At 33.0% G+C, this 57,671-nt stretch carries 47 protein-coding genes (2 of these 47 running past the window's edge); 36 read left to right on the top strand and 11 right to left on the bottom strand.

The genetic code is table 11. The features are described 5' to 3' along the window. The 3 genes from ACQ0RB_RS05985 to ACQ0RB_RS05975 all read right to left on the bottom strand — a co-directional run. A protein-coding gene (locus ACQ0RB_RS05985; RefSeq protein WP_430497206.1) for a hypothetical protein crosses the window boundary here: on the bottom strand, positions 1 to 79 show its start. 620 nt of this gene lie to the left of the window's left edge; 79 of the gene's 699 nt are visible here — the first part of the coding sequence; it begins with the start codon at positions 77 to 79; the stop codon falls past the left edge of the window. 79 nt (positions 80 to 158) lie between these two features. Beyond that, the gene (ggt, locus tag ACQ0RB_RS05980) at positions 159 to 1,862 is read right to left on the bottom strand and encodes a gamma-glutamyltransferase (protein WP_430497204.1); all 1,704 of its coding nucleotides are present in this window, start codon (positions 1,860 to 1,862) and stop codon (positions 159 to 161) included. After that, on the bottom strand, positions 1,859 to 2,464 hold the full coding sequence (locus ACQ0RB_RS05975) for an ACP phosphodiesterase (protein WP_430497202.1): 606 nt from the start codon (positions 2,462 to 2,464) through the stop codon (positions 1,859 to 1,861). The genes ggt and ACQ0RB_RS05975 overlap by 4 nt, the downstream gene beginning before the upstream one ends. Positions 2,465 to 2,539: 75 nt before the next feature. Here ACQ0RB_RS05975 and glmM point away from each other — a divergent pair, with 75 nt between their 5' ends. Together glmM and ACQ0RB_RS05965 are read left to right on the top strand one after the other, a co-directional pair. Continuing rightward, entirely contained in the window at positions 2,540 to 3,928 is a 1,389-nt protein-coding gene (glmM, locus tag ACQ0RB_RS05970) for a phosphoglucosamine mutase (RefSeq protein ID WP_131507539.1), read from the top strand. A gap of 54 nt (positions 3,929 to 3,982) precedes the next feature. Next, a complete protein-coding gene (locus ACQ0RB_RS05965) occupies positions 3,983 to 5,479 on the top strand; it encodes an aminotransferase class V-fold PLP-dependent enzyme (RefSeq protein ID WP_430497199.1) in 1,497 nt (498 codons plus the stop codon). Here ACQ0RB_RS05965 and ACQ0RB_RS05960 read toward each other — a convergent pair whose 3' ends face one another. Then, positions 5,480 to 6,370 (bottom strand): lysophospholipid acyltransferase family protein, encoded by an 891-nt coding sequence (locus tag ACQ0RB_RS05960; protein ID WP_131507536.1) that lies wholly within the window; start codon positions 6,368 to 6,370, stop codon positions 5,480 to 5,482. Between the two features lie 62 nt (positions 6,371 to 6,432). On the opposite strand from ACQ0RB_RS05960, the gene ACQ0RB_RS05955 reads away from it, so the two are divergent. Beyond that, positions 6,433 to 7,083, top strand: a complete 651-nt coding sequence (locus ACQ0RB_RS05955; protein ID WP_430497197.1) for a rhomboid family intramembrane serine protease — start codon at positions 6,433 to 6,435, stop codon at positions 7,081 to 7,083. Between the two features lie 54 nt (positions 7,084 to 7,137). On the opposite strand, the gene ACQ0RB_RS05950 is transcribed toward ACQ0RB_RS05955, so the two are convergent. Further along, positions 7,138 to 8,277, bottom strand: a complete 1,140-nt coding sequence (locus ACQ0RB_RS05950) for a redoxin domain-containing protein (RefSeq protein ID WP_430497195.1) — start codon at positions 8,275 to 8,277, stop codon at positions 7,138 to 7,140. 146 nt (positions 8,278 to 8,423) lie between these two features. Between ACQ0RB_RS05950 and mnmE the strand changes: the two genes are divergently transcribed. The 20 genes from mnmE (at position 8,424) to ACQ0RB_RS05850 (ending at position 30,240) form a co-directional block, all read left to right on the top strand. After that, positions 8,424 to 9,815: a tRNA uridine-5-carboxymethylaminomethyl(34) synthesis GTPase MnmE gene (gene mnmE / locus ACQ0RB_RS05945; RefSeq protein ID WP_131507532.1), complete on the top strand. Its 1,392-nt coding sequence runs from the start codon at positions 8,424 to 8,426 to the stop codon at positions 9,813 to 9,815. 153 nt (positions 9,816 to 9,968) lie between these two features. Next, the gene (locus tag ACQ0RB_RS05940; RefSeq protein ID WP_430497193.1) at positions 9,969 to 10,388 is read left to right on the top strand and encodes a helix-turn-helix domain-containing protein; all 420 of its coding nucleotides are present in this window, start codon (positions 9,969 to 9,971) and stop codon (positions 10,386 to 10,388) included. Between the two features lie 6 nt (positions 10,389 to 10,394). Beyond that, the gene (locus ACQ0RB_RS05935; protein ID WP_430497191.1) at positions 10,395 to 11,495 is read left to right on the top strand and encodes a phage integrase SAM-like domain-containing protein; all 1,101 of its coding nucleotides are present in this window, start codon (positions 10,395 to 10,397) and stop codon (positions 11,493 to 11,495) included. Next, positions 11,488 to 12,492 (top strand): DUF6617 family protein, encoded by a 1,005-nt coding sequence (locus ACQ0RB_RS05930; RefSeq protein WP_430497189.1) that lies wholly within the window; start codon positions 11,488 to 11,490, stop codon positions 12,490 to 12,492. Before ACQ0RB_RS05935 ends, ACQ0RB_RS05930 begins: the two co-directional genes overlap by 8 nt. A 211-nt stretch (positions 12,493 to 12,703) precedes the next feature. Next, a complete protein-coding gene (locus tag ACQ0RB_RS05925) occupies positions 12,704 to 13,000 on the top strand; it encodes a helix-turn-helix domain-containing protein (RefSeq protein WP_093026613.1) in 297 nt (98 codons plus the stop codon). Positions 13,001 to 13,002: 2 nt separating this feature from the next. Next, complete coding sequence (locus ACQ0RB_RS05920; protein WP_072349425.1) at positions 13,003 to 13,299, top strand: helix-turn-helix domain-containing protein; 297 nt, start codon at positions 13,003 to 13,005, stop codon at positions 13,297 to 13,299. Then, positions 13,286 to 14,194 (top strand): BT4734/BF3469 family protein, encoded by a 909-nt coding sequence (locus ACQ0RB_RS05915; RefSeq protein ID WP_430497186.1) that lies wholly within the window; start codon positions 13,286 to 13,288, stop codon positions 14,192 to 14,194. The genes ACQ0RB_RS05920 and ACQ0RB_RS05915 overlap by 14 nt, the downstream gene beginning before the upstream one ends. Continuing rightward, the gene (locus ACQ0RB_RS05910; protein WP_106676397.1) at positions 14,191 to 15,930 is read left to right on the top strand and encodes a DUF3987 domain-containing protein; all 1,740 of its coding nucleotides are present in this window, start codon (positions 14,191 to 14,193) and stop codon (positions 15,928 to 15,930) included. The genes ACQ0RB_RS05915 and ACQ0RB_RS05910 overlap by 4 nt, the downstream gene beginning before the upstream one ends. Positions 15,931 to 16,093: 163 nt before the next feature. Next, positions 16,094 to 16,387, top strand: a complete 294-nt coding sequence (locus tag ACQ0RB_RS05905; RefSeq protein WP_430497184.1) for a helix-turn-helix domain-containing protein — start codon at positions 16,094 to 16,096, stop codon at positions 16,385 to 16,387. 20 nt (positions 16,388 to 16,407) lie between these two features. Then, on the top strand, positions 16,408 to 18,471 hold the full coding sequence (locus tag ACQ0RB_RS05900; protein WP_430497182.1) for a Piwi domain-containing protein: 2,064 nt from the start codon (positions 16,408 to 16,410) through the stop codon (positions 18,469 to 18,471). A gap of 58 nt (positions 18,472 to 18,529) precedes the next feature. Further along, entirely contained in the window at positions 18,530 to 18,841 is a 312-nt protein-coding gene (locus ACQ0RB_RS05895; RefSeq protein WP_430497180.1) for a DUF6660 family protein, read from the top strand. 117 nt (positions 18,842 to 18,958) lie between these two features. After that, entirely contained in the window at positions 18,959 to 23,293 is a 4,335-nt protein-coding gene (locus ACQ0RB_RS05890) for a CusA/CzcA family heavy metal efflux RND transporter (protein ID WP_430497178.1), read from the top strand. A 4-nt stretch (positions 23,294 to 23,297) separates the two neighbouring features. Further along, the gene (locus ACQ0RB_RS05885; protein ID WP_430497176.1) at positions 23,298 to 24,503 is read left to right on the top strand and encodes an efflux RND transporter periplasmic adaptor subunit; all 1,206 of its coding nucleotides are present in this window, start codon (positions 23,298 to 23,300) and stop codon (positions 24,501 to 24,503) included. A gap of 2 nt (positions 24,504 to 24,505) precedes the next feature. Next, positions 24,506 to 24,922: a Fur family transcriptional regulator gene (locus tag ACQ0RB_RS05880; RefSeq protein WP_278004080.1), complete on the top strand. Its 417-nt coding sequence runs from the start codon at positions 24,506 to 24,508 to the stop codon at positions 24,920 to 24,922. A gap of 58 nt (positions 24,923 to 24,980) precedes the next feature. Continuing rightward, positions 24,981 to 25,574, top strand: a complete 594-nt coding sequence (gene merTP, locus ACQ0RB_RS05875) for a mercuric transport protein MerTP (protein WP_036122966.1) — start codon at positions 24,981 to 24,983, stop codon at positions 25,572 to 25,574. After that, the gene (locus tag ACQ0RB_RS05870; protein WP_084176750.1) at positions 25,574 to 25,780 is read left to right on the top strand and encodes a GDCCVxC domain-containing (seleno)protein; all 207 of its coding nucleotides are present in this window, start codon (positions 25,574 to 25,576) and stop codon (positions 25,778 to 25,780) included. The genes merTP and ACQ0RB_RS05870 overlap by 1 nt, the downstream gene beginning before the upstream one ends. Positions 25,781 to 25,791: 11 nt before the next feature. Continuing rightward, complete coding sequence (locus tag ACQ0RB_RS05865) at positions 25,792 to 27,738, top strand: heavy metal translocating P-type ATPase (RefSeq protein ID WP_430497173.1); 1,947 nt, start codon at positions 25,792 to 25,794, stop codon at positions 27,736 to 27,738. Between the two features lie 770 nt (positions 27,739 to 28,508). Then, positions 28,509 to 28,805 carry a helix-turn-helix domain-containing protein gene (locus ACQ0RB_RS05860; RefSeq protein ID WP_223077120.1) on the top strand — a complete coding sequence of 99 codons (297 nt, stop codon included), beginning with the start codon at positions 28,509 to 28,511 and terminating at the stop codon, positions 28,803 to 28,805. A 231-nt stretch (positions 28,806 to 29,036) separates the two neighbouring features. Beyond that, on the top strand, positions 29,037 to 29,510 hold the full coding sequence (locus ACQ0RB_RS05855; RefSeq protein WP_430497171.1) for a DUF6943 family protein: 474 nt from the start codon (positions 29,037 to 29,039) through the stop codon (positions 29,508 to 29,510). An 88-nt stretch (positions 29,511 to 29,598) separates the two neighbouring features. Beyond that, the gene (locus ACQ0RB_RS05850) at positions 29,599 to 30,240 is read left to right on the top strand and encodes a DUF6266 family protein (protein WP_072349409.1); all 642 of its coding nucleotides are present in this window, start codon (positions 29,599 to 29,601) and stop codon (positions 30,238 to 30,240) included. A gap of 389 nt (positions 30,241 to 30,629) precedes the next feature. Here the strand turns inward: ACQ0RB_RS05850 and ACQ0RB_RS05845 are convergent, their stop codons facing one another. Continuing rightward, positions 30,630 to 33,395 carry a hybrid sensor histidine kinase/response regulator transcription factor gene (locus tag ACQ0RB_RS05845; RefSeq protein WP_430497168.1) on the bottom strand — a complete coding sequence of 922 codons (2,766 nt, stop codon included), beginning with the start codon at positions 33,393 to 33,395 and terminating at the stop codon, positions 30,630 to 30,632. A 225-nt stretch (positions 33,396 to 33,620) separates the two neighbouring features. Between ACQ0RB_RS05845 and ACQ0RB_RS05840 the strand changes: the two genes are divergently transcribed. From ACQ0RB_RS05840 to ACQ0RB_RS05825, 4 genes are all read left to right on the top strand, one after another. Next, positions 33,621 to 34,868 carry a T9SS type A sorting domain-containing protein gene (locus ACQ0RB_RS05840; RefSeq protein WP_430497166.1) on the top strand — a complete coding sequence of 416 codons (1,248 nt, stop codon included), beginning with the start codon at positions 33,621 to 33,623 and terminating at the stop codon, positions 34,866 to 34,868. Positions 34,869 to 34,873: 5 nt separating this feature from the next. Next, on the top strand, positions 34,874 to 36,127 hold the full coding sequence (locus ACQ0RB_RS05835; protein WP_430497164.1) for a Kelch repeat-containing protein: 1,254 nt from the start codon (positions 34,874 to 34,876) through the stop codon (positions 36,125 to 36,127). A gap of 82 nt (positions 36,128 to 36,209) precedes the next feature. Beyond that, entirely contained in the window at positions 36,210 to 36,992 is a 783-nt protein-coding gene (locus ACQ0RB_RS05830) for a lipocalin family protein (RefSeq protein WP_430497162.1), read from the top strand. A gap of 34 nt (positions 36,993 to 37,026) precedes the next feature. After that, complete coding sequence (locus ACQ0RB_RS05825) at positions 37,027 to 39,951, top strand: leucine-rich repeat domain-containing protein (protein ID WP_430497161.1); 2,925 nt, start codon at positions 37,027 to 37,029, stop codon at positions 39,949 to 39,951. A 563-nt stretch (positions 39,952 to 40,514) separates the two neighbouring features. Here ACQ0RB_RS05825 and ACQ0RB_RS05820 read toward each other — a convergent pair. Beyond that, on the bottom strand, positions 40,515 to 41,504 hold the full coding sequence (locus ACQ0RB_RS05820) for a helix-turn-helix domain-containing protein (RefSeq protein ID WP_134200216.1): 990 nt from the start codon (positions 41,502 to 41,504) through the stop codon (positions 40,515 to 40,517). Positions 41,505 to 41,647: 143 nt separating this feature from the next. On the opposite strand from ACQ0RB_RS05820, the gene ACQ0RB_RS05815 reads away from it, so the two are divergent. The 9 genes from ACQ0RB_RS05815 to ACQ0RB_RS05775 all read left to right on the top strand — a co-directional run bounded on the left by ACQ0RB_RS05815 (position 41,648) and on the right by ACQ0RB_RS05775 (position 54,448). Next, complete coding sequence (locus ACQ0RB_RS05815; RefSeq protein ID WP_430497159.1) at positions 41,648 to 42,751, top strand: DUF2911 domain-containing protein; 1,104 nt, start codon at positions 41,648 to 41,650, stop codon at positions 42,749 to 42,751. A gap of 121 nt (positions 42,752 to 42,872) precedes the next feature. Then, complete coding sequence (locus ACQ0RB_RS05810; protein ID WP_430497157.1) at positions 42,873 to 44,240, top strand: CocE/NonD family hydrolase; 1,368 nt, start codon at positions 42,873 to 42,875, stop codon at positions 44,238 to 44,240. Positions 44,241 to 44,414: 174 nt separating this feature from the next. After that, entirely contained in the window at positions 44,415 to 45,710 is a 1,296-nt protein-coding gene (locus tag ACQ0RB_RS05805; protein WP_430497155.1) for a DUF885 domain-containing protein, read from the top strand. Between the two features lie 335 nt (positions 45,711 to 46,045). After that, entirely contained in the window at positions 46,046 to 47,023 is a 978-nt protein-coding gene (locus ACQ0RB_RS05800) for a helix-turn-helix domain-containing protein (RefSeq protein ID WP_430497153.1), read from the top strand. 152 nt (positions 47,024 to 47,175) lie between these two features. After that, positions 47,176 to 48,294, top strand: a complete 1,119-nt coding sequence (locus tag ACQ0RB_RS05795; protein WP_430497150.1) for a type 1 glutamine amidotransferase domain-containing protein — start codon at positions 47,176 to 47,178, stop codon at positions 48,292 to 48,294. A 122-nt stretch (positions 48,295 to 48,416) separates the two neighbouring features. After that, on the top strand, positions 48,417 to 49,142 hold the full coding sequence (locus tag ACQ0RB_RS05790) for a DUF4386 domain-containing protein (protein WP_430497149.1): 726 nt from the start codon (positions 48,417 to 48,419) through the stop codon (positions 49,140 to 49,142). Then, positions 49,139 to 50,365, top strand: a complete 1,227-nt coding sequence (locus ACQ0RB_RS05785; RefSeq protein WP_430497148.1) for an alpha/beta hydrolase-fold protein — start codon at positions 49,139 to 49,141, stop codon at positions 50,363 to 50,365. Before ACQ0RB_RS05790 ends, ACQ0RB_RS05785 begins: the two co-directional genes overlap by 4 nt. A gap of 31 nt (positions 50,366 to 50,396) precedes the next feature. Then, a complete protein-coding gene (locus ACQ0RB_RS05780) occupies positions 50,397 to 51,269 on the top strand; it encodes an ABC transporter ATP-binding protein (protein ID WP_430497146.1) in 873 nt (290 codons plus the stop codon). 2 nt (positions 51,270 to 51,271) lie between these two features. Continuing rightward, positions 51,272 to 54,448 (top strand): M1 family aminopeptidase, encoded by a 3,177-nt coding sequence (locus tag ACQ0RB_RS05775; RefSeq protein ID WP_430497144.1) that lies wholly within the window; start codon positions 51,272 to 51,274, stop codon positions 54,446 to 54,448. Positions 54,449 to 54,539: 91 nt separating this feature from the next. Here the strand turns inward: ACQ0RB_RS05775 and ACQ0RB_RS05770 are convergent, their stop codons facing one another. The 4 genes from ACQ0RB_RS05770 to ACQ0RB_RS05755 all read right to left on the bottom strand — a co-directional run. After that, entirely contained in the window at positions 54,540 to 55,457 is a 918-nt protein-coding gene (locus tag ACQ0RB_RS05770; protein ID WP_430497142.1) for a helix-turn-helix domain-containing protein, read from the bottom strand. A 24-nt stretch (positions 55,458 to 55,481) separates the two neighbouring features. Next, complete coding sequence (locus ACQ0RB_RS05765) at positions 55,482 to 56,237, bottom strand: SDR family NAD(P)-dependent oxidoreductase (RefSeq protein ID WP_430497140.1); 756 nt, start codon at positions 56,235 to 56,237, stop codon at positions 55,482 to 55,484. 220 nt (positions 56,238 to 56,457) lie between these two features. Next, the gene (locus tag ACQ0RB_RS05760) at positions 56,458 to 57,357 is read right to left on the bottom strand and encodes a hypothetical protein (protein WP_430497138.1); all 900 of its coding nucleotides are present in this window, start codon (positions 57,355 to 57,357) and stop codon (positions 56,458 to 56,460) included. 207 nt (positions 57,358 to 57,564) lie between these two features. Further along, on the bottom strand, positions 57,565 to 57,671 hold the final stretch of the coding sequence (locus ACQ0RB_RS05755; RefSeq protein WP_430497136.1) for a helix-turn-helix domain-containing protein. The gene runs 766 nt beyond the window's last position; the window shows 107 of its 873 coding nt (coding positions 767–873); its start codon lies beyond the right edge, outside the window — the gene reads right to left on this strand; it ends in the stop codon at positions 57,565 to 57,567.

Below are 57,671 nucleotides of genomic sequence, written 5' to 3'. Positions count from 1 at the left end.
ATCCAAAAAGCAAAAGGCTAGGTAGAGTAATAAAAATGATTACTCCAGCAACTATTTTTAATATCTTTTTAGATGACATATATTAATTTTTGAAAGGTTAAGTTAAGCGATTTTTTTAATTGCTATTCAATTGTACGTTGACTATTAAATTATTTCGATTAAAAGCCATTAGCAGTATCATCTCCTCGATGATCAGCACCAGCTTCTAAGGTGCCATCATCTAATACTAAAATAGCATCTACTCTTGCGGTAATAGGAGGTGCTTCTTCATTGATAGGATAACCGTTTTTTTGAAGTTGTTGTTTAAGTTCATCAGGAAAACGGTTAACTTCCATTCTAATTTCATCAGGTAACCATTGATGGTGAAAACGAGGAGCATCTACAGCTTGTTGCATTGTCATACCAAATTCCTCAACATTAAGTATAGTTTGCAATACTGATGTAATAATGGTCGATCCTCCTGGAGTTCCAAGTACCATGTGTAATTCGCCTTCTTTTTCAACAATTGTAGGTGTCATAGCGCTTAACATGCGTTTTTGTGGTGCAATACTATTGGCTTCAGCACCAATGAGGCCATACACATTAGGAACTCCTGGTTTGCTGCTAAAGTCGTCCATTTCGTTATTAAGAAAAAAACCTAGTTCATCAACATACAGTTTTGAACCATAAGCACCATTGAGTGTTGTTGTAACAGATACAGCATTCCCAAATTGATCTACAATAGAGTAGTGCGTGGTTTGGTCACTTTCATAACCTGGAATTATTCCGTAAGATAGAGAATCGGAAATGGTAGGATTTTTAAAAGAAAAATCACTCATGCGCTCCTGTAAGTATACATCACTCAACAAATGATTGGTTGGAATATCTACAAAATCAGGATCGCCTAAATAAAAACTACGGTCAGCATAAGCACGACGTTCTGCTTCGACAATTACTTTAATAGCTTTTAACGAATTATGTCCATGCTGTTGAATGTCGAAAGGCTCAATCATTTTCATAATTTGCGCTAGACAAATACCACCACTGGAAGGTGGAGACATAGAGACTACTTTAATGTCTTTGTAATTAAAAGTAATTGGATCTCGCCATTTAGCTTCATAGAGTTCTAAATCTTCAAGTGTTATAACCCCACCTTTTTGACTTAAAAAATCAACTAAGTTTTGCGCTGTTTCACCTTTATAAAACTCTTCTTTTCCTTTGCTGGCTATACGTTTTAAAGTTTCAGCAAGTTTAAGGTTTTTGATGGTGTCGTTAGCTTTAGTGTGTTTTGAAAACAGTATTTCTTTTTCATTAACAGCTTTAAAAATACTGTCATATTCTGTAAAGCGTTGCTGTTGTTTTTCAGTAATAACAAAACCATTGTTTGCTAAGTCAATTACAGGTTGAAGGATTTCAGCAACAGGTAAAGAGCCAAATTTATCGTGAGCCGCAAAAATACCAGCTACAGTACCAGGAACTCCAACCGCAAAAGCACCAACTGTACTTTTGTCTTTTATAACATTACCTTCTTCATCAAGATACATGTTTTTTGTTGCTGCTAAAGGAGCTTTTTCTCTATAATCCAAAGCGCCAAAAGTGCCATCGTTGAGTCTGTAAACCATAAATCCGCCACCACCAAGGTTGCCTGCATAAGGGTAAGTTACAGCCAAAGCCATTTCAGTAGCCATCATAGCATCAAATGCATTACCTCCTTTTTTTAAAATATCTGTTCCTATTTTTGAAGCTTCAGCTCTTGCAGAAACTACCATAGCTTTTGAAGTGATTAAACCTCTTTGCGTTTTGGGTTGGGTTTGTTTCTTAGAGTTTTCGTTACAAGAAATTAAAGTGATACAGAAGAGTGAGAACAGAATGAGTTTTTTCATTTATGCTGAAATGTTTTTGTTATGTCTATTCGTTTTTGTTTGGTAAAGGCTCTTAATTCTTCAAAAAAAGAAGTGAATTCATTTTCAAACTCAGCGTAGTATTGCTTAAGTTCGTTAGTAGCAGTGTTCATACCAGAAATGTTTTTAGTACGACGGTTCATACCATCCAAAACGCGTTGAATACCTTCAATTTTAGCATAACTTAACAACCAGTTGTCAGCTATCATGTGTGGTAACATTCGTTGTGTACGATTGGGAAGCATTTCAAAATTAGCTTCTAACGAATCATAAAACTGTTCAACATAAACTTCTAAAGGAACATTGGAATAGTCTTTCCAGTTTTTTGCCAAAAAATGATCGTACAAAATATCAACTATTACACCACTGTAATGACTGTAGTTTTTATGCAAGCGTTTTGTGCTCTGTCTTACAATAGGATGTGCGTCAGTATATGTGTCAATTTCGCGATGTAGTAGAATGCCTATTTGAACATCAATTGGGAATTTTTTATACGATTTTCCTCTAATACCATCAGCAATAAAATTACCAATAGTTACAAATTCGTTGTCTCCAGAAAGGTATATATGAGCTAGAAAATTCATAGGTCGAATTTACGAATTACGATTTTAGGTTTACGGTTTTGAAATGGTATATTTGCTAAAAATAAGAATAAATTCATGACACTTATAAAATCTATTTCAGGAATACGAGGTACAATTGGCGGACAAGTTGGTGAAAACTTAACACCTATTGACGCTGTAAAATTTGCTTCGGCTTATGGTACGTGGTTAAAACAACAACGCCAAAAAGAAAATTACAGAGTAGTAGTTGGTAGAGATGCTAGAATTTCTGGTGAAATGATACAAAACTTAGTAATGAACACTTTGGTAGGTTTAGGAATTCATGTTATAGATTTAGGCTTGTCCACAACACCAACGGTTGAGGTTGCTGTACCTATGGAGCATGCTGATGGAGGCATCATTTTAACCGCAAGTCATAATCCAAAACAATGGAATGCCTTAAAGTTGTTGAATGCTAAGGGTGAATTTTTGAATGGTGCGGAAGGTGCTAAGATTTTAGAAATTGCTGAAAATGATAGCATGACTTTTTCTGATGTTGATAGTTTAGGAAAAATCACAAAAAACCAAGCATATATTGATATGCACATTGATGAGGTTTTAAATTTACCTTTGGTAGATAAAAAAGCCATTGAATCGGCTAACTTTAAAGTGGTAGTTGATGGTGTAAATTCTACAGGAGGTATTGCAATTCCGTTATTGTTAGATCGATTGGGAGTGCATACCGTAAAACTATATTGCGAACCTAACGGACAGTTTCCGCATAATCCAGAACCTTTAAAAGAGCATTTAACCGACTTATCAGAAGCTGTTGTAAAAGAACGTGCAGATTTAGGAATAGTGGTAGATCCTGATGTTGACCGTTTAGCCTTTATGGATGAAAATGGCGACATGTTTGGAGAAGAATACACCCTTGTAGCTTGTGCAGATTATGTGTTGAGTAAAACTCCAGGGAATACTGTGAGCAATATGAGTTCTACAAGAGCATTGCGTGACGTTACAGAAAAGCATGGAGGAACTTATGAAGCTAGTGCAGTAGGAGAGGTGAACGTTGTGGAGCTTATGAAAAAAAATAATGCCATTATAGGTGGAGAAGGTAATGGAGGAATCATTTATCCTGAGTTACATTATGGTCGTGATGCTTTAGTTGGGATTGCGTTGTTTTTAAGCTTGTTGGCACAAAAGAAAAAGATGCGAGTAAGTGAGTTAAAGGCAACTTATCCTTTGTATTATATGAGCAAAAAGAAAATAGAATTAACACCAGAATTGGATGTTGACGGTATTTTAAAGCAAATGGAAGCTAAGTATAGCCATGAAAAACTTACCACTATTGATGGTGTAAAAATTGATTTCAGTAATAGTTGGGTGCATTTAAGAAAGAGTAATACTGAGCCTATTATTAGAATTTATACTGAAGCACCTTCTCAAGAAGAAGCTGATACTTTAGCAGATAAAATCATTTCAGAAATTAAAGCTATTAGTAATTAGTAAAAAAAACTTCCGTAGAAAAATTAGTAACTTTATCTTTTAAATCACAGACTTATGCTGACGACTGAAATGACTCATAACACCACTGAATTAGAACAGTATTTTCAACAATTCAGACAGCATATTATAGGAATTGACCAAGAGTTTCAATCACCTTTTGGAACTCAAAAAATCATATATACCGACTGGACTGCATCAGGACGTTTGTACAGACCTATTGAAAACAAAATAGCTAATGATTTTGGACCTTTTGTAGCCAATACACATACCGAAACCACTGTGTCAGGTACAGCAATGACTAAAGCGTACCATAAAGCACGTCAAATTATAAAGCAACATGTTAATACCAATGAAGACGATGTGTTGATTGTATGTGGTAGTGGAATGACTGATGCTGTAAATAAGTTTCAACGTATTTTAGGTTTGAAAGTGCCTGAAAACCTTAAGAGTTACACTGCTGTTCCTGACGAAATGAAACCAGTTGTTTTTATCACGCATATGGAACATCACTCTAATCAAACATCATGGTTAGAGACCATCGCAAAGGTTGAGGTAATTCCACCAGGAGAAGAAGGATTATTCAGTTTAGAAAATCTTGAAAAATTACTACATCAATACAAAGACAGAACCTTAAAAATAGCTTCGGTAGTTGGAGGTTCTAATGTTACAGGAATTGAAACACCATATCACGATATTGCAAAACTGATGCATCAACATGGAGGCGTTTGTTTTGTGGATTTTGCTTGTTCAGCACCTTATGTAGATATTGATATGCATCCTAAAGACGAAGCAAAAGCCTTAGATGCTATTTTCTTTTCACCTCATAAGTTTTTGGGTGGACCAGGAACTTCAGGTGTGTTGATTTTCAATAAGAAATTGTATAAAAATATGATTCCTGATTGTCCAGGAGGAGGTACTGTAAGTTGGACTAACCCTTGGGGAGAACATAAGTATTTTGATAATATTGAAGATAGAGAAGATGGTGGAACACCAGGTTTCCTTCAAACTATTAAAACTGCTTTAGCGATTAAATTGAAGGAGCAAATGGGAGTTGACAATATGCTAAAACGAGAGCATGAGCTATTGACTACGCTTTTTAGTGAATTGGGCAATGTTGAACACTTAAATATTTTAGCAGGTCAACATGAAGAAAGACTAGGCGTATTTTCGTTTTATATTGATGATTTACACTATAATTTAGGCGTAAAACTACTTAATGATCGTTTTGGAATTCAAACACGTGGAGGCTGCAGTTGTGCAGGAACCTATGGACATTATTTGTTGCATGTAGATTATGATACTTCTCACGAGTTAACTCAAGAAATTTCATTGGGTGAGCTAACGCGAAAACCAGGTTGGATACGACTTTCTATTCACCCAACAACAACAACTGAAGAAGTAAATTATGTTTGCGAAAGCTTAAAAGCATTGGTAGCAAACCATAAGGTTTGGGCAGAAGATTACAACTACAATAAGATGACCAATGAGTTTATTCATAAGAACGCGACAAACTCAAATAATACACCAATTGACAATTGGTTTAAGTTGTAATTATAAAAACTTTTCAGGCACTTTGTCTCTATGTTTCCAACGTTTGTGAGTCCATAGATAATACTCAGGAGCTTCATAGATTTGTTGCTCTACCAGCTTTAAAAAGATATCAGTGATTTCGTAGTCTTTATATTCTTTTGGATTTAGTGTAATAGTTTCAAAAGTGGTTTCATAATATCCGCGTTTTAGCTTTTTCACTTTAAAAAATACTACAGCCATATCTAGTTTTTTGGCTAGCATTTCAGCTCCAGTATATACAGGTACTTTTAAGCCCATAAATTCATTCCAGTGAAATGCTTTACTAGGCTTAGGTGATTGGTCTGATACAAATCCGTTTATCGTTAAAATCCCTTTTCGTTTTAAGTCAATAAGCGTTGGAACAGTTTCTTTAGTAGTGATAAGGTAGCTGTTGTATTTGGCACGAATACGTTTTACTAATCGGTCAAAATATTTATTAGCTAATCTCTTGTAGACAGCATTTCCTCTATATTTTACATAAGTTTGAAGAATAAATATCCACTCCCAACTCCCATAATGAGCACACATTAAAATGATACTTTTATTTTGCTCTTCAATAGCTTTTATAACATCAATATTAGTAAAGGTGAAACGTTTTTTCATTTCAGCTTCAGAAATGGTCATGGACTTAATAGACTCCACTATCATGTCGCATAAGTGGTGGTAAAAAACTTTGGTAATTCTATTAATTTCTTCTTTTGATTTATCAGGAAATACTAATCGAAGATTTTCTTTTACAGTCTTTTTTCGGTAACCAAAAATGCGAAAGACAAAAAGATATACAAAATCAGAAAATGCATACAGTAGTCTGAATGGTAAAATAGAAATAAGCCATAAAAAGGGATAAACCAGAATGTAAACTAGAAATTGCATTTTTTAGTATTAGATTTGCATCAGCAAATATATGTTATATTCTATTTAAACGTTTACAGTTTATGGGTAATTTAAGTTTAGTTACAATTGTTATTATTGCTGCCAATGTTATTATTTCTTTCAAAGGACTTAATGATTATGGCTTTTTTGAGCGCTATAAATTTAATGTAGGAAGTATAAAACGAGGAGAACAAATACGCATGTTTAGTTCTGGGTTTTTACATGTAGATACAATGCACTTGTTTTTTAATATGTTTACCTTATACTTTTTTGCTGATGTTGTTATTGCTTATTTAGGCAGTTTAAACTTTATTATAGTATATATTGCCAGTTTAATTTTAGGGAGCTTACTCTCGTTATATTTTCATAAAGATGAATATTATTACAGTGCAGTAGGAGCAAGTGGAGCTGTTACTGGTGTGTTGTATTCTGCGATATTATTGGAGCCTAATATGGGACTTTATATGTTTTTTGTTCCTATACCAATACCTGGATATATTTTTGGGATTGGGTATCTTTTATATTCTATATACGGAATGAAAAACAGAATAGGAAATATAGGACACGATGCGCATTTTGGTGGAGCAGTAGGAGGCTATATTGTAACTCTAATGCTGGCACCTTGGTTGTTTGAAACCAATTTGTTATTTGTAGGTTTATTAGCTGTGCCAATACTTATTTTATTTGTGATGCATAAAATAGGAAAGTTATAAAAACAAAAAAGCCTTCATAATTGAAGGCTTTTTTGTTTTAGTGCTTGTGTGTTGTTAATCTAATAATTCAGCAATTTTATTTTCTAAAGCTGGACCTCTGAGGTTTTTTGCTACAATTGTTCCTTCTTCATCTAAAATGTAAGTTGCAGGAATAGAATTAATCGCATATTGTTTAGCTACAGGATCGTTAAAATAAGCTAGGTTAGATACATGATGCCAAGTTAATTTGTCTTTTTCAATAGCACTTAACCATCTGTCTTTTTGACCTTGCTTATCTAAAGACACACCAATAATTTCAAGACCTTTGTCGTGGTATTTTTCGTAGACTTTTACTACGTTAGGGTTTTCTCTTCTGCAAGGTCCACACCATGAAGCCCAAAAGTCGATAATAGTTACTTTTCCTCTCATATCTTTTAAGGCAAGCATTTTTCCATCTGGGTCTGGTGCTGAAAACTCAGGAGCAGCTTTTCCTATTTCAAGGTTTGCTAAACGTTCTTTTTCTTGTTTTTTGGTTATTATTCTAGTGTTAACTCTCATTCCGTAGATTGATTGTTTAATGTCACTTTCAAGATTGTTAAATGCATTGCTGAGTTTGTCTAAATCGGTATTGTTACCTCCTAATAACGATTCAATCAATACTAAAGAGAAGAAGTTGTCATTGTTTTTGTTTATGAACTCAAAAGGATAGCTCATCATTTCGTTAGTAAGCTTGTCTAAATCTTCTTTGATTAGTTTAGTTTTTGCAGAATCTGTACCTCTTTCAGCTTGTCTATGATTCATGCTTAAAGTTCTGCGTTTTTGAGAAAGCTCTTTTACTTTAAGATTATATTCTTCAAAGGCTTTATTGGACTTTGTTCCTGATACTTTAGTAGTATGCATACTGTCCTTTTCAACCTGTATGTTTATAACTCCATTTTCAATCATAAAAGGTTTGCTTCCAGGAACGCTATTTACTTGTAAGAACCACATTTGAGGGTTTTCAATTTTGCCTTCAAACTTAAATTTCTCATCTACAATTATAGCTGTGTCCTTAAACATTTCTTTTCCTTTGTCATCTCTAGATTTTAAGTACACTCTAATACCATTTAAAACCCCTTTGGCAGTTCCGTTTACTACATATCCATCAGGCTTTTCGGTAGTTTCACAAGCAGTTAGTAATAAGCTTACTAATAGAAAACCAAGTATTTTTTTCATTTTATATTCTTTTTAAAGTTGCACAAATATACTAATGAATATAGGAGAATGTCAATGGTTTTTTCTTAATAAAATCCTAAAGAAACTAGGTTCAATTAGTGAGTACTAGTAATTTTACAATACTTTTGTTAAAAATTATATCAAAGATGTTTCATCAAGATACTATTGTAGCTTTGGCAACACCATCAGGGAGTGGTGCAATAGCTATTATACGACTTTCCGGAAAGGACGCTATAGCAATAGCAGATAGTTGTTTTCAATCAGTAAAAAACAATAAGTCACTTAAAGACCAAGCGACACATACCATACATTTAGGACATATTGTAGAGGATAAACGAGTGTATGATGAAGTATTAGTTTCGGTATTTAAAAATCCAAACTCTTACACTGGAGAGGACGTGGTTGAAGTGTCTTGTCATGGTTCAGCCTATATACAACAGGAGATTATTCAATTATTTCTTAGAAAAGGCTGTCGAATGGCTAATGCAGGTGAGTTTACGCTACGTGCCTTTTTAAATGGAAAACTTGATTTGAGTCAAGCAGAAGCTGTTGCAGACCTAATAGCTAGTGATAACGAAGCATCTCATCAAATAGCAATGCAGCAGATGCGAGGAGGTTTTTCGAGTGAGATTGCAAAGTTGAGAGAAGAGCTTTTAAATTTTGCATCTTTAATTGAGTTAGAGCTTGATTTTGCTGAAGAAGATGTTGAATTTGCAGATCGTACACAGTTTAAAAGTTTAGTTGACCGTATTGTATTTGTATTAAAACGTTTGATAGACTCGTTTGCTGTTGGAAATGTCATCAAAAACGGAATTCCTGTAGCTATTGTTGGTGAACCAAACGTTGGAAAATCTACTTTATTGAATGCGCTATTGAATGAAGAGCGTGCTATTGTGAGTGATATTGCAGGTACTACAAGAGATACTATAGAGGATGAGCTATCTATAGGAGGTATCGGGTTTCGATTTATAGATACTGCAGGTATAAGAGAAACAGAAGATGTTGTTGAAAGTATTGGAATTAAAAAGACTTTTGAAAAGATTGAACAATCTCAAGTCACAATCTATCTCTTTGACAGTACAAAAGGGATTACTGACTTAAAATCGATACAAATAGAACTTGAAAAAATAAAAAATAAGTACCCTCAAAAACCTTTGCTTATTATTGCCAACAAGATAGATTTACTTGATGATAGCCAACTTGCTACATTACAGCAACAGATTGAAGGCGTGCAGTTACTCTCAGCAAAAACAGGTTTTGGTGTAGAGCAATTAACCGATTCGTTATTGAATTTAATTAATACAGGTGCTCTTCGTAACAACGAAACTATTGTAACTAACACTCGTCATTATGATGCTCTTTTAAAGGCTTTTGAAGAGGTTCAGAAAGTGAAGTATGGACTAGACTCTGGGCTTTCAGGAGATTTATTGGCTATTGATATACGACAAACGCTTTACCACTTTGGTGAGATTACAGGAGAGATTACTAATGATGACCTACTTGGTAATATTTTTGCTAATTTCTGTATCGGGAAGTAATTAAGCTTCTTTTGGTTAGTTTTTGCTTGTTTTTCAGCGGTTTACATATTCTTTTTTGTTGCCTAATTGCCCTTTTTTAACTATATTTGTTTCATATATGTTGCCCAACATACGGATTTGTTGCCCAAATCTGTTGGCAAAAATAAAGGCGAAATGATGCACCATATTGCCCCACGTTGCACCATAACGCTACATAAAGCACCATTTATGAGCAGTAATTTATACATCCCGAAAACTTGTAAGCATTGCGGAAATGCTTTTACAGCACGTACAACAGTAACTCAATACTGTGGTAATTCTTGCGCTAAAAAAGCCTATAAGGTCAGAAAGCGTAAAGAAAAAATTCAATCAACTCTTAATGCTGATATGAAGCAAAAGAATGAAGTGGTTGAGGTTCAAAATACAAATGCTGTAAACAATAAAGATTTTTTAAGCGTTACAGAGGCTTCTCAATTAATTGGTGTTAGTAGATGGACCATTCAAAGAATGATTCAACAAGGACGTTTAAAAGCTGTTCCTTTCGGAAGAAAACGTATTGTAGCCAGATGGCAAATAGAAAACCTTTTTAATTAGCATCCTATGAAAGTAACATTAAGACAACGCAAGAAGAATGACAAAATAAGTTTGTATTTAGATTACTATCATAAAGGCAAACGTAAAACCGAATATTTGCGTTTATACCTTACACCTAACCCTAAAACTAAAACCGAAAGAGAGGTTAACAAGAAAACCAAACAATTGGCGGAAACTATTTGTGCTCAACGACAGATTGAAATTCAAAACGGTATTTATGGGTTCCAAGATATTGAAAAATTAAAAGGGAGTTTTATTACTTATGTAACAGCATTAGCAGAGAAAAAGAATACAAGCTCTGGTAATTATGGTAATTGGAACAGTATGCTAAAACATCTAAAAACGTTTTGTCCAACAGACGTAAGTTTTCAAGATATTGATAAGGATTTCGTAGAACGCTTTAAAGAGTATTTAGATAAGGATGCAATGGCAAGAGCAGGTAAAAAATTATCTCAAAACTCTAAATATTCCTATTACGGAAAATTCAACGCTGCATTAAAACAAGCTGTAAAGGATGGTATTTTAAGAATAAACCCAGCAAATGGTGTTGAGTATTTTAAACAAGGTGAACCTCAACGAGAGTTTTTAACTTTGGATGAATTACAAATAGCAGTTAACACAGAATGTGAGTTACCACTTTTAAAAAGTGCTTTTATATTTTCTGCGCTTACTGGTTTACGTTGGTCAGATATTGAAAAACTAATTTGGTCAGAAATTCAACATTCTAAAGAAATGGGATATTATATTCGTTTCAGACAAAAGAAAACAAAAGGGGTTGAAACTTTACCTATTTCAGACCAAGCAGCAGAATTATTAGGAGATAAAGGTAAACCCGAAGAAAAAGTTTTTCAAGGTTTACATTATAGTGCTTGGTCAAATTTAAAGTTACAACAATGGATGCTTAATGCAGGAATAACAAAAAATATCACGTTCCATTGTGCGCGACATTCATTTGCTACATTGCAGCTAACTTTAGGTACTGATATTTATACAGTATCAAAAATGTTAGGTCATAAGAACTTAAAAACAACTCAAATTTACGCTAAAGTAATTGACGACAAAAAGAAACAAGCAGCGTACAGAATAAACCTTAACCCAAATGGCTAAAGACCTATTTATCGACTTACTGTATGTGGAAAAGGTTACTGATGATAAAAGAACCGAAAACCAATTTAAAGAGCTTTTAAAAGGCTTTAAAAAGCAATACCTCAATACAACGCCTAAATATGAAATTGACTTCAAAAAGGCGTATTCTAACAGGCGTAAATACTATTTAAAGTTAATTGAAACCGAGTACATCAAAAATTTTAATCAAATCAATGATGCACTTGAAATCAATACTACACCAGGTCATTTATCTTTCTTGTATGATAAAGAATATAACCGTATCAAAAATTACCTAAACCAAATTAGTAACTATGTTTCTGATAACGATCTTGACGAAACCTTATACTTAAAGCCAATTCAAAACGATAAATCAGATGAAGCTTATATTATTTCATTTTTAAAAGCAAATGCGATGATGCTTTTTATGGAACTTCAAGAACGATTTTCAGAATTGGGTGATGCAGAAATTTATGCAATAGAAGAATTACACGAAGTCTTTTTTAAAGAAGAACCACCAAAGGAATTAATTGTAAAAGATTATACCGGAGCAGAAATAAAAACGGTTAGAAAACAAGTAAAACAAAGTTCAATTTTCAACGCTATACAAGGTGATTTTAGAGAGGAAAACAATGATGTCTTATCCTATAACGAACTTATTAATAAGATTAAACAAAGAGAATTTGCAAAATTAGAGGAGCTGTTAAATGAAAAAGGCATTATAGATGATGAATATAACTTCATAAAGGATAGAGGTAATAAAATATTACTTGCAGCTTTTATGGTTAAGTTAACAGAAACTAAATATTTTAATGAAAGAATATTTTTTGAAAGTAAACCATCTAAAAAAATAGAGCCTAAACACATTTATAAATTCTTTGCTTATCGCTATGGACCAAGTAGTAATGCTGGTAAAGAATACCGTAGATTTTTAGGTACTGAAAAAAGAGCCTATCAAAAATTAGTTGAAGCCAATTTTTGGCTTGACCAAATCAAATAAAACTTCACTTTTTAAAAGTGGTATTTTCTCTACTTAATACCAAATAGATAATACCAAAAATGGTGTAAAACATTGTTTTACAATGGTTTAATAATACCGTTTTTTCTCTTTTCTGTTATACCAAACACCTTTTTTAATATTTGCTATGTCCTTGACAATCAAGGATGACTTTTGCGCAGAAGTCCATTTTTAAATTAAAATTTATAAAAAGATGGACGTTAAAATAATTGAACGTTTAGAACGCATCGAAAAGTTGTTAGTAGAACAACAAACGTTGCAAAAGCAAGTATTGAATTTCAATGAAACTTGTCAGTATTTAGAACTATCACAATCGCACTTGTATAAACTTACAAGTACGGGAGCCATTCCACACTATAAACCGAATGGTAAAAAAATCTATTTCCAACGTCAGGAATTAGACCAATGGTTATTGCGTAACCGTATGGATTCCCAAGACGAAATCGAGCAACAGGCAGCTAATTACTTAATCAAAAAAGGAAGGATTTAGTTATGACTGAAATCATCGATTTACTCTTGGCACTCTCACAAGAGATTAAGGACTTAAAGGCACGTATCGAATTAATAAGAGCTACGAGAGCAGAACGCTTAAAAGATACGTGGATTGACAATCAGGACGTAATGCAAACGCTACATATTAGCCAACGGACATTGCAAACATTCCGTTCAAATGGTACGATTCCATATAGCAAGATACAAGGTAAATTTTATTACAAAGTATCTGATATAGAGGAACTATTACAAAGCAATTATTATAACCCAAATTTTAAATGCGATGGTAATAAGTAGAGAAAGCATCTTAAAGAAAACGCATTACGGTTTAAATATCTATGCGTATGTATTAAGGCAGTATTATCCTAAAACAACAGTCCTTTCCTTAAAAGGAAGGGACTGTGGGGTAACCCGCAATCCTTTTAACGGAGGTAAATCAACATTACAAATTAATGTTATAGATAATAAGGCAATGCATTACGATACTGAATTAACCGATTTTAAAGGTGATGTATTCGATTTTGCATCCTATCATTTTAAAATCATTAATGAAGAAGAATTGTTACTAAAAATCAATGAGGTACTGCATCTAAATTTTGAAGTTAAAAAAGAAGATGAATTATCCTGGTTAGATGAACCCGATGATACTTGGTATGCTTACAGCAGTTTTTATAAAGCACCAATTAGAAATGTTTTTCCAACTGAAAAAGTAAGATTACACCAAATATTTGAGCGTATTACAAGCGATAAGTATAAAAGTATCACAGAGCAATTTAGAGCGATTAAAAACCCTAAAGAAGCACGAAAATTTAAAGCAAATCATTTTGATTATGTAACATTTTCAGGCGTGTTTTCTAAACGAAATGATGCTAGCTTAATTGAGCATTCATCATTATTGACAATCGATTTTGACCATTTGCAGAATCTTGAAGAACTAAAACAACAATTATTAAACGATGAATATTTTGAAACCGAAATGTTGTTTACATCACCTTCAGGAGAAGGCTTAAAATGGATAATTAGAATCGATTTATCCAAAGTGTCACACAATGAATATTTTATTGCGGTGGCCAATTACATAAAGCAAACATATAACATTGAGGTAGACCAATCGGGTAAAGACATTTCCAGAGCGTGTTTTTTATCCCACGATCCATTGGCATACCTACATAAAAGACATCAAAAGCTATGACAAAAATATTCAACCCGAAAGATTGGTTAGCTGTTCCAGAGCAAAAAGAAGTACCTAAAAAACCAATCAACAACAAACCGACAACGGTTGTTGCAAATGATATTGAAACATATATCAACGCTTTAGAACAATCAGGTATCGATATTACTGATACTTATGAAAAGTGGCGTGATATTGGTTTTGCTATTTCAGAGGAATACGGTGAAGCTGGACGTGATTACTACCATAGAATTAGCAGAAATTATTCAGGTTACGACCATAAAGAATGCGACGAACAGTATAATAAATGCTTACAAGCAAAAGGACACGGTATAAGCATAGCAACCTTATACCACCATTTGCATCAAGTTGGTATTAAACCAAAACAGCAACAACAAGTTGTTGAAGTATCGCAACATCCAGAGGAAGAAAAACAACCATTGCCAACAATACCAACAACAGTTTACAACAACATCCCAACATTTTTGCAACAAGTAGTAAAACCATCAAGCAGTAATGAAGAACGTGATATTTTGTTGTTGGGTGCATTAACTGCATTTAGTGCCTGTTTTCCTAAATTGTTTGGTGTGTACGACCAACGGAAAGTGTTTAGCAACTTGTATTTATTTGTTACTGCACCTGCTTCAGCAGGAAAAGGGAGATTAAACCAAATTAAAAATTTGGTAAATCCTGTTCACAAAGAAAAGCGCGAACAATCCAAAACCCTAAAACAACAGCATCAAGTTGAAATGGCTACTTATAATATGAATAAGGGCAAAAGTGAAACTATGGAAAAACCGAGTAAACCACCTGAAAGAATGCTGTTTATTCCGGCTAACAATAGTGTAACAGGTGTTTATCAATTAATATCGGATAATGAAGGTAGAGGGTTAATTTTTGAAACCGAAGGAGATACTTTAGCACAAGCTTTTAAAAGTGATTACGGTAATTATTCCGATGGTTTTCGTAAAGCATTCCACCACGAAACCATTAGTTACTATCGTAGAACGGACAGAGAGTATGTAGATATTGAAAGACCTTGTTTGTCAACGGTGTTGTCTGGTACACCAAAGCAGATTCAGGCATTGGTTCCAAGTGCTGAAAATGGCTTGTTTAGTCGTTTTATGTTTTATTATATGAATATCAAACCTACTTGGAAGAACGTTTTTCAAACTGATACAACCAATGGTTTAGATGAATATTACGACCAATTAGGAAAAGAATTTTTTGGGTTATACAAAACCCTAAAAAACAATCCTGATATTGAAGTAAGGCTAACAACCGAGCAACAACAAAAGTTTAATGTGTTTTTTGAGAAGCTTCAAACCAAATACCTCAATCTTCAACCCGATGACTATATAGCAACTGTTAGACGTTTGGGGTTAATAGCATTTAGAATTATAATGTTGTTTTCTGTATTTCGCATTATGGAAGATGGTGATGTAAACCAAGTAAGATATTGTGAGGATATAGATTTTGAAAATACATTGGAAATGATAAGCGTATTAGTAAAGCACAGTAGTAAGGTGTTTAACGATTTACCTATCGAACAAAAAGAAGTAAAAAGAGCCAATCGTAAAGAACGTTTTTTAGAAGCACTACCTTATCAATTTTCAAGACAAGATTACCTAAATATAGCCGACAAAAACAAGATTCCTCATAAAACAGCAGAAGGCTATATTACTAAATTTGTTGATGCTGGTCTAATACATAGGGAAGCACATAACAATTATACAAATCCCACAAAAGCACAATAAGGATTTTGAGGATTTTAAGGAAACGAGGATTTATAAAAATACTTTATATCCTCAAATCCTTAACTTCCTCATTTCCTGTTTATAATTGTTAATATCTTTTTGTTAGTTCTTATTTTCTTTTTCTTACATTAGACAGATATTGACAAGTCAAAATCTCCCTAAAATGACATTTGGCGAATACATCAGAGAAATACGAGAGGAACAACAATTACTATTAAGAGAGGTTGCATCTCAAATGAATATTGATACGGCACTTTTAAGTAAAATTGAACGTGGTACTCGTATAGCTCGTAAAGAACAAGTTGAAGCATTAGCTAAAGCATTAAAGCAAAACAAAAGCGAATTACTTCAATATTGGTTAGCAGATAAAATTGTCTTTATGTTAAAAGAAGAAAAAAACATTACGGAAATCCTCAAAATTGTAGAACAAAAAATTAATAGATTGAGCAAGAAGTAGAATTAATAAGCCCAAGTCTTATGAGTCAGGAACTTTATTTTAATATCATAACATTTGATTTACCAGACAAACCAATAACTTTTTATTTAAGTAAAGAGAAAATTGGTAATGCACAAAAGTTGTATAAAACAAAGTTTCCAACCAATATAGAAGATTTGTTTCCTGGTATAAAAGAAGAAAATCCTGATTTTATCTACACATCATTTATTTATGAAAAGGAAGGCTATTTGCCTTTAAAACTCAATCTAAAACAACAACCAACCGACTTAATAAAGCATTACTATAATTGGCGAATCAAAAAATTCTTTAAAAGCATAAAAAAACTTGTTGGTCAAAACTTTGTGAATGATAATCAAATTTGGATAGGTAATAGATCATATCAAAATAAAAGTTTTGCACAGTATTATAAGTTTACTGTCAAAGTACAAATTAAAGAAGTTAGTGAATATGGTGAGTTAGTTATTTCTTATGATGGTATGGCTAAAGTGTTTAAAAAACCTATTTCTGAAATTATAAAACATACCTCAACAACAAATCTTAATAAAGTTGTATATAAAATGAGGTTATTAAAATATCATAAGGAAAAGGAATTTATTGATGATAACACAAAGGCTTTTGCCATTTTGAATAACGATTTACGTAATGCGTTTAAAATTAAACCAGAACCCAAAGATGATTCCAATAAATACATAAGTTATAAACACAAAATCGATAAGTTTATTCAACATTTCATTTTAAGTGAAGAATTTAAGAAAGTTATCCCTGTTAATAATGACGATTACTTACCTGTAGAAATAAATCGAATAGGTGAAGTTACTGATGAAAGCAATGATTTAGTGTTTCAAAATGGTGTCGGTAGAAACCCCAAAATAGATTTTAAAAATTTAAAGCCTTTAAACCCTTGTCAGTTAGATAATGTGCATTTCTTCTTTATACATCATACAAGTTATACTAAAGAAGTAGAAAAGCTTCAAGAGTTATTAGAAGATGGTACAAGTTGGTATAAAGGTTTAAATATTTATGCAGGTGTTTTAGCACATTTCGATAATAATGTCAATATAGTATTTGATGATTTAGAAAATCCATTACCTCAAATTTCAAAAGGCATAAAAGATTTTAAATCTGACCCTAATATTAATTATGTTGCTATTTATTTAAGTCCTTTTAACAAGCACGAACCTAATCTTGAAAAAAGGTTAGTGTATTATAAGGTTAAAGAACAGCTTTTATATAAAAGAATTATATCTCAAGTAATAGAGTTTGATAGATTTAGAAGAAATCAACATAAGTTCATATACGATTTAACAAACATTTCATTAGCCTTATTAGCAAAATTAGATGGTACACCTTGGCAACTAAATGTTAAACCTAAAAATGAATTAGTTATAGGTGTAGGTGCATTTAAAAATACCGAAGAAAATATACGATATGTAGCAAGTGCATTCAGTTTTAAAAATAATGGAAGGTTTAATGAATTTCATTATTTCAGTAAATCAGATACAAAGGGATTAGCTGGAGCAATTAGTGAAGCAATATGGCAATATGTTCCAACCAACAAAACACCTGAAAAAATAGTTATTCACTTTTATAAGGATATGAAGGATGAGGAAATACAACCTGTATTGGAAATGATGGATAAACTTAAATTGCCTTGTCCTCTATTTGTTCTAAATATCAATAAAACAAAATCAGAAGATATAATAGCTTTTGACCAAAATTGGAATGGTGAGTTAATTCCAATGAGTGGTACATATATAAATATTGGTCCCAAAGGAGTATATAAATATTTACTCTTTAATAATTTGAGGTATAACAATACTGTAAAATATCCAAGTAATTCAAGTTACTCATTTCCAATAAAACTTAAAATATCAAGTCCAACACCAGAGGCTTTAAATGATAGTAAAATGATTAGAAAGCTAATAGAGCAAGTGTATCAATTTAGTAGGCTATATTGGAAATCCTTACGTCAACAAAACGTACCAATAACAATTAAATATCCTGAAATGGTTGCAGAAATAGCACCTCGTTTTGAAAGCAAGGAAATACCACCTTTTGGTCAAGAAACCTTATGGTTTTTATAATCCGAAGCCTTTTTTCTTTGCACAACCATTGCATTAAAAAATTCTTATATTTGCCTTAATGAAATTTTCAGCATTCATATTGTCAATCTATATCTTCACACTAAATTTAGTGCCTTGTGAAGATACAGGTACTTTTGACAATGAAGTTAAAACAGAAATTTCTCAAGATTTAGGTGATAACCACCAACATCAAGATGCAGATTTATGTTCCCCATTTTGTATTTGCCAATGTTGCCATATAAACGCAACTTATTTCAAATTCGCAGAAATAAAATTTGAGTTTAAATACATTTCTTCTCAAGATTTTCTCTACTTAAACGGTATAAAAAAAGATTTTACCACTTCCATTTTACAGCCACCACAGGCATAATTCAGTTTTTTAAAGGATAGCTATATCCTTACGCAATGCTTTTTAACAAAAGCATTGCTTCGCTTTTATTTTGCGCGAAGCGCAAAATGATATGTTTAACTGAATTAAAATTTTACTATGATTAATAAAATCATTGATTTTTCAATCAATAACAAATTCATTATTGGTTTGCTTACGCTTACCATAATTGGAGCAGGTATTTGGAGTATGACCAAAGTGCCAATCGATGCTGTTCCAGACATTACCAATAACCAAGTACAGGTTATTACACAAGCACCTAATTTAGGTACAGAAGATATTGAACAATTTGTAACCTACCCTGTGGAAGTTGCAATGAGCAACCTGCCTGATGTAAAGGAAATTAGGTCAATCTCTCGTTTTGGCTTATCGGTTGTTACCATCGTATTCGACGATGATATGGGAACCTATCTACCTCGTCAATTAGTAGCCGAAAAACTAAACGAAGTCAAAGAACAAATTCCAGCTGGTTTTGGAGAACCTACTATGGGACCTATTTCCACAGGATTAGGGGAAATTTATCAATACACCTTAAAAGTAGCACCAGAGTATAAAGACAAATACGACATTGCAGATTTACGCTCAATGCAGGATTGGATTGTACAACGTCAAATGGCAATGGTAGAAGGTGTGGTTGAGGTTAACGCCATAGGCGGTAAAATTAAACAATACGAAGTCGCGGTTGACCCAAACGATTTAAACGCAATTGGATTGACCATTACAGATGTCTTTAATGCACTTGAAGCCAATAATCAAAATACAGGTGGTGCATATATTGAAAAGAACCATCAGGCTAATTTTATTCGTGGAGAAGGCTTGGTACGGAGTTTAGAAGACATTAAAAAAATTACGGTAAAAACCGTTAATAATATTCCTGTAACTATTAATGATATTGCAACTGTGCAATTCGGTTCTGCCATACGTTACGGTGCATTAACCCAAGATGGTGAAGGTGAAGTTGTAGGTGGATTGGTGATGATGCTAAAAGGTGCAAATTCCAATGATGTTATTGCCAATGTAAAAGAGCGAATGGCTCAAATTGAAAAGTCATTACCTGAAGGTGTAATTATTGAACCCTTATTAGACCGAAGTAAATTAATTGGAGAAACAACTTCTACTGTAACCACAAATCTTATTGAAGGTGCATTGATAGTTATTTTTGTGCTTATCTTCTTATTGGGTAATTGGCGAGGTGGTTTAATCGTTGCTTCAACAATACCATTATCCTTATTATTCGCTTTTATTTTAATGAACGTGTTCGATGTTTGGGTAAACTTAATGAGTTTGGGAGCAATAGATTTCGGTATTATAGTTGATGGCGCTGTAATTATTGTAGAAAGTACAGTATTTCTCATTGCATCACAAGTACTAAAAAAGAAACAGCTTACATCCAAAGAACGAGATAAAGTGGCGTCTAATGCTTCAAAAAAGATGATGAACGCTGCGTTTTTCGGTCAGTTGATTATCCTTATCGTTTTTCTACCCATTTTAGCCTTACAAGGTATTGAAGGAAAGATGTTTAAACCAATGGCATTGACCTTTATTTTTGCTATGATTGGTGCAATGGTACTGTGTTTAACCTATGTGCCAATGATGTCTGCTTTAGTGTTAAGAGCACCAAAAAATGATAAAAAATCTTATGGAGATAGATTTGTACATTGGGTTGAAGACAAATATCAACCTTTATTGGTTAGAGCCTTGCGAAAAGGTAAATGGGTAATTGGTATTGCAGTTGTGTTGTTTGGGATAACCGTTTTTATGTTTTCAAGAATGGGTGGTGAATTTATCCCGCAACTCGATGAAGGTGATATTGCATTTCACGCTATTTTAAAACCAGGTAGCTCACTTACAGAAACTATTGAAACTACGACCAAAATAGAACAAATAGTAAAAGCCAAATTTCCAGAAGTCGAAAAAATTGTGAGTCGTATTGGTGTTGCTGAAATACCAACCGACCCAATGCCAATGGATTTAGCTGATGTTTTTGTTATTCTGAAACCTAAAAGCGAATGGACAACAGCAGAGACAAAAGATGAATTGATTGAGAAAATGAAAGAAGCGGTTGAAATCGTTCCTGGTGTTAATTATGAATTTACTCAACCTATCGAAATGCGTTTTAATGAGTTGCTTGAAGGTGTGCGTGAAGATATTGCCATTAAACTCTATGGTGAAGACATTGACATACTATCCCAAAAAGCTGAAGAAATATCTAAAATTATTGCAGGTACTGAAGGTATTGGAGATATGAAAGCGGAAGCCACAACGGGTTTACCACAAATGACCATCAATTACAACCGGAATAAATTAGCACAATACGGACTTCAAATAAATACGCTCAATCAAACCGTACAATCTGCATTTGCAGGTGGTACAGCAGGTGTGATTTTTGAAGGTGAAAAACGCTTCGATTTAGTGGTGCGTTTAAGTTCTCAAAACCGAAAGGATATAACAGATGTTCAAAACCTGTACATCAATTTACCTTCAGGTGCACAAATTCCACTTCGTGAAGTAGCTGATATATCTTATAAAGCGGGACCTATGCAAATAAGTAGGGACAATACCAACAGAAGAACCTATGTAGGTATCAATGTGAGAGGACGTGATGTAAAATCGTTGGTAGAAGAAATTAAAACCAAATTAGATGCACAATTGGAACTACCATCGGGTTATTTTGTACGCTATGGCGGTGCTTTTGAAAATTTAGAACGTGCCAGTAACCGATTACAAACCGTTGTTCCTATCGCCTTATTACTCATATTTATACTAATATACTTTGCATTAAAATCACTACCTCAAACCTTAATGATTTATATAGCCATCCCAATGGCAACTATTGGTGGTGTAGTAGCCTTATGGTTGCGTGATATGCCATTTAGTATTTCGGCAGGTGTTGGTTTTATTGTGTTGTTTGGTGTTGCGGTATTAAATGGATTGGTAATGATAAGCGGACTCAACGAATTAAAAGAAGAAGGTGTAACCAATCTAAAGGATAGAATAGTTGAAGGTACTAAACGAAGAATCAGACCTATTATGCTAACTGCTTTTACAGATGTATTAGGCTTTCTACCAATGGCTATTTCATCATCAGCTGGTGCAGAAGTACAACGTCCTTTGGCAACGGTAGTTATTGGTGGATTATTAACTTCAACTTTGCTTACCTTATTTGTTTTACCAATTTTATATCATTGGGTAGAAAACAAATCTTTTACGTTTAAGCCAAATAAAAAGTTAGTAACAGCAACAGCAGTTGTATTATTACTATTTGGCTTTTCACCACAAAGTAATGCACAAGAGTTGAATGATACAATTCCCGAAATTTCATTACAGGAAGCTGTTAAACTCGCAAAAAGTAATTATCCATTATTGAAGCAAAAGCAGTTGGAAATTACAAAACAAGAACAATTAAAAGCGACTGCCTATGATTTCGGAACGACTCAAATTTTTACAGGTGGAGAAGAAGTTAATAGTGGCAATGGTATTTATACAACCATAGGTATTGGTCAATCTAATATTGATGTGTTTGGTATTGGTTCAAAAAGGAAGTTACAAGAACAACGCATTCAGTTAGCACAAAAAGCCTTTCAACTTTCCGAATTGGAATTGGAATTAGAAGTCAAAAAGGCGTGGTCAAAATGCTATCAAATGAAACGGAACTATAACTTGTATAAAGAACTGGATTCCATTTATTCCAAATTTGAACAAGCAGTAGCTTTAAATTATGAAGTCGAAGCCATTTCTAAATTAGAATATTCAGCAGCAAAAAATCAAGCGTTTCAAATTCAGAATAAAAAAGCGCAAGCCTATAGTAATTATCTTATTGCCTTACAACAATTCAATTTGTGGTTGGTATCAGAAGAAGTTTTTACAGTTTCAGATGAGTTTGACGTAGTGATGGAGAATGATATGGAAACGTTCAGTATTGAAAATCATCCATTGTACAGTATGTCGCAGAACATAGTAGATGAAGCAGAAGCCAAATATAAAGCTGCAAAGGCAGATAATTTACCGAAGTTCAATCTTCAAGGTGGCTTACAAAAAGTAAATGGCAATTCAGGATTTTACACCTATCAAGCAGGAATTTCAATTCCGTTTTTATCAGGTTCTAGCAAAGCACAAGTTAGAAGTGCCAAAATTGATAAAGAAATAGCAGAAACCAACGTAGCGTTCAAAAAACAGGAAGTACAATCAAGGTTTGTTCAGGCTAAAGAAAATTATTTCAAATGGAAAACGTCTTGGGAGTTTTACAAAGACCAAGTTTTACCATTAACAAAAGAGCAAAAAACAGGTGCATTACTGGCATATAGAGAAGGCGAAATTGATTATACTGCATTTACGCAGTTGATAAAAGAAGCAATTCAATCGGAACTTGAAGCACAGACTGCATTAGTAAACTATTTAGAAAGCACATTTCAATTACAATATTTTAATCAATAAGACAATGAAAAATAAAATATATAAAATTCTTACCGTAATGGTGTTAACCATTTTTGTTTCAGCTTGCGGAAATAAAGAAAATCATAACGAGAATGATGGTCATTCCCACGATGAGGAAGAAAAAACAGAAGTTAATGAAGAACATAATGAAAGCGAAGAAGTAATGCTATCACAACAGCAATTCGATGCTTTAAAAATGAAAATAGATACGTTGGCATTACGTAATATGAGCGGCTATGTAGAAGCAAACGGAACGTTAGAAGTACCACCACAAAACGAAGCAGCTATTACTACTGTTGTTGGTGCAAATGTCGTTTCAATTGAAGTGATTGAAGGTGATAAGGTTAATAAAGGTCAAGTTGTGGCTTATCTATCGCACCCAAATATCATACAAGCGCAAACGGATTATTTAAACGCTTATAGCAATAGCGAGCTTGCAAAGAAAAATTATGAACGTCAACAAAAATTATACGATGCTGGTGTTGGTTCTGGTGCTAATTTCCAGAAAGCAGAAGCAGAATATCAAGCATCAAAAGCAATGGTTAATGGTTTAGAAGCGCAATTAAGAATACTCAACGTTAACACTATATCAGTTCGCAATGGAACAATTGCACAGCGCATAGCATTGCGAAGCCCCATTGAAGGTTTTGTGCAAAAAGTTGAAGTAAAAACAGGTCAATATGTAGAACCGCAAACCGAATTATTTGAAATTGTAAATACGCATCACGTTCACGCCGATTTAATGGTCTTTGAAAAAGATGTCCATAAAGTACAGAAGGGTCAAAGAGTAAACTTTACGGTACAATCTATACCAGATACAGAACTTACCGCAGAAATCTATTCCGTAAGCAAAACCTTTGAAGACAACCCTAAAGCGGTTCACGTGCACGCCGAAATAGAAAATAAATCAGGTAATCTCATTCCTGGTATGTACATTCAAGGAAGAATACAAACCGATAATGCTTTAACAAAGGCATTGCCTGAAAGTGCCATTGTAAAAGATGGCGATAGATTCTTTGTTTTTATAGTAGAAAAAGAAGGGGAAAATTGGGCATTTAAGCCTATAGAAGTGATAACTGGAGAGAAAGATGGAGGTTGGATAGCAGTTGCTTTTTCACAAGAAACACCTGTAAATACCAAGTTTGCATACAATAATGCCTATTACCTTATAGCAGAAATGAAAAAAGGAGATGCAGAACACACTCATTAATTATGGAAAGAATAGAACAATTATTAGATTCAAAAGATATTCGCGTTACGGCAATGCGGTTGCTTATTTATAAATTTCTTGCAGAAAAAGAAATTGCTGTAACGTTAAGTGATATTGAAAATGCTTTTGAAAAAGCAGACAGGACAACCTTGTACAGAACCGTAAAGACTTTTGAAGAAAAAGGCATCGTGCACCAAATAGACGATGGTACGGGCATCACCAAATATGCGTTGTGTGAGCAAGGTTGTAGTTGCGATATTAAAACAGATTTACACTTACACTTTCATTGTACTAATTGTGGTGAAACAGTTTGTTTAACAGACCACAAAATACCTCAAATCAAGGTTCCTGAAGGTTTTATTTCCGAAAATGTAAACTTGGTAGTAAAAGGTATTTGTGATAAATGTAGTGGACAATAATTGCACTTCCATTGCACTGTTTTTAATTGCATTTTTGAAATCAAAGAATTAAGTAATTATGAAAAGTAAATTAGCGATAACAAGTTTGCTTACAGCAATTACAGCTTCATTATGTTGTATAGCCCCAGTTTTGGCTCTAATCGCGGGAACAAGTGGATTTGCTTCAACTTTTTCTTGGATAGAACCATTTAGACCTTACTTAATAGGGCTAACAATAGTAGTTCTTCTATTTGCTTGGTATCAAAAACTAAAACCAGAAAAAGAAATAGACTGTGAATGTGAAACGGATGAAAAACCAAAATTTATGCAGTCAAAAACCTTTTTAGGTGTTGTAACAGTATTCGCAATAGTGTTGTTGGCTTTCCCATACTACTCAAGTATGTTTTATCCCAATTCAGAGAAACAAATTGTTGTCGTTGATAAATCAAATATAAAAACAACAGAGTATAAAATAAGTGGAATGACTTGTGCCAGTTGTGAAGCTCACGTAAACCACGAAGTAAATAAACTTAACGGAATTGTAAACTCAAAAACATCATACGAAAATGGTAACGCAATCATTGAGTATGATAAAACTAAAACAAATGAAGCGGAAATTGAGAAAGCAATTAACGCAACAGGTTATAAAGTAACTGATAAAAAAGAAAATTAATGAAAACCATATTAAAATCGGAAATCACTTGCCCTAACTGCGGACATAAAAAAGAAGAAGATATGCCAACAAATGCTTGTCAATTCTTTTACGAGTGCGAGAATTGTAAAACGGTACTAAAACCAAACGAAGGTGATTGTTGTGTGTATTGTTCTTATGGTACAGTTCCTTGTCCACCAATTCAACAAAACAAAAGTTGTTGCTAAAACAAAACTAAATGAAAAAAAAGAAAGTCAATTTAAGAGATTTAAAACCAAATTCAGAAGTGCAACACACGCATAATGATGGTCATAATCACGGTAATGGAAGTGCATTCAAAACCTACGTGCCTGCAATAATAAGTTTTACAATGCTTATCATTGGTATAGGTTTAGATTATTTTGATGTTTCATTCTTTAAGGATTGGATTCGTATTGCTTGGTATGGTATTGCATATCTTCCTGTAGGGTTTCCTGTTGTAAAAGAGGGTTGGATTAGTATTAAAAAAGGTGATGTTTTTACAGAGTTCTTTTTAATGTCTATAGCAACCATTGGTGCATTTGTTATTGGTGAATATCCCGAAGGTGTTGCAGTAATGCTATTTTATGCAGTAGGAGAATTATTTCAAAACGCAGCAGTTAATAGAGCAAAAGGAAATATTAAAGCCTTATTAGATGTTCGACCAAAAGAAGCCAATGTATTTCGTGAGGGAGATTATAAAAGTGTTTCGCCTGAAGTTGTCAATATTGGAGAGAAAATTCAAATTCGTGTAGGTGAAAAAATTCCATTGGATGGCATTTTATTATCCGAAAAAGCATCTTTAAATACAGCTGCGTTAACAGGAGAAAGCAAACCAGATTCCATTCAAAAAGAAGCAAAGGTTTACGCGGGTAGTATTAATTTGGAAAGCGTTATTGAAGTTGAGGTAACCAATAAGTTTGAAGACAGTTCTATTGCGAGAATATTAGACTTGGTTCAAAATGCAACAGCACGTAAATCTAAAACAGAATTATTCATCAGACAGTTTGCTCGTATCTACACACCAATTGTAGTGTTCTTGGCTATTGGTGTTACTTTTATACCTTACTTTTTTGTAGATGATTATATATTTAGAGATTGGTTATACAGAGCATTAATATTCTTGGTAATATCTTGTCCTTGTGCGTTAGTGATTTCAATTCCATTAGGATATTTCGGTGGATTGGGAGCAGCTTCAAAAAATGGAATATTATTTAAAGGTGCTTCATTTTTAGATGCAATGACCAAGATAAATACTTTGGTAATGGACAAAACAGGAACCGTAACTAAAGGTGTTTTTAAAATCAAAGAAGTAAAAGCAATTGATTGGAAAGAAACCGAATTTATGCAATATTTAATGGCGATGGAAGAACAATCCACGCATCCAATTGCTAAAGCAATTTTAGAGTATAAATCAGAAGGAGAAGATTTTGAAGCTCAAGACGTTTCTGAAATTGCAGGTAAAGGATTAAAAGGAATTGTAAATAGTAAAACAGTTTTAGTAGGTAATAAAGCATTAATGATTACTAATAATATAGAAGTCCCAGCGGAAACGGAAAATATTGTAGAATCTATTGTATTAGTTGCAATAGATAACAAGTTTGCTGGTTATGTGGTAATAGCAGACGAATTAAAAGAAGATGCCAAAGAAACAATTGTCAAATTACAAAAAGTTGGTATCAAAAATATTATGATGCTTTCCGGTGACAAAGATTCCATTACTCAACAAGTCGCTAAAGAGTTGAACATCGAAAATGCAAAAGGTGATTTACTTCCAGAAGATAAGTTAAACGAAGTTGAAATATTAAAAAATAATCCTGAAAATAAAGTAGCATTTATAGGGGATGGTATAAACGATGCGCCTGTTTTAGCAGCAAGTAACGTTGGAATTGCAATGGGTGGTTTGGGTAGTGATGTAGCTATTGAAACAGCAGACGTTATCATTCAAACCGACCAACCTTCAAAAGTAGTTAGAGCCATTAAAATAAGTCGTTCCACACGAAAAATTGTTTGGCAGAATATCATTTTAGCTTTTGGTGTTAAAGTCATTGTCTTAATTTTAGGAGCAGGTGGTTTAGCTACAATGTGGGAAGCAGTTTTTGCAGATGTAGGAGTAGCATTATTAGCAATTTTAAATGCAGTTAGATTACAACGAATGAGTTGGTAATTGTCCCCACAAAACAAAACCCAGTTTTTTCGTACCTCAAAATCCTCTGTCTTTTGTTTTGTTCCGCTATCCACCGCACTTGTAGTTTTTGGTTGCCAACCCTCACACAGCACATTGCTTATTTTATTTGCGGGTATATTTTAAAAAGTGGTACAATAAAAAAGCAAAGAGCTGTTGCCATCCCTCACACCAAAAACCACCCCAAGCTATGTTTACATAACGGGTAGTTATAATAGCAGCCGCTACACCCACCGCATCACCAAAGCTGTAGTTATAACGCCATTATGTAAAATAGCCGCTTTTCCCACGCTCACATCCGAACTTTTAATAAAAATCCGAACTAAATTGAAACAATAACCATTTGAAATTTTAGATTAAAATGAAGCATATTCGTTATCTCATTCAAGCTGCACAAAACCATCGTTAAGTCCAATTATTCCTTACCTCAAGTCTTTGTTTGTTTCATTTCGTTAACAAATATAAAAGACCACTTTTCCCCACCACCCAAGTCAGCGGTTATAAAAAAATAGGTTCATAAAATGTAGTAATAAGCCATAGCATATTGCTTTTTCTCGTACCTCAAAAAAACAAAAAGCTATTGCCTATAAATCCTGTATAAGTAGCTTGTTTAAATGCTGTTTTATCAAACAACTATTTAAAACGCTACCCATACAACCGCTTCATCCAATGCTCAAATACGTATTGTAACCTATTTTTTTAAGAGTTTATGCCCCAAAAAGTGGAAATCAATTAACTAAAAAGAAAACAAGATGATTACAAAAACAATCCAAATCACAGAGGTTACAATAGATGAATTAGCAGATGCGGTAGCAGATAAACTAATGTTTAAAATTGAAAACTACCTTAAAGAATTATCTAAAAAACAAAATGATGAAATCCTAACAAGACAAGAGGTATCCGATTATTTAAAGATAAGTTTAGTAACAATACATTCCTGGAATAAACACGGCATTTTAAATCCAATTCGTATGGGCAACAGAATTTTTTATAAAAAAGAAGACATATTAGATGTTTTAGAACAACAAAAAATACATAAAAAAAGGTAGCAAATATATGTGGCTACCACAGCCAACGCGCAAGGCTATAAAGGTCACGCCCTACGGGTTTTGAAAAAAATCTCCACCCCAATATTATTTAAAAAAGAGGGTAGTATTTTTTCCAAAAACCTTGACAGCCTTATCCACGCCACAAGAACATACGGCTTTCTTTTTTTATTGTTTTTCTTTTAAAAAATTAATGGTGCGAAGCGTAGCGAAGCAATTTTAAATTGGATAGCTATGTCAACTTTTGAACTGAAAACACACCAAATCGGAAGAACCTATTCGCAACCTCATTTTTTTATCCTGAACAAAGGGCAAAACAGCGGAAAGCCTTTAATAAATCCCTGCCCTAATTGTTTTGTGGTGTCTGTATCAACCGAAGAAGAAAAACAAACCCTTTATCATTTATCAATGATGTTACAAATAGGCGGTTTTTATGCTTATTATTTAAAAGGGAGTGTTATTCCGTTTATCTCAATAGATGATTGCCGAAACACCTTAAAAAACAGTTACACCTCATTGTTAAGTGATGAATTTCAGTTACAAAAGCATATTAATATAGTTTCAGCTATTTGTAAAAAAGAAGCTGAACTTCAAAAAGTTATTTCAAAAATGGCAGATTTAAAGGTGTCATATATTCAAAACCTATTTTCTAAAAAGCAAAATCGGGCAACAAAAGGCAACAAAAACCAAATCAATCTATTAGCATAGTATTTGCCATATATTACTTGTGTTGGTTAAAGACCGTACCAAGTCCGAACCAACTTCGAACAAGTATTAATTTTAAATTTTATATACAATGGGTGTTATTTCACAAGGAATCCTGGGCGGTGTATCAGGTAAAGTAGGAAACGTAGTCGGTGCTTCTTGGAAAGGTATTGACTATTTGAGAATTAAGCCTTCAAGTGTGGCAAATCCACGAACAGAAGGGCAAGTTAACCAAAGAAACAAGTTTACAGTTACTTTGGAGTATCTTCAACCGAATTTAGGTTTTATCAAGAAAGGGTATAAATCTTATGCGGTGCAAAAAACAGAGTTTAATGCAGCAATGTCTTATGTGTTGAATAATGCGATTACAGGAGCTGCACCAAACTTTACTGTAGATTATTCTTTAGCTTTATTAAGTAGAGGTAATCTATCTGGAGCATTGAACCCTGCAACAGATTTAGCAACTGCGGGACAAGTAGAATTTACTTGGGATGACAACTCTGCTGAAGGTAATGCCAATGCAACTGATAAAGCAATGATTTTAGTTTACAATCCAAGTAAAAAGGAATCAATGTATATTCTTGATGGTGCTGATAGAACTGTAGGATCTCAAATCATTACAATTCCAAGTACCTATGCAGGTGATACAGTCGAGCTTTTTATGGCATTTATTACTGCTGAAGGTAATACCGTGTCAAACAGCGTTTATTTAGGCTCTGGAACAGCTAATTAACGGTTGATGTTTTTATGTATGAAACCACTCTTTATGAGTGGTTTTTTTATGCTATATTCGTAATTGAATTTATTAATGATTGCCCTTAATTTACCCTTTTTAGGTGTTTTTTGTATCCTATTTGTTGCCCAAATGCTCTAACCCCAATAAATATAAGGTAAATTACATATTGTATCGGGAAGTAACTTTAGCAAACTGCCTCAAAATGAATCAATGTAAATAACTGAAAAACAATTATTTAAAATTTTATTATTGAATTGAACTTTTGTCTGTTTGTTCTAATTTAACTATTTTTGTTCTGTATTTGTACCTTTTTTAATTCGCGGTACAAAACGGTACAAAATTTTGTCACATGAATGTATCCATTAGAAAACGAAAGAAAAAGGACGTTAAATGAGTTCAGAAGGAGTAACTCCAAACCGTTCCTTAAATTTCTTATTAAAATAGGCAGAAGAACTGATACCAACGGCATAACGAACTTCTGAAAGAGTAAAGAAGGTTTTGTTTTGAAGATGAGCAAATGCCTTTTGTAACCTAATTTCCAAGATGAACTTTACGGGACTCATTCCTGTATATTGTTTCATAATTCTTGCTAATTGACGTTGACTATACCCAACATAGTCTGCTAATTCTTTTATTTTAAAATCATCATTGTCGATGTTTTCAATAACGTAATTTTCAATTTTCCGTAACAGTTTTTGGTCCGAACTTTCGGTTTTTGATAGTTGATCTGTGTTTTCAAGTTGCCACTGTATACGTGCAGCTTTATTTTTTAAAAGGTTTTTTACTCGTGCAATTAATTCATTTTTGTTGAATGGTTTTACAATATAATCAGCAATGCCTAACGAAAACCCTTTTATTTTGTCAACCTCTAATGTTTTGGCAGATATAAAAATAAATGGTATGTTTTTGTGTTTTTCTGTGGTATTTATTTTTTCACGGAGCTCAAAACCATCAACTTTAGGCATCATAATATCTGAGGCTATCAAGGAATAACTTTGAGTTTTTAATAGGTTTAAGGCTTCTTCGCCATTAAAAGCAATATCACAACTATAAGAATCTTCAAGTAATTCTTTTAGGTAAGACGCCATTTGTGGGTTATCTTCAACAATTAGAATCCTTTCTCTTATCATTGAATTAATTAAGTTTGATTGTTCTTGAGGTATTAATTTGGGTAGTTCATTACTATTTTTACTAGTATTTTCTATAACTTGTAAAGGGAGTTGCAATGTAAATGTACTACCTTCTCCAGGGGTACTATCAACTAACAGATTACCATTTAAAAATTCTGCAAATTCTTTTGATAGAGATAAACCTATTCCAATACCACCAATTTTACTTGCATTTTCAGATTGATAAAAGCGTTCAAATATTCTTTTTTGCTCATTGTAGTTAATTCCTTCACCAAAGTCGGTTACTGAAATTGTTAGGGTATTGTTTTTGAACATGTCGTTAACGATAATTTTGGAATTAGAAGGAGCATATTTAATGGCATTTGATAGTAAGTTGTTAATAATTTTTTCAATTTTACTGATATCAGTATACACAATAATTTTATTAGCAATATTGGAATTATAATTTAACTCTACATCTTTAATTTGTGCCATAGAATGAAATGAAAATACTATACGCTCTAATGATATTCGAAGTGGAGCAGATGTCATATTTAAGGTCATTTTCTGGCCTTCATACTTTAATAATTCTAGTATTTCGTTAGCATCGTCAGTTATCTTTTTTGTATTATTCAAAGCTACTTGAAGGTTTTTTTTTGCTTTGGTTTTATGATCTAGGTTTTCAATGGCTAGAGTCAAATTTCCTGACACTAAAGTAAGAGGTGTTCGGATTTCGTGGGCTACGTTTCCAAGAAATTTAGTTCGTAATTGATTGATTTCTTGCTCCTTTTCAAGTTCCATTTGAACCTGATCCTTTTTACGTTTTTGTTTATTAATAAACCAAAGAATTGCTATTCCACCTAAGAGAAGTAAGCCAATACTACCAAAAATTAATTGATTGCGTGCGTTTTTTTGTCTTGCAATCTCCAGTTCTTGTTGGGCAATTGCCTTGTCTTTTTCAGCTAGATTGAACTTGGCATCAAATTCGGCGAATTTACTTGATTGTATTTGTGTGTAAATAGAGTCTTTCAATGTCATTAATTGTTCATTTATAGCCAATGCTTTTTGATATTCATTAACCGATTTATAAGCTTTAGCTAATGCTTCTAAAGCAGACTGTTTATTCTCTAAACCTGAACTTTTGTATTTTAATGAAGACTCTAAATATTTAATTGCCTGAAATGGATTAGACTCTTCTAGTTCAATCATGCCCAACATGACCAAAGCAATTTGGGTAACCACATCATATTGTATTGCTTTAGATCTTTTAAGGGCTTGAAGAGCAGGTTGTTTCCCAGATTTATAATAGTTATTACTAAGCATGGCATTTGCTTTATTAATATAAAAATGAATCATGGTAACAGCATTGGTTGTATCTGTAATATTATGGAATGAGAGATTTGAATAATAATTAATACTATCAAGTTTTGTTGATGTCTTTGCGAGGTTTTGATAAGCCACTCTTAAATTTTCTTTAGGGCTGTTATGTCGTTTATAAATTCTCAATGCTCGGTGGAAATAATTTCTTGCTTTCTCTTTATTTACAGTAAAAAAATTATTTCCAAGATTGTTGTAAGCTGCTGCGATACGAGTTGAATCTTTCAATTCTTTAGCTAAATATAAAGCTGTTTCTAAATGTTTTAAAGCTTTATTGTCTTCATCTTTTAGATTATAAGCATAAGCATAAAGTGTTTCTTTTCTGAATTCAAATATTTTATTAGGTATCTTTAAAAGTTGACTGTCTAATACTTTAAGATGTCTTAAACCTTGATCAAAACTCCCTTTCATAATTGAATTATTGGCCTTTTTGAAATGTGTTAACAACAAAAGCGAATCACAATCGCAAGTCTTGGCAAGTTTTAGGGCTTCATTAAAATAAATATTAGAGGAATCGATAGCATTTTGCTTTTGTCCTTTACCATTTAAAAAAACAATCTTGTCTTCAACAGATTTTTGAGTTAAAGAATCTGGAATTAATTGCTGTGACCAAATGGTTTGAAATAGCATTAAACAAATAATAGATAGTAGGGTTTTAATTTTCATAGTGATATTACTTGTTCAAAGATACTAAAATACAGCATATTAGTGTTTTGGTGTCCGTTTTGAGTCGGTTGATGTCTAAAAAGCGTTAGGGTGTCTGTTTTGAGATGTACGATGTCCAATAATTGAAAGTTGAGACAACGCATAGCGGCTAATTTTGTATCCAGTTTTGTTCAAAGTTGAACAGCATCTCAAATTAACCATTCAATTATTTAAAGACTTAAAATTATGAAAACAATTACTACTTTATTTTTAATAATGCTAATATCAGTAACAGTTGTTGCACAAGATGTGTATGTGTGCGGGTTTGAAAACAATGGCACCAAAAATGTGGCAAAAGTTTGGAAAAATGGAGCCTCACAACCACCACTAACCAATGGTATGCATCATGCCATTGCTTACTCTGTATTTGTTGAAAATAACAATGTATATGCAGGTGGTGCTCAAGCGGTCTCTAATCAAATAGCAACGGTTTGGGTAAATGGGTCGCCTGTAGCACTTACAAGTGGTTCTAATAGTGCTGGTGTGTTGTCAGTATTTGTTTCAGGTGGTGTGGGCTATGCAGCAGGTTATGTTTGGAATGGTCCCATTTCAACAGCTACACTATGGGTTGATGGGGTGGCACAATCTTTAACAAATGGCTCTAATTCTTCATCGGCTAACTCGGTGTTTGTATCTGATGGCGATGTATATGTAGTTGGCTATGAGAACAATGGAAGTAAAGATGTGGCTAAATATTGGAAAAATGGAAACGAATTTGTTCTTACCGACGGCGGTCAGGATGCTCGGGCTAATGGTATTTTTGTTACGGGTGGTGACGTTTATGTTGTTGGCTATGAAACTGTTAGTTTAGATTCTACAAGTTGGCCAGTTGCAAAAATATGGGTCAATGGTGTACCCTCATCACTTTCTGGTTTAGAATCTAATGCATATTCAGTTTTCAAGAAAAACAATCAAGTTTACGTGACAGGCTATGCCATGTATCAAGGTGATCAGAGGGTAATATATTGGATGAATGGTAGTGGACAGTTTATCAACTTGCCATCGAATAACGGGGTTGGTCAATCCATATACGTTTCTGGCGCATTACCTGATGTATATATCGCAGGCTATGAAAGCAACGGTACCCATAATGTCGCTAAACTTTGGAAAAACGGTGTGCAACAAATCCTGTCTTCTGGAGGTACGGAAGCAGGTGCTTTTTCAGTTTTTGTAGATGACGAAACATTGAGTGTAGAAGCCCCAAAAACACTTCCAGATTTTCTTACGGTTTATCCTAATCCAGCACAATCCCTATTGCATATCAAAGCATCAAAACCTTGTGTTTTACAACTATATAATCTTCAAGGGCAATTGCTAAATACTATTGAAGTAGCGAATCAACATAAAACCATAGATATAACCAACTTATCTTCTGGTTTATACCTCTTGAAAGATATTGATACAGGATATACTCAAAAAATCATAAAAGAATAACGACTATGAAAGTGATTATAATATTATTCCTTACAGTATTTGTATTAACAGGATGTAGTAAAAGTGATGAAGGCAGTTCGTCTTCACAACAAAACCAAGCTCCACAAGTATTCAGTTTATCAGTTATGCCTAATAATGCAACAAGCGTAGATTTGTTACCAACCTTTGATTGGTTAGAATCCATAGATCCAGATGGTGATACCGTAACTTATAGTTTGTATATGGATACTCAAAATCCGCCAACAAAACTTGTTCAAGACAATATAACTGAAACAGGATTTGAAATAACAGAACCTTTGAGTCATTACACCACTTATTATTGGAAGGTTGTAGCAACTGATGGACAAGCGAGTACAGAGAGTTCAAACGTATTTAGTTTTACAACTCGTGGGATAAATCTTGCCGTTGAAGTAACTAATAGCGCTGGGTTTATTCCTAGGCGTTTTCATCAAGCGGTGTCGTTTAACAATAAGCTTTGGGTTATTGGTGGCGACAACCATAATGGTGAAGATGAAAATGACGTTTGGTCTTCTACTGATGGTGTTACGTGGACAGAAGTAAATAGCAATGCTGATTTTTCTGGTCGTTGGGGGCATACTGTTACCGTATTCAATAATAAACTTTGGGTTATTGGAGGTTATGATGGCACCAATGAAACCAATGATGTTTGGTCTTCTACAGACGGTATAACTTGGACAGAAGTAACCAATAATTCAGCATTTACAGCACGCAGTAAGCACCAAGCTTTGGTATTTGATAACAAACTTTGGGTCATTGGCGGAACCGACGTCAATGGTAATAACAACAGCGTTTGGTCTAGCAGCGACGGTGTAACTTGGACAGAAGTTACGGCATCGGCACAGTTTTCGGGAAGACACTCGTTTTCTGCTGTTACTTTTAATAATAAAATATGGATTGTTTCCGGAAGTGATGGCAACGCCAAAAATGATGTTTGGTCAAGTAGCGATGGCATAACCTGGACAGAGGTTGCTACTTCAGCAGAGTTTTCGCCTAGATACAGCCAAACTGCAGTTGTCTTTAGGGATAAGCTTTGGGTAATAGGTGGAGATGACGGCAATAATAAAAACGACATTTGGTATAGCAATGATGGAGCCAATTGGCACCAAGCTGTAGAACACGCCACATTTACCGAACGCTATGGGCATACATCTACCGTATTCAACAATAAAATATGGGTCATTGGAGGCGATGATGATACTGGAACAGGTTTTTTAAGTGATGTTTGGTCTATAAACTAAACTCTTATTTACACAATAAACTTTAATCTACTTAAATATGAAAACAATGGAAACAATAAAGTACATACTAAACAAAATATTAATGAACAAGATAATTGGCCTAATCATACTGTTTGTCTTAACAATAAATCTATTTAACTGTAGCAAAGACGATGATGTTTCACAACAACTTCTAGAACCAACCACTATGGAAAAACTAACAGCCGGTGATGGAATATGGTTTTTTGAAGCGTCTTCTGGAGCAATTTATAATGAATGTATTAAAACAAGTTTTTATAAGTTTAAGCCTAACCAAACTTTTGAAAGAGAAATAAATGATATAGATGCCAATAATGATTGTACGCAACAAAGCCAACAGGCAAACACTTTTGAAGTTACCGACGATAATAAGATAGTATTTAATAACGATTCGGGAGCAGATGTTTATCCTATAATTTCAATTACAGAAAATGAATTGGTTTTACAATATCCAACAGGCGGAGAGCTTACATTAGATAAAACCCCAGGAAACTACGTGCGCGAACCAACCACTAAGGAAAAACTAACTGCTGGTGACGGGAAATGGTATTTTGAATCTCCTGCACATAACGCCTGTTATAAAAAGAGCTTTATACGCTTTTTTTCTGAAAACACTTTTATTCAGGAAATACACGATTTAGATAGCAATGATAACTGTGTTGTTCAATCAGGTGGCACAGGTTCAGGGACGTATGAAGTATTAAGTGATACCGAGATAGATTTCACTTTTAGCGGTAGTACAGCAAGTACATTTACCATTATCTCACTTACCGAAAATGAACTGATACTTCAAATTACGGCTAATGGGACTACATCAACAATTGTTTTAGATAAAACCGAAGGCTAATCACCTCCATACACAACATTAAAAACAGCTTACAATGAAAACAATAATACATTATTTGTCAAATAAAAGCATACTGGCAACGATTGCTTGTATGATTGGGATTTATGCTTCTGCGCAAATCACGAACATTCCCGATGCTAATTTTGAGCAAGCGCTTATAGACTTGGGCTACGATACCGTTTTGGATGGTCAAGTTTTAACTGCCAACATAAACACAGTGACAAGTCTTGATGTAGAAAGTAAGAATCTAACCAATTTAGCAGGGATAGAAGATTTTTCAGCGCTTGAGTTTTTAAGTGTTACCAATAATTTATTGACTAACTTAAACTTAAGTCAAAACACCAATTTAACCGAATTACGATGTATGTCTAATGAGCTCACCTCAATAAACATTTCACAGAATACAGCATTGGAACGTTTGTGGTTAACGGGAAATGACTTAACAGCTTTGGATATAAGTCAAAACACTAATTTGGTCGATTTACGTTGTGCCAACAACCCATTTACCAGCTTGGATGTGAGCAATAACATCAATCTTGAGTACCTCGTAATATATTGGAATTCATTAGAAGTTTTGGATGTGAGTCAAAACATTAATTTAGCACATTTGGATGTTAATGGCAGTGCTCACTTAACAACCTTAAACGTGAAAAACAGCACCAACAACTTGATAACGTTTTTTGATGCCACTAATTCACCAAACTTGTCGTGCATTCAGGTAGATAATGCAGCATATTCTACAACCAATTGGACCAATATTGATACAACAACAAGTTTTTCTGGTTATTGTCTAGGCTATTACTCTTACATTCCAGATGACAATTTTGAGCAAGTGCTTATAGATTTGGGATACGACGATGTTTTGAATAATTTCGTATTAACACATCATATTAATACCATAACATCGCTGGATGTAAGCTCTAAAAACATTGTAACCTTAAGTGGTATAGAAGATTTTACAGCCTTGGAAACTTTGGCTTGTGAAAACAATTCTTTATCGGTTTTGGACGTAAGAAGCAATCCTAATTTAGAAACGCTTTCGTGCTATAACAACCAAATCACAGACTTGTATATTTATGATTTTCAAAACAGCTCTAACCTAAAGACGTTATCGTGTTACAATAATCAAATTTCTTATCTGTATTTTGGTTTGGACAATGTGCTTGAAGAGTTGCATTGTTTTAATAATTATATAGAAACTATTAGTTTACAAAACAATACCACATTACAAATATTAAATTGTTATGGTAATGAACTTACTGCTTTAGATTTAAGCCAGACTTCTAGCTTGAGTTGGTTGCGTTGCGACAATAACCAATTGAAAGCATTGGATGTGAAAAATGGCAACAATAGTCAAATTACATATTTCAACACATTAAACAATCCTGATTTAAGCTGTACCAATGTAGATGATGCCAATTATGCAACAACAAATTGGACTAACATTGATGCCACGGCATCGTTTTCTGAAACTTGCTCTGATTATTATACAGCCATTCCAGATTCCAACTTCGAACAAGCCCTGATAGATTTAGGAATTGACACTGCTATTGATGGGCAGGTTTTAACAGCCAGTATTAAGGCGATAACGTATTTAAATGTTTCAAATCTCTCGATTTCAGACTTAACAGGCATTCAAGATTTTGAAATGTTACAGTATCTAAGCTGTTCTAAAAACAATCTTACGGCTTTAGATGTAAGTCAAAACAGCAATTTAATAACTTTGAATTGTGATCAAAACGCTCTAACAGCCTTAGATGTAAGTCAAAACAGCAATTTAACAACTTTATATACTTATGTAAATGCACTAACATCCTTAAATGTAAGTCAAAACACAAATCTTGAATTGCTTTATTGTACAAATAATCAACTCACAGCACTAGATGTAAGCCAAAATGAACAGTTAGTAACACTTGTTTGTTCAGACAATCAACTCACATCACTTAACATTAAAAATGGGAACAATACCAACTTTTCTTATTTTGATGCAAAAGACAATCCTAATTTAAGTTGTGTTGAGGTTGACGATGTCACTTATGCCAATGCAATTTTAAGTTCTGGAATAAATGGGGTAACCGTTTTTTCTGAAGATTGTACTCCTTCGTATACAGCCATTCCTGATGTTAATTTTGAGCAAGTGCTTATAGATTTGGGTTACGATACCGTAATAAATGGACAAGTATTAACAAGCAATATTAATACTGTTACCACACTAAATGTCTATAACAAAAATATTGGTAATTTAAATGGTATTCAGGATTTTTCAGCGTTAGAAGAATTGAACTGTGCTGCCAATCAGCTCACAGCTTTAGATGTTTCTCAAAATGCAAACTTGGAAACCTTGTACTGCTTTCAAAACCAATTACAAGTTATAGATGTAAGTAATAATACCCAACTTACATATTTAGATTGTAGTAATAATCAGCTTACGGTTTTGGATGTAGATCAAAACCAATATTTAGAACGTTTATATTGTACCGATAACGACTTATTAGTTTTAGATGTATCGCTTAATGGCGACTTATACACTTTAAGCTGCTATAACAACAATTTACACGGCTTAAATGTTGCCAATGCCAACAACACCAATTTTAACCTGTTTCAAGCGCAAAACAACCCGAGTTTAACCTGTATTCAAATAGATAATGGATTTACACCACCAACCGGTAGTAGTTGGGAGAAAGATGCTACGGCTTCTTATAGTGATAGCTGCTCAACGTTGGGAATAGAAACAACAACTATAGATGCACTTAAGATGTATCCAAACCCAGTGGAAGAGTATTTAACCATTACATCAAAAACACCTTTAACCTTTCAGCTGTATAATGTGCAAGGACAACTTTTAAAGACTGTAAAAGTAGATGGAAATACAACGATTGATTTTAATGACTTGCCGTCTGATATGTATTTTTTAAGAAGTAAAAACAATTCGTTTTGCAAAAAGATTATTAAATATTAAACATGTTGACTAATGTTTACAAAAAAATATAGCAAGAGAAATTACATTTTAACCAATAAAAAAGTTTTAAAATAAGATTTACATTATATATAGCAATAGTCTTCTTGGCTTAACACTTCTGTTAAATGACGATAATTTCACTTTTTTATGTAAAAGAATGAAATCAAAGATCTAAATGAGGAAAGGTATTAACTCAATTAGAGTTAAATAAAATCATGAAAAAGTTCATTGTTATACTATGACAGTAGTTATTATTTATCAAAATTAGAATAAAGATATCCATATTTAAAAATTAATGATCATGTTATTATCTGAAAAGAATAAGGTTATATTTGATTTGATTTTTTTCTTTCTTATTTATACTAGTAAAGGACTAAGTTTGGGGATTTTGCAAAAGTTAATAGTATTTTAAGAAAATAAAATTTGATTTATTTTAATTTTTTAGTGTACCAAATTTGTACTTATTGTTTTTAAAACCTTATTAAATAAATAGTTTTACTTTCTGTATCGGGAAGTAATAGTGTTGTCAATATTTATAAAGTCCTGAAAGTACTTTATTTGCTCTAATTCTTAGTCATAATTGAGGTTTGATATTCTCTAGGTGTCATAGCGACTTCTTTTTTAAAGGCATTGTAAAAAGCAGAAGAGGTATTAAATCCAACATCGTAAGCGAGATCCTCAATTTTTTCGTTCATGAATTCAGGTTGTGATAGTTTATCTCTCACAGCTTTAATTCTAAAACTATTGATGACTTCAGGGAAACTTTTGTTATATATTTTTTTTGTAGCTCTAGAAACTAAGTAATTAGGAGCATCAATCGCTTCAGCAAATTGTGCTAATGTGATACCAGGTTGATAATAAATCTTGTCGTCTTCCATTGCCTTTGTAATTTTTCTTATCATTTTTTCTGGTATAACTTTAGAACTTGATTTTTTTACAACTGAAGGCGATTGTAATGCATAGAAAAATAAAAAGTAAATAACTATTGAAGAAAGAGCAATACCTGTTGCATATGCAGAAATTGTTTCTCCTAAAAGCTGATAAATCAATACTGCTGATAAAGCTACTAAACCATAAAACAAAGCTTTATGCCATTGGGTTAAATTATTTTCTTTTGGTTTTGAAATGAATGTAATAGCAGATATTACCAGATAGGTAGCAAAACTAACGTTTGCTAATAAATACATATCATAGGCAAAATTGCTATTGATGAGTATGATAACAAAACCAATCACTGGGAATAAAACATGCAATAATAGAATTGGTTTTAAGATTTTATGATTGTTTTTGTTAAGCGAAAGATAAGTAAAAGTCAAAGGTCCAATAAGAGCAAAACCTAAAAAGCCTAAAGCAGTTCCAATAGGCGAAATTTCTGGTAAGACATAATAAAAAATAGACTTTAAAATTCTTAGCGCAATAGCTATGAACAACAGTCCTAAAGTCAAATCTTGTAGTTTGGATTCTTTCCTAATAAACAAAAAATAACTAGCCAAAAAGACACAGGAAGTAACTGCAATACTTGAAAAAACTATTAACGCTATTGATGTGTCCATCCTACCTTTTTTTACAAATATATTTATTCGATTTCAAATGATTCTGTTAAAATCCTCATAAAAATATCTCCACATTTCACGAATTAGGAGATTAAACAACCTTTATCAGCATAGTTTAGCTTAAAATTTTAAAAAAACTAAAAATGAATAAATCGTTTGTATTTTCAGCTATTACATTGTTGTGCACCATAAGTCTATATGCGCAATTTCACACTTTAAGTATACCTCAAACCAGCCCTAAGATTCAAGAGAGCCAAATGCTTGGAGTCACAAAAATCACAATAGATTATAGTAGTCCAGCATTAAAAGGTAGGGATGTTTGGAACAACTCAGGTATCATTCCACAGCAAGGTAATCCTATTCCATGGAGAGCAGGAGCTAATATGGCAACTGTTATTGAATTTAGTACAGATGTGAAAATTGAAGGTAAATTATTAAAATCTGGAAAATATGGATTCCATATTATACCTAAAGGTGACACCTATGATTTATTATTCGCACACAATTATGACCAATGGGGAAGTTATTATTTAGATGTAGAAAATGATGTTAGTCTTCGGGTTTCTGTATCATCGGAATCTTGTGCAAAATCAGAACAATTAGATTATGAATTCTTAAACAGAACAGAAAGTTCTTTAGTTGTAGGATTAGAATGGGGAGAAAAACGAATTCCATTTACTGTAGAAGTTGATTTAAATACAACTGTTGTAGAAAGTTTTAGAAGTGAATTGCGAGGTATTAACACGTATCATTGGCAGTCATGGAATGATGCCGCATCATGGTGTTTAGAACATAACACTAATTTAGAAGAAGCACTGCAGTGGGTTAATCGTTCTATAAATGGAGGTTATGGAGGTTTTGCAGCAGATAAGAATTTAACAAATATCTCAACAAAGATCAGATTGTTAACAAAGTTGAACAAAACTGAAGAAGCTAAAACTACTATTGCAGAAGCAAAGCAATTGAATGCTACAGTTTATGAGGCAAATGGTTTTAGCAGATTCTTGCTTCAAAATGGTTTTTATCAGGATGCATTAGAATATTGTAATATTTCACTTAAATCAAATCCTGATACGTGGTTTTTAGAGTTAAATAGAGGGCTTAGTCAATATTTTTTGAATAATAAGAAAGCGGCATTAAAAGATGTCAGAAAAGCACTAAAGACAACACCAGAACAATTTCAATCACGATTAAAGGAAATTATTATCGAAATTGAAAATAACACTTACAAATTACCAAGAAGCTGAAGAAATCTTTGAATGAAATAGGAAGAGTTTGTAAAATTAAAGGAAGTTTGCTGGTTGCTTCTCATCAAGATAAATCTCTCCCATTTTTAATATGATAATCAATATAACAACAAGTTTAAACATGAAAATTAAATACTTATATATTCTCATTGTATTAGTTGCTTCAACAACATTACAATCTCAAACATTAAAGCGTAAAGGTATGTTAGGTATCATGATGCAAACATTAACCGATAGTATTGCAATGCAGCACAATTTTAAGGTTAAAACAGGAGTGCATATTACTGCTGTTATGCCAAACTCAACATTCGCAAATTTAGGAGTAAAGCAAGATGATGTACTTACAAAATTGAATGGGTCATCTGTTAGAACAATTCAAGATGTTTTAGCAATTACTGGTGAGATGTATGAAGGAGATTACATTGAAGCTGAATTTTATTCAGGCAATTCAAAGAAAATTAAATCGACTGCTTTATTGGGTAGACCTATAGAAACTTTTGAAAATGGAGATGTTACCTATGGTGAAGTAGTTTATGAAGGTAATGTCCTAAGAAGTATTCTGGTAACACCTAAACATAAAATTAAGGCTCCTGTTGTGTATTTTTTACAAGGTTATACCTGCGGAACTGTTGAAACAACTACCGATGATAATCCGGCAAAAAAGTTAATGTCTGATTGGGTTAATGCTGGTTTTGCAGTTTATAGGGTTGAAAAACCAGGCGTAGGAGATAGTAAGAGCAGTAAGCATTGTATGCAAATAAGTTTTGATGAAGAGCTTACTGCATTTAAAGAAGGTTATAAAGACTTGTTGAAACAAGAAACAATAGATACTGATAACATCTTTATGTTTGGACACTCAATGGGAGGTGTTATTGCACCACTTTTAAACGAAATGAAATCACCTCGTGGCATTTTAACCTACGGAAGCATAGCTCAGAATTGGTACGATTATATGGTAGATTTATATACCATACAACCAAAGCATTTTGGTGTTTCAGATTCTCAAATTAAAGAAGATAATAAGGTTAATTTAAAGTTTAATGAAGACTTTTTAATTAATAAACTTTCAGGTTCAGAAATTCTTGAGAACGAAGCTTATGCCAATTTTTTTAGAGATAATGAAGTCAATTTTAGACAAAACCAATACATAGGACGGCATTTCGACTTTTGGCAAAATTTAGCAGATGTAAATATTCCTGAAGCCTGGACAAAAGTAAAGACCAATGTTTTGGCAATGTACGGAGAGTTTGATATTCAGGCAATCAGTCCAAAAAGTGCAGAAAAAATAGCTGATATAGTTAATAAAAATGGAGGTAAAGGAGAATTTATTGTAGTTAAGAAAGCTGACCATGGTTTTGTGAATTTTGATTCAATGCAGCATAATGCCGAAACTTTAGGAAATGGTACTTACATGACACATGCACGCGACAATTATAGTGTCGCGTTAGGAAAAGAGAGTATTAAATGGATGAAAGCAAAAGTTAAATAATAACGAAAAGAAAGATGCTAATTGTTTTATATGGTTTGATAATGGTAAGCTCATTAAACTCACATAGGTTGCTAATTCATTTGATGAGGTAAAGTTTGTATCATTAAGAGAGAAGAGTACTCCAGCTTTTAATAGCATTAACAATTATAGTTCAATTTAATACAGAAGATTGAGATGATGAAGTATAGTAAATTACATAGTGTAATGATTCTTTTATTGGTTTCACAATTATTATGTTCTCAGAATATAAGCTTTGAAACTGTTCGCAAAGATTTTGTAAAGAATTATATCGCATTACAAATACCATATCATCAAGCTAATTATGTACAGAATTTAAAGTCGATTAAGCCAATTGAAAATATAATTCAGCAGGAGGTTTTTTTTAAAACGGTTGCAAAGCAATTAACTAATGTGGATGTTAAAAACTTAAATGAATATCAGCAATTAGATTATCACATTATGAATTACGAAGTTGCATTGAATTTAGAACGTATCTCTTTGGAAAAACAATGGGATGATGCAACTGAGTTGGATGATAAAAAGAGTATTTACACTATTAAGAATGGAAAAAATTGGTATGCTTATTTATTGAAGAAATGGGTTGATATAACTGTAACACCAGACGAAATGTTTCAATTTGGATTAGATGAGATTGAAAAAGTTAAGTCCAATATGAAAGACTTGCAAATAAGATCTGGACTTTCAGAGCAAGCCTTTCAAGAGTATTTAAACCATGCTTCATTTTTTTTGCATAATGTTGAGGATATTCAGCAAGCATTTGAGAACACCAAAAGAGAAGTTGCCAAAAAAGCAACAAATTTTTTCCCATATATTGATAGTATACCTGATGTAAATATAACTCAAGGTACAAATGAATCTCTTTCACAGGTTCCTGCATATTATAACAATAGCACATTCTATTTTAATTATTTTAATGAGTCTTTTAATGAGCGTCAGTTAGATTGGATTTATATTCATGAAGGCATTCCAGGGCATCATTACCAAATTATGGTTAATGCTATTATAAAACGTACAGATATACAGCAATTGTTTTGGTACTCTGGCTTTGTAGAAGGTTGGGGTGCTTATGTGGAACATTTTGGTAAAGAGTTAGGTGTTTATAAAACCATATATGATGAATACGGTAAATGGGAATGGGATTTAATACGCTCTGTTAGAGTTGTTTTAGATGTGGGTATAAATTATTATGGCTGGTCAGACGAAAAGGCAATTTCCTTTTGGAAAGCGCATATCGTAGATCAAGATGCTATTGGCTGGCGAGAAATTAATCGAATGAAACGTTGGCCTGCACAGGTTATTACCTATAAGTATGGTTCAGATGTATTTCTTAAATTTTTGGATGAGGCGAAAAAGAAAGAAGATTTTGAATATATAAAATTTCATAATGAGTTATTGAAGTATGGAGATATTCCGATTTCGCTCTTAGAGCTTAACCTAAAAAGTGATTGATTTTAAAATACTTGTAGTACAGATGAATGCTAATTCTGGTTAGATAAGTACTATCATCTATTGTTCTTTATTCTATTTTTAAGCTAACTTATTATCTGTTGCACCAAATTTGTATTGTACATTCGCTATGACAATGAATACAGGTAGCGTTACTATATGTGTCGGGAAACAACTCACTTAAAAAGCAATTCAACCAAAATATCCCCTAAAAGAATTAGCGATAATAAAAATTGTTTATCTTTTTGGTTTCAATTATTGATATTTAAACACTCATAAAGGACTGTCAATGTCCTTAAATAAAGTAGTTTAAAGTCATTAAAAACCTAGTGTCTTTTATGGCAGTTGTTTTTTCAACAATATATAACAAAGCTATTCAACTTGCCTTATCCGAAGGTTTAGCTAAAGTGCAACTTAATCACTTTTTAGATTATAAAGTAGAGAATAAGCGTGTGCCAATGGAATTGTTGCTAGAAGTGTATGAGCTGGCAGCAGATAAGCTACAAGCAGGTTTTGGATTACGACAAGGCAAGCAACTAGATACTACAGATTATGGAACGTTAGGCTTATCTTGGAAAACATGCTTAAAAGCTATCGATGTGTTAAACAATGTAAAACGTTACATGGTTTTGGTTACTGATGATGGCAGTATAGAGTTGAAAGCGTGTGAAGATAAAACTAAACTTGTTTTAAACAGAGAGGTTTACAGAACAGGTATAAAAACAGCCAATGAAGCCTCTTTTGTGATGCTGGTTGGAATTTTAAATGAAGTAACAGGTAAAAACATTAAGCCTATTGAGGTGAATTTTAAACACTCATTTTCTGATAGTGATTATTTTTCTGAATATTTTGACTGTCCTGTAAACTTTAATGCAACTGAAAATACGTTGATTTTTAACTCTAAAGCATTAGAGATCTCTACAATAAAAGCCGATAAATTTATTCATCAATTTCTGCTGGAACGTATGGAGCAGGAAAAATCAAAATTAAGCGAACAAGAAGATGTGCTCACTTCTAAAATCAATAAGCTACTAAAAGAATCTATGTCTAGTGGTATACCAAGCATTTCACAGGTTGGTGACTATTTGGGTATGAGTGCAAGAACCTTAAAACGAAGATTGGCTGATAGAAATCTGTCTTTTAGAGAACTTATTCAAAAAAATCAACACGAAACAGCTACTCAATTACTTTCCAATTCATCACAATCGGTTGGTGAAATTGCCTTTTTAACAGGCTTTTCTGAACAAAGCGCTTTTAATAGAGCGTTTAAAAGATGGACAGGTCAAGCGCCTAATGAATATCGCAAAAACCTGTAGCCAATTATACTGTCCTCAATAATCAATTTTTTGGCTTAAAAAGTCAATACATAAAACATAGATTGTTTGACATTTGTCATTGAACAAAAAACGTTTGAAGTAACAAATTTGCTTTTCATTCGTGTTCTTTATTCAATCAAAACAATCAAAAAATGAAAAAAACTATTTTATGTATCGTTCTTTTTTTACCAATCATCCTACTTTCTCAAACAAAAAATACCAAGAAAAAGGTTTTGATGGTGGTAAGCAGTTACGGAAAAGATATGGGATCTGTAAGACCAGGTTATGAGTTTGATGAATTCTCTCAAGCGTATTTAATTTTTAAAAACAATAATTTATCTATTGATGTTGCTAGCCCAAAAGGCGGCAAAGCAGAGCCAGATAAGTATAACAGTGAAAAGTTATACAACAAAACACTATTGGAAGACAAACAGGCTTTAAGCTTATTAGACAACACCATAGCTACGGCAAACATAAATGCCGATGACTACGATGCTATTTATATTGTTGGAGGTAAAGGTGCTATGTTTGATTTGCCTTTCGACCCTTCTCTTCAGGAAATTATATTGAATTTATACAAAAGAGAGCATACTGTTATTTCATCTGTGTGTCACGGTCCAGCAGCTTTTGTAAATGTGGTTGATGATAAAGATTACATTATAAACGGTGTAGAATTAACTAGTTTTTGTAACATAGAAGAAGAACTTTTTGGGAAAAAATGGGTAAATGAGTTTCCATTTAGTTTAGAAACCAAATTAGAATCAAGAGGAGCTATTTTTAAACAAACCGATTTTATGCTTTCAAAAGTTGTTGTTTCAGGAAAATTTGTAACAGGTCAAAATCCTTTTTCAACAACAAAATCAGCAGAAGCTGTTGTGGAATCTTTAGGACTTACGCCTGTAAAAAGGGAATTTTATAATGATGAAAGAAGTGCTTATTTAATTCAGGAGGTGTTGGATAACACCAAAACTATAGCTTGGGCTGAAGAAGAACTCGCTAAGAACAATGCTAATTACGATTTACCATTGGTAGCTGCGTATGGTTATTACAAGATTTTAGCATCGACTGATAATAATGAGGAATTGATGAAAGGTATTGCATTAGTAGAGTTGACTTCACCACACTTTTTTAATGAAAACCTACAGTATTTATTAGCTAAAACCTATGTGTCGTTAGGCGAGAAAGATAAAGCAAGACGCATTGCAAACGATTTGATTTCTAAAGATTTGATGAAAGAAGAATCAGAGAAATTATTGAAAGAGTTGAACTAATTACAACGTAACATAAACGTATACAAGTGCGTTGTCCCGAATTATCAAATCTTTGGCACTAACAGTCAATAAAAATAAGTGCCTATTTCTGAATTTTGCTTATAAATCAAAACGTCGAAATCATGAAAAGTGTAAAAGCGTTAGCGAGTATAAAACAGATTAGACTCACAGGATTACTTTACTTGTTGGTTATAATTTGTGCTGGTTTTAGTCAAGGGTATGTTAGAGGAACTCTTGTTGTACCAGATAATGCTGTAGAAACCGCAAATAATATACTGCAAAATAAAGGTTTGTTTCAATTAGGTTTAACCACAGATTTAATAGCATTCCTTTTAGATGCAGTAATAGCTATACTGCTGTATAAGATATTTAAACCTTTCAATAAAACTTTAGCAATGGTGTCTTCGGCCTTTAGACTTATCGCACATCCAGCGATAGGAAGTTTAAATTTATTGAATCACTACATGGCTTTGAAGGTGCTGGAAACAAGCGGAATGTCAGGCGCATTCAGTGAAGCACAAGCTCAGGAAATGAGCAGTCTATTGATGGAAGCGCATCATTATGGATATTTAATTGCTGGAGGATTTTTTGGTATTCATTGCTTGTTACTCGCTATGCTTATATACAAATCCAATGTATTTCCAAAAGTATTTGGCGGTTTGTTATTAGGTGCTTCAGCAGGTTATCTTATTGAAACTTTTGGAAATTTTAATGTTCCAGGTTATGAAAGTTATACAGCTTTAATTGTAGGAGTTGCCGCTGCTCTTGGTGAGGTAGGATTAACACTTTATATGATTACAAAGGGAACAACAAAATCCTATAAGAATTTAAAAGAATTAGCATTATGAAAGCTAAATTAATTAAGCATATTATACTTATTACCATTGTGGTTTTGTCTTGTCATCAATCAAATGCACAGTTAGCTAATAAAATAGAAATGACTGAAGATTATCAATTGTTGGGTTTAGGAACTCAACACAAAATTCAGTCTGATATTTTAAATGAAGAACGCCCTGTAATTATTTCTTTACCTGTAGGCTATAATGATAACCAAGCAGAATATCCAGTACTATATGTCTTAGATGGTTTGCAAAACATAAAACATATCGTTGGAACTGTTGAGCTGTTAACTGAGTCGGGATTAATTCCACCTATAATTGTGGTTGGTATAGAGAGTTTGGACAGAAATAGAGATTTTACTCCTTCAAAAGCTGGAAAGGATTTACAAGGAAGCACTGGGAATTCCAGATTACCACAGAGTGGAGGATCACCAAAATTTCTAGAGTTTTTAAGTGAGGAGTTAATTCCCTTTGTGGATAACAATTATAGAACTCACCCTTATCGTATTCTAGAAGGTCATTCTTTTGGAGGTTTGTTTAGTGTTTACACACTCATGGAAAACCCAGAACTTTTTGATGCTTTTATTATACAAGCACCAGCATTGTGGTGGAACAAAGAAGAAATGACTGAAAAGGCAAAAACTTTCTTCAAATCCAATAGGATACTAAACAAAACAGTCTACTTCGGAATTGGTGGTGGAGACGGTTGGGGAATGCGACAGGAGTTGAAGCGATATATTGATGTTGTAAAGCAACATAATCCGAAAAATTTTAAATGGCTGCATGAAGAGGTAGGAGATGAAGGTCATATGGCATCTAGATTACTGTTGAACTACAATGGTTTAAAGTTTTTGTTTTCTGATTTAAAACTAAGCGATGAGTTAATTAGTAATTTTAGTGATAATAGCTTTTTAGATGCTGAAGAACAATTGAAAACCAAGTATGGCAATATGGCAAGACGACCTGCTGAAGATTATTTTAATCTTGTTTCGGTTCTGGTCAATAAAGAGAATGACTTAGAAGCTATAACTGTACTAAAAAAAGCCTCAGAAGCCTATCCAATGTACATTGGGTTATTGACGCAATTGGCAAAATTATATGAAAAGACCAACCAAAAGGAAAAAGCGATAGAAACGTATCTTTTAGGTATTGAGGTATCTAAAAAATACAAGCAAGGACAAGAAGAAGATTTGCAAATAGCAATAGATAAATTGCGTAAAACCCAAGGCTAGACCAATTAATAATCAATCAAAAACGAACATTATGAATACATTAAAAATCGACAACCTAAATCTAACTTATAAAAATGGTTATAATGCCATTAATGGAATTTCCCTAGAAATAAAGAATGGGATGTTTGGTTTGTTAGGTCCTAATGGAGCTGGAAAATCGTCTTTAATGAAAACAATCGTAGGCTTACAAAAGCCAACTTCAGGTTCAATTGCATTTAATGACATTGATGTTGTAGAAGACGCAGATTATATTAAAAAAAATCTAGGGTTCTTACCACAGGATTTTGGAGTTTACCCTAAAGTAAATGCTTATGATTTATTAAATCACATAGCCATTTTAAAAGGGATTAATAACAAAACTGAACGTCAAAAACAGATTCAATATTTGTTAGAAAAAGTGAACCTTTGGGATTTTAGAGATAAAGAGGTACACACGTTTTCTGGTGGTATGAAACAGCGCTTTGGAGTTGCGCAAGCTTTACTTGGCAATCCAAAAATCATTATTGTCGATGAACCAACAGCAGGACTGGATCCAGAAGAACGTAATCGGTTTAACACGCTTTTAAGTGATATTAGTAGTGAGGTTGTTGTGATTTTATCTACTCATTTGGTTGAAGACGTGAAAAACTTGTGTTCTGAAATGACTGTCATGAATAGAGGTCGAATTCTTAAAACAGGAAAGCCCAAAGAATTAATCACAGAATTAGAAGGTAAAATCTGGTCAAAAAGTATTGCTAATGATGAGTTGGAAATGTACCAATCAGATCTCAATGTTATCAGTCAACAACTTATAGAACGCCAACTTCAAATTACAGTAGTTGCACCTTTACAACCTGAAGGATTTTTACCAGTTGATCCAATACTAGAGCACGTATACTTTAATGTGCTTTCTCAAAATAGTTAATTATGAATGCTATACTTCAATTTCAATTAAAGCATAGCGCAAATCGTTATGTTTTAGGATTAACAAGTGTCATATTGCTGGTTATAGGATGGTTTTGTGGTTATAAATTTAACCTAACTGCCGGTGAAGGTATTTATCTTAATTCACCATACACCATTGGATTTATGATGGCTTTGTTGAGTCTGTCCATGATATTTTTGGCTATTTTATTTGCCTTAGAGATTCTGTTTAAGGAATGGGATACAAAATTTGATATCATGTTATTCTCATATCCAGTTTCCCTTAAAACCTATTTAATAGGGAAGTTTTCAGGATTTACGATAAAAACATTTGTAAGTTTTTCAATCTTAATTATTGGTTTCGTTATTGGTCAAAACATACGAACAGGAAGCGAAATGCAGTTAGGGTTTAGTTCTTGGTCGTATCTCTATCCCTTTTTAATTTTCGGAGTTTTAAACTGCTTTTTCGTTTGTAGCGTTTTGTTTATGATTGCTTACACCACACGTAAGAAGTTATTAGTGGTCATTGGAGGATTGCTATTGTATGTGCTTTATATGGTGTTATTGGTGTTCTCTAATTCACCATTTATGGCAGGAAGCATTCCGCAATCTATAGAAGTACAACAGCTATCATCATTGTTAGATCCTTTTGGAACATCTGCCTATTTCTTTGAGGCTAGAGACTTAAGTGTTTCTGAAAAGAATCAATTCATCGTGCCACTAAAAGGTTTTTTGGCTATCAATCGTATCGTTTATGTGCTATTGTCAATGTTGTTTTTGGTGATTTCTTATCGTTTTTATGTGTTTAATAAAGCGACAAGTAAAAAGACATTGAAGCGTAAAAAACATAACGTTAAAGACGCAATAGTCAAATTAACAAAAGTCAAAACACCTGCTCTTAATTTTGGTTTTAAGTCAGAATTAAACGCAATTATTTCCTTTGCAAAAGTTGATTTAATTTACCTGTTTAAAAGCGTAACTATAGTTGCCGTTTCTATGCTATTGGTATTTTTCGTTGGTATGGAAATGTATTCAGATATTGATAAAGGCATACGTTTGCCAAATTATTATGCCAGTTCTGGACTTTTGGCGACTGCTATTTCTCAAAGTTTTCATTTGTTAGGAGGATTCATTTTAGTGTATTTTGTTAATGACATGTATTGGAGAAGTAGCTCTGCCAATTTTTACTTAATTGAAGACAGTGCATTTTTTTCAAAAGCAAAGCTAAAAGGACACTTAATGTCATTGGCTGTATTATTAGTATTCTTAACTACGCTACTTATAGTACTAGCATTAGTTTTTCAAATCGGTTATGGATATTCACAAGTTGATTGGTTGGCTTATTTTGGAGTTATCATATTTAATACTATTCCGCTTTTCCTTTTTGGTACATTGCTACTTCTCATCAATAGTATCATCAATAGCAAATATGTAGCCTTAGGTGTTTCAATCTTAGCGGTTGTAGCGTTTACAACACCATTAATAAAGATGTTGTTGCCCTATCCATTATTACATGTTTTTTCAGGGTTTAAGGGTGTGTTTAGTGACCTAAATGGTTATGGTGCTTACCTGTCAGCTTTTTCAAATAGATCGCTTTTTGGAATTTGTCTTTTAGGGTTATTGTGGATTTTTAATTCATATTTGAAATCAAAACGATGGTCTAAAATCAAATCTTTTATTGTCATTGTTTTCTTGGGATTGAGCGTTTTTACAGGTTTCAATTTTATGAAGGGTTATTTACCAAAAAATGAAGAGGCTCAACTAATTGAAGCTGTTAATTATGAAAAGAATTTCCGTCATTATGAAAACATATCTCAACCTACAATTACAGATGTAGATACAAAAATAGATTTGTATCCTTCTGAAAATGCTTATGAGATTCAAGGAAAGTATAGACTTCAAAATCTATCAGATGAATCGATACATAGGATTCTACTCAATTTTCACGCTGATTTAAAATTAGAGAACGCAAAACTTCAAATACAGAATGAAGTTATTTCAATCGATAAGCATGTGTCAGAAATCAAGCTTAATAAACCTTTATTGCCAAATGACACAGCGATTCTAGAGTTTCATTTATCATACAAATGGTATGCTGTCAATGGACATCAATCGTTTAATGCTATCGTGAATAATGGTTCGTTTATGCGTATTAGTAATTATTATCCATCATTGGGATACCAATCAGATAAAGAGATAGAGGACGAGCAAAAAAGAGAAGCCTACGAACTTGGAAATCCAACACCTTTAAAGACGCTTGAAGCACCAAAAGTTTTTAAAAATGACTTTATCAATTTAGATCTAGTGGTGTCTACAGAAAACAATCAAACGCCTATGGGAATTGGCGATGTAATTAAAACTTGGTCTGAAAACGATAGGTCATTTACGCAGTATAAAACTGATAGTATTCCATTTCGATTTGCAGTAGCCTCTGCTAAGTACCAAAAGCAATCTATCAAGCATCGTAATGTAGTGATTGAAGTGTTTTATCATGATATGCATTTTGAAAATGTAGACCGACTACTAAAAAATGCTAAATTGAGTTTAGATTATTGTATCGATAATTTTAATGTCTATCCCTTTGAAAAAATAAGCTTTGTTGAGGTGTCTTCTTTTACAAGCGGATTTGCAGCTACAGCATATCCAGCAACTATTTTTATGACCGAAAACATGATTTTCCACGCTAATATAGATAGTGATCCAAGCAAGGATGTTATTAATGAATTGGCAGGTCATGAATTGGCTCACATTTGGTGGGGAAATAGCCAAATAAACCCAGATGAAAGGGAAGGTGCATCCATGCTTACAGAGTCTTTAGCCATGTATACTGAAATGATGATTTACAAAAAGCTGTATGGTAAAGAGCGTATGATGGAACGTGTTCAAATTCATCAACAAATTTATGACAACGAAAAAGGACTTTATGGAGATCCGCCTTTATACAAAGTGCCTTATGGAGCTACACATATAGCTTACTCAAAAGGTGCGATTGCTATGGTGGAATTATCTGAATTAATTGGTGAAGATAAGGTAAATCAAGCGCTAAGAAGGTTTTTAGCTAATAATAAATATCCAAAAAAACCAACGTCTTTAGATTTGCTTGAGGAGTTTTATAAAGTGCTGCCAAATGATGCGTTGAGGTCTAAAGTTGATCAATTGTTTATGGATGTTAACAAATAATGATGACTAGAAACCAAAAAGAAAAGCTATAGAAGCATCTTTTTAAGAATTGTTATTTAAGTAAATATTTGATTGCTATTTACTCTAGTTATTAATTATACGTCTTTCTAAATTCAGAAGGAGACATGTCTGTTTTATTTTTAAAAAGTTTGGTAAATGAAGCTGGATGTTCAAAGCCTAAATTGTAGGCGATTTCGCTAATAGAGAGTAGTGGTGTTGCCAATTGCTCTTTAGCTTTTTCTATAATTGTATTATGAATATGTTGTTGTGTGCTTTGTCCAGTTAAGGATTTGAGCATGCTGCTTAAATAGTTAGGCGATAAGTTTAAGCGGTCAGCAACATCTTGTACGGTAGGTATGCTGTTTTCAATTGTTTGGTTTTTAGTGAAATATTCTGCAAGTACCTTTTCTAGTTGACTTAATACTTGATGATTAGAAATGTTTCGGGTAATAAATTGTCTTTCATAAAAACGTTCAGCATAATTGAGGAGTAGTTCTATTTGAGCAATTATGATTTTCTGACTGAATTTATCTATGTTAGACTGGTATTCGCCTTGAATTTGCATTAAAATATTTAACATCATTTGTTCTTCCTTTTCTGAAAGGAATAATGCTTCGTTTACGGTGTATCCAAAAAACTCATATTGTTTTATGGTTTTTGCTAAGGACGAGTTCCATAAAAAATCAGGATGTACCAATAGAAGCCAACCCGAAGGTGTATTGGTTTTAATGTTAGGATTTTCTCCTAAGCTCATAATTTGATTAGGCGCAATGAAAGTCATCACACCTTCATCAAAATCATATTCTTGTTGACCATAGAAGAACTTGTAAGGCACATTGCGTTTTAAGCCAATAGTGTAATAATCTTGTTTCCATTTTAGAGACTCAATATTTGAAGGATACTGCACCTGACTGTAATCCACTAAACTAATTAATGGATGTTCAGGTGCAGCTATATTGGCTTGTTTATGGTAATCACTTACCTTTTTAAAGTGTTTTAAGTCTTTCATTAGCTATAAAATTAAGAAAAGATTTTACACTAACATACCACCAGATACTTCAATACGCTGTCCGTTAATCCAACCAGCTTTTTTAGAGCAAAGGAAAGCGACAGTTCCACCAATATCTTCGACTTCACCTACACGACCAAGTGCTGTAATGCTAGAGATTAAGTCTGCTTTTTCTTTGTCTTTGTTGCTGCCTCCAGCAAAATCGGTTGCGATGGCTCCAGGGGCAATCACATTGGCTGTGATGTTACGTTTACCTAGTTCCTTAGCTAAGTAACGTGTAAAGACCTCAATTCCACCTTTCATCATAGCATAGGCAGACATTCCTGGTAAGCTAAAACGTGCCAAACCACTTGATATATTAATGATTCTTCCGCCTTCATTGAGATATGGTAAAGCTGCTTGTGTTAAAAAATAGACGCTTTTTAGATGTATGTTCATCATTTCGTCAAATTGAACTTCAGTAGTGTCAGACACTAAGTTAAACATTCCAGTACCTGCATTGTTAACCAAAAAATCAAAGTTTTTGCTTCCATTTTCTTGTTGTAAATAGTTGGTTGCTTTATTAATGAAATCTTGTCCGCTTTTAGGGTTGTTGGCATCAAAAGGAAATGCTGCTGCTTTTTGACCCATAGCTTCAATTTCAGAAATAACTTCGTTGGCTTTATTTTGGTTACTGTGATATGAAAAAATGATGTTGACTCCATCTTGTGCCAAATTAAGAGCCATGTCGCGTCCCAAACCTCTACTGCCACCTGTAATAATTGCTGTTTTTTGTTTCATGTTACTGTAGTTTTTTAATGATGATACAAATTTGAGCAAATACTAAAAGAGATAGTTTTCCAAATCTACGTTTGTTTTGTTTAAATCTATTCTATAGGTAGGTATGAAGTTTTTTTACGAGAAGGAAGCAAAAGATATCACTCGGAGTGTTTTTAGGAATTAATAAAAGTGAATTTAAATTATGCTAAATTTTAATAAAAAAGGATATTTATTTTTCATCTTACTCGGTGTTTAAACATTTCAATTTATCAAAGAAAAAGTCTGAATAATCGAAATCTTTAATATCTTCATAGTAGTCAGTTCCATTAAGTCTAATAGTCTTTATTGGTGATTTTAAAAGTCTACTTTTATCAGAATTAGTTAGTTTTCCTATCAATTCAAACTCACCACAGTTTATGTCACCAACATGATAAAAAGTAATTATGTCATTGTTTTCTAATTTTATTTTCACTGATGAGTTACTATTTTTATATGGAGAAGTGCAGCCTAAATCATCGTCTAATGCAAAAAAAATGTATTCTGAATTTTCGATTCTTTTGAGCTTTATCATAAAATAATAATTATTATATAACTTACTGGCGATGGTATAATATTCTGTAGTAATAACTCTTTTATTTGTGAATTCGTCTATTTCATTTAAAGTATAATGACAATTTTTTCTTCTTTTTATTTTTGCTATACTGTCTCTGATATTTAATTCAATTAGTCGTAAACTGTCTTTGATTTTTTCTTCTTTTAACTTGTTAGCTTTTATAATCTCTCTTTTTATTTTTTCTTGTTTTTCTATTGAGTCTCTTACTCTTCTTTCTGTTTCTATTTTTTGTTTTCTTGAACGGTTAAATTCAATTACTAAATTTTCTAATTCATCATTTATTTTTAAATCATAATAAGATACAAAACCAACCCATTTTTTGTACTTTACTTTGTAATAACTTCCTTTAAAATATTCTAAAACTATGCATTTGTCTCCTTTTCGATATTGAGTATATCTTAAACCATCTGGTCCAGGTTTATCCAATAAATCGCCTTTTTTTATAAAAATTGTTTCAATATTAGCCTCTTGTGAAATACTGAAATTAACAAATATTAAGGTTGAGAAAATCAATAATACAAATTTCATATATAGTTGTTTAAAGGTTTTTTTATATTTATACCAATATACAGTTTTAAGTCGTTATTGTGACATTTTGTAGTTTTTACTTTAGCATCTATAAGTATAGTTGTTTGAGTATATTCAGATATGATTTTAAGTAATGAATCATTGAAACCTTTATTTTTCTAACTTATTTCTACGTACTGTTAATTAATATAACTATTGTTTTTTCTATTAGTTATAGTTTTTTCTAAACTCTAAAGGAGTTAGTCCGGTTTTGGATTTAAATACTTTTGAAAAATAGGCGTAGTCTGAAAACTCGAGCTGATAAGCAATTGTAG

This window comes from Gaetbulibacter sp. PBL-D1 (assembly GCF_050509525.1).
GTDB lineage: Bacteria > Bacteroidota > Bacteroidia > Flavobacteriales > Flavobacteriaceae > Gaetbulibacter_B > Gaetbulibacter_B jejuensis.
This window is presented reverse-complemented; position numbering and strand designations above follow the sequence as displayed.

Bases quoted from the DNA above. Each gene is read 5' to 3' on its own strand.
- ggt (WP_430497204.1), bottom strand. From the start codon at position 1,862: ATGAAAAAACTCATTCTGTTCTCACTCTTCTGTATCACTTTAATTTCT.
- ACQ0RB_RS05975 (WP_430497202.1), bottom strand. From the start codon at position 2,464: ATGAATTTTCTAGCTCATATATACCTTTCTGGAGACAACGAATTTGTA.
- glmM (WP_131507539.1), top strand. From the start codon at position 2,540: ATGACACTTATAAAATCTATTTCAGGAATACGAGGTACAATTGGCGGA.
- ACQ0RB_RS05965 (WP_430497199.1), top strand. From the start codon at position 3,983: ATGCTGACGACTGAAATGACTCATAACACCACTGAATTAGAACAGTAT.
- ACQ0RB_RS05960 (WP_131507536.1), bottom strand. From the start codon at position 6,370: ATGCAATTTCTAGTTTACATTCTGGTTTATCCCTTTTTATGGCTTATT.
- ACQ0RB_RS05955 (WP_430497197.1), top strand. From the start codon at position 6,433: ATGGGTAATTTAAGTTTAGTTACAATTGTTATTATTGCTGCCAATGTT.
- ACQ0RB_RS05950 (WP_430497195.1), bottom strand. From the start codon at position 8,277: ATGAAAAAAATACTTGGTTTTCTATTAGTAAGCTTATTACTAACTGCT.
- mnmE (WP_131507532.1), top strand. From the start codon at position 8,424: ATGTTTCATCAAGATACTATTGTAGCTTTGGCAACACCATCAGGGAGT.
- ACQ0RB_RS05940 (WP_430497193.1), top strand. From the start codon at position 9,969: ATGATGCACCATATTGCCCCACGTTGCACCATAACGCTACATAAAGCA.
- ACQ0RB_RS05935 (WP_430497191.1), top strand. From the start codon at position 10,395: ATGAAAGTAACATTAAGACAACGCAAGAAGAATGACAAAATAAGTTTG.
- ACQ0RB_RS05930 (WP_430497189.1), top strand. From the start codon at position 11,488: ATGGCTAAAGACCTATTTATCGACTTACTGTATGTGGAAAAGGTTACT.
- ACQ0RB_RS05925 (WP_093026613.1), top strand. From the start codon at position 12,704: ATGGACGTTAAAATAATTGAACGTTTAGAACGCATCGAAAAGTTGTTA.
- ACQ0RB_RS05920 (WP_072349425.1), top strand. From the start codon at position 13,003: ATGACTGAAATCATCGATTTACTCTTGGCACTCTCACAAGAGATTAAG.
- ACQ0RB_RS05915 (WP_430497186.1), top strand. From the start codon at position 13,286: ATGGTAATAAGTAGAGAAAGCATCTTAAAGAAAACGCATTACGGTTTA.
- ACQ0RB_RS05910 (WP_106676397.1), top strand. From the start codon at position 14,191: ATGACAAAAATATTCAACCCGAAAGATTGGTTAGCTGTTCCAGAGCAA.
- ACQ0RB_RS05905 (WP_430497184.1), top strand. From the start codon at position 16,094: ATGACATTTGGCGAATACATCAGAGAAATACGAGAGGAACAACAATTA.
- ACQ0RB_RS05900 (WP_430497182.1), top strand. From the start codon at position 16,408: ATGAGTCAGGAACTTTATTTTAATATCATAACATTTGATTTACCAGAC.
- ACQ0RB_RS05895 (WP_430497180.1), top strand. From the start codon at position 18,530: ATGAAATTTTCAGCATTCATATTGTCAATCTATATCTTCACACTAAAT.
- ACQ0RB_RS05890 (WP_430497178.1), top strand. From the start codon at position 18,959: ATGATTAATAAAATCATTGATTTTTCAATCAATAACAAATTCATTATT.
- ACQ0RB_RS05885 (WP_430497176.1), top strand. From the start codon at position 23,298: ATGAAAAATAAAATATATAAAATTCTTACCGTAATGGTGTTAACCATT.
- ACQ0RB_RS05880 (WP_278004080.1), top strand. From the start codon at position 24,506: ATGGAAAGAATAGAACAATTATTAGATTCAAAAGATATTCGCGTTACG.
- merTP (WP_036122966.1), top strand. From the start codon at position 24,981: ATGAAAAGTAAATTAGCGATAACAAGTTTGCTTACAGCAATTACAGCT.
- ACQ0RB_RS05870 (WP_084176750.1), top strand. From the start codon at position 25,574: ATGAAAACCATATTAAAATCGGAAATCACTTGCCCTAACTGCGGACAT.
- ACQ0RB_RS05865 (WP_430497173.1), top strand. From the start codon at position 25,792: ATGAAAAAAAAGAAAGTCAATTTAAGAGATTTAAAACCAAATTCAGAA.
- ACQ0RB_RS05860 (WP_223077120.1), top strand. From the start codon at position 28,509: ATGATTACAAAAACAATCCAAATCACAGAGGTTACAATAGATGAATTA.
- ACQ0RB_RS05855 (WP_430497171.1), top strand. From the start codon at position 29,037: ATGTCAACTTTTGAACTGAAAACACACCAAATCGGAAGAACCTATTCG.
- ACQ0RB_RS05850 (WP_072349409.1), top strand. From the start codon at position 29,599: ATGGGTGTTATTTCACAAGGAATCCTGGGCGGTGTATCAGGTAAAGTA.
- ACQ0RB_RS05845 (WP_430497168.1), bottom strand. From the start codon at position 33,395: ATGAAAATTAAAACCCTACTATCTATTATTTGTTTAATGCTATTTCAA.
- ACQ0RB_RS05840 (WP_430497166.1), top strand. From the start codon at position 33,621: ATGAAAACAATTACTACTTTATTTTTAATAATGCTAATATCAGTAACA.
- ACQ0RB_RS05835 (WP_430497164.1), top strand. From the start codon at position 34,874: ATGAAAGTGATTATAATATTATTCCTTACAGTATTTGTATTAACAGGA.
- ACQ0RB_RS05830 (WP_430497162.1), top strand. From the start codon at position 36,210: ATGAACAAGATAATTGGCCTAATCATACTGTTTGTCTTAACAATAAAT.
- ACQ0RB_RS05825 (WP_430497161.1), top strand. From the start codon at position 37,027: ATGAAAACAATAATACATTATTTGTCAAATAAAAGCATACTGGCAACG.
- ACQ0RB_RS05820 (WP_134200216.1), bottom strand. From the start codon at position 41,504: ATGGACACATCAATAGCGTTAATAGTTTTTTCAAGTATTGCAGTTACT.
- ACQ0RB_RS05815 (WP_430497159.1), top strand. From the start codon at position 41,648: ATGAATAAATCGTTTGTATTTTCAGCTATTACATTGTTGTGCACCATA.
- ACQ0RB_RS05810 (WP_430497157.1), top strand. From the start codon at position 42,873: ATGAAAATTAAATACTTATATATTCTCATTGTATTAGTTGCTTCAACA.
- ACQ0RB_RS05805 (WP_430497155.1), top strand. From the start codon at position 44,415: ATGATGAAGTATAGTAAATTACATAGTGTAATGATTCTTTTATTGGTT.
- ACQ0RB_RS05800 (WP_430497153.1), top strand. From the start codon at position 46,046: ATGGCAGTTGTTTTTTCAACAATATATAACAAAGCTATTCAACTTGCC.
- ACQ0RB_RS05795 (WP_430497150.1), top strand. From the start codon at position 47,176: ATGAAAAAAACTATTTTATGTATCGTTCTTTTTTTACCAATCATCCTA.
- ACQ0RB_RS05790 (WP_430497149.1), top strand. From the start codon at position 48,417: ATGAAAAGTGTAAAAGCGTTAGCGAGTATAAAACAGATTAGACTCACA.
- ACQ0RB_RS05785 (WP_430497148.1), top strand. From the start codon at position 49,139: ATGAAAGCTAAATTAATTAAGCATATTATACTTATTACCATTGTGGTT.
- ACQ0RB_RS05780 (WP_430497146.1), top strand. From the start codon at position 50,397: ATGAATACATTAAAAATCGACAACCTAAATCTAACTTATAAAAATGGT.
- ACQ0RB_RS05775 (WP_430497144.1), top strand. From the start codon at position 51,272: ATGAATGCTATACTTCAATTTCAATTAAAGCATAGCGCAAATCGTTAT.
- ACQ0RB_RS05770 (WP_430497142.1), bottom strand. From the start codon at position 55,457: ATGAAAGACTTAAAACACTTTAAAAAGGTAAGTGATTACCATAAACAA.
- ACQ0RB_RS05765 (WP_430497140.1), bottom strand. From the start codon at position 56,237: ATGAAACAAAAAACAGCAATTATTACAGGTGGCAGTAGAGGTTTGGGA.
- ACQ0RB_RS05760 (WP_430497138.1), bottom strand. From the start codon at position 57,357: ATGAAATTTGTATTATTGATTTTCTCAACCTTAATATTTGTTAATTTC.